Annotated in this window: 56 protein-coding genes and 2 pseudogenes (1 of these 58 cut by a window edge); 15 read left to right on the forward strand and 43 right to left on the reverse strand. The window is 64.4% G+C overall.

Going from position 1 to position 55,351, the window contains the following annotated elements; translation table 11 throughout:
- The 10 genes and pseudogenes from GJ698_RS20520 to GJ698_RS20565 form a co-directional block, all read right to left on the reverse strand.
- Positions 1–441 (reverse strand): annotated as a pseudogene (locus GJ698_RS20520) (flagellar hook-length control protein FliK); the annotation flags it as partial.
- Positions 442–455: 14 nt separating this feature from the next.
- The gene (locus GJ698_RS20525) at positions 456–785 is read right to left on the reverse strand and encodes a flagellar protein FliT (protein ID WP_154359726.1); all 330 of its coding nucleotides are present in this window, start codon (positions 783–785) and stop codon (positions 456–458) included.
- Between the two features lie 3 nt (positions 786–788).
- Positions 789–1,223, reverse strand: a complete 435-nt coding sequence (gene fliS / locus GJ698_RS20530; RefSeq protein WP_154359727.1) for a flagellar export chaperone FliS — start codon at positions 1,221–1,223, stop codon at positions 789–791.
- A 30-nt stretch (positions 1,224–1,253) separates the two neighbouring features.
- Positions 1,254–3,944 (reverse strand): flagellar filament capping protein FliD, encoded by a 2,691-nt coding sequence (gene fliD, locus GJ698_RS20535; RefSeq protein ID WP_166455104.1) that lies wholly within the window; start codon positions 3,942–3,944, stop codon positions 1,254–1,256.
- 212 nt (positions 3,945–4,156) lie between these two features.
- Positions 4,157–4,552, reverse strand: coding sequence for a flagellar protein FlaG (locus GJ698_RS20540; protein WP_154359728.1), 396 nt, complete (start codon positions 4,550–4,552; stop codon positions 4,157–4,159).
- A gap of 91 nt (positions 4,553–4,643) precedes the next feature.
- The gene (locus tag GJ698_RS20545) at positions 4,644–6,218 is read right to left on the reverse strand and encodes a flagellin N-terminal helical domain-containing protein (protein WP_154359729.1); all 1,575 of its coding nucleotides are present in this window, start codon (positions 6,216–6,218) and stop codon (positions 4,644–4,646) included.
- Positions 6,219–6,498: 280 nt separating this feature from the next.
- Positions 6,499–8,094 carry a GGDEF domain-containing protein gene (locus GJ698_RS20550; RefSeq protein WP_154359730.1) on the reverse strand — a complete coding sequence of 532 codons (1,596 nt, stop codon included), beginning with the start codon at positions 8,092–8,094 and terminating at the stop codon, positions 6,499–6,501.
- Between the two features lie 166 nt (positions 8,095–8,260).
- Positions 8,261–8,908, reverse strand: coding sequence for a response regulator (locus GJ698_RS20555; protein WP_154359731.1), 648 nt, complete (start codon positions 8,906–8,908; stop codon positions 8,261–8,263).
- Between the two features lie 46 nt (positions 8,909–8,954).
- On the reverse strand, positions 8,955–10,133 hold the full coding sequence (locus GJ698_RS20560; protein WP_154359732.1) for a sensor histidine kinase: 1,179 nt from the start codon (positions 10,131–10,133) through the stop codon (positions 8,955–8,957).
- Positions 10,134–10,145: 12 nt separating this feature from the next.
- The gene (locus GJ698_RS20565; RefSeq protein ID WP_154359733.1) at positions 10,146–10,715 is read right to left on the reverse strand and encodes a hypothetical protein; all 570 of its coding nucleotides are present in this window, start codon (positions 10,713–10,715) and stop codon (positions 10,146–10,148) included.
- 49 nt (positions 10,716–10,764) lie between these two features.
- Between GJ698_RS20565 and greB the strand changes: the two genes are divergently transcribed.
- The 3 genes and pseudogenes from greB to GJ698_RS31195 form a co-directional block, all read left to right on the forward strand.
- Positions 10,765–11,331, forward strand: a complete 567-nt coding sequence (gene greB / locus GJ698_RS20570) for a transcription elongation factor GreB (RefSeq protein WP_154359734.1) — start codon at positions 10,765–10,767, stop codon at positions 11,329–11,331.
- Positions 11,332–11,350: 19 nt separating this feature from the next.
- Positions 11,351–12,205 (forward strand): transporter substrate-binding domain-containing protein, encoded by an 855-nt coding sequence (locus GJ698_RS20575; RefSeq protein WP_154359735.1) that lies wholly within the window; start codon positions 11,351–11,353, stop codon positions 12,203–12,205.
- A gap of 20 nt (positions 12,206–12,225) precedes the next feature.
- Positions 12,226–12,504: pseudogene (locus tag GJ698_RS31195) on the forward strand (transposase); the annotation flags it as partial.
- Positions 12,505–12,864: 360 nt separating this feature from the next.
- Here the strand turns inward: GJ698_RS31195 and GJ698_RS20585 are convergent.
- The 4 genes from GJ698_RS20585 to GJ698_RS20600 form a co-directional block, all read right to left on the reverse strand.
- A complete protein-coding gene (locus GJ698_RS20585; RefSeq protein ID WP_154359736.1) occupies positions 12,865–15,198 on the reverse strand; it encodes a RelA/SpoT family protein in 2,334 nt (777 codons plus the stop codon).
- A gap of 82 nt (positions 15,199–15,280) precedes the next feature.
- Entirely contained in the window at positions 15,281–15,484 is a 204-nt protein-coding gene (gene rpoZ / locus GJ698_RS20590; RefSeq protein WP_154359737.1) for a DNA-directed RNA polymerase subunit omega, read from the reverse strand.
- Between the two features lie 26 nt (positions 15,485–15,510).
- Entirely contained in the window at positions 15,511–16,149 is a 639-nt protein-coding gene (gene gmk, locus GJ698_RS20595) for a guanylate kinase (RefSeq protein ID WP_154359738.1), read from the reverse strand.
- An 83-nt stretch (positions 16,150–16,232) separates the two neighbouring features.
- Positions 16,233–16,976 carry a DUF72 domain-containing protein gene (locus GJ698_RS20600; protein WP_154359739.1) on the reverse strand — a complete coding sequence of 248 codons (744 nt, stop codon included), beginning with the start codon at positions 16,974–16,976 and terminating at the stop codon, positions 16,233–16,235.
- A gap of 49 nt (positions 16,977–17,025) precedes the next feature.
- Between GJ698_RS20600 and GJ698_RS20605 the strand changes: the two genes are divergently transcribed.
- Positions 17,026–17,313, forward strand: coding sequence for a putative quinol monooxygenase (locus GJ698_RS20605; protein ID WP_154359740.1), 288 nt, complete (start codon positions 17,026–17,028; stop codon positions 17,311–17,313).
- On the opposite strand, the gene GJ698_RS20610 is transcribed toward GJ698_RS20605, so the two are convergent.
- The 4 genes from GJ698_RS20610 to GJ698_RS20625 all read right to left on the reverse strand — a co-directional run bounded on the left by GJ698_RS20610 (position 17,308) and on the right by GJ698_RS20625 (position 19,469).
- Complete coding sequence (locus GJ698_RS20610) at positions 17,308–17,724, reverse strand: type II toxin-antitoxin system VapC family toxin (RefSeq protein WP_154359741.1); 417 nt, start codon at positions 17,722–17,724, stop codon at positions 17,308–17,310. The genes GJ698_RS20605 and GJ698_RS20610 overlap by 6 nt on opposite strands.
- Positions 17,721–17,978 (reverse strand): type II toxin-antitoxin system Phd/YefM family antitoxin, encoded by a 258-nt coding sequence (locus GJ698_RS20615; RefSeq protein WP_154359742.1) that lies wholly within the window; start codon positions 17,976–17,978, stop codon positions 17,721–17,723. The genes GJ698_RS20610 and GJ698_RS20615 overlap by 4 nt, the downstream gene beginning before the upstream one ends.
- A 64-nt stretch (positions 17,979–18,042) precedes the next feature.
- Positions 18,043–18,438, reverse strand: coding sequence for a nuclear transport factor 2 family protein (locus GJ698_RS20620; protein ID WP_154359743.1), 396 nt, complete (start codon positions 18,436–18,438; stop codon positions 18,043–18,045).
- A gap of 140 nt (positions 18,439–18,578) precedes the next feature.
- A complete protein-coding gene (locus GJ698_RS20625) occupies positions 18,579–19,469 on the reverse strand; it encodes a YicC/YloC family endoribonuclease (protein WP_154359842.1) in 891 nt (296 codons plus the stop codon).
- Between the two features lie 88 nt (positions 19,470–19,557).
- Here GJ698_RS20625 and GJ698_RS20630 point away from each other — a divergent pair, with 88 nt between their 5' ends.
- From GJ698_RS20630 to hemW, 5 genes are read left to right on the forward strand one after another with little or no spacing between them, the layout of a single operon-like run.
- On the forward strand, positions 19,558–20,553 hold the full coding sequence (locus GJ698_RS20630) for a serine/threonine protein kinase (RefSeq protein ID WP_154359744.1): 996 nt from the start codon (positions 19,558–19,560) through the stop codon (positions 20,551–20,553).
- 17 nt (positions 20,554–20,570) lie between these two features.
- The gene (locus GJ698_RS20635) at positions 20,571–21,515 is read left to right on the forward strand and encodes a PP2C family protein-serine/threonine phosphatase (RefSeq protein WP_154359745.1); all 945 of its coding nucleotides are present in this window, start codon (positions 20,571–20,573) and stop codon (positions 21,513–21,515) included.
- Between the two features lie 8 nt (positions 21,516–21,523).
- The gene (rph, locus tag GJ698_RS20640) at positions 21,524–22,258 is read left to right on the forward strand and encodes a ribonuclease PH (RefSeq protein WP_154359746.1); all 735 of its coding nucleotides are present in this window, start codon (positions 21,524–21,526) and stop codon (positions 22,256–22,258) included.
- 8 nt (positions 22,259–22,266) lie between these two features.
- Positions 22,267–22,851 carry an RdgB/HAM1 family non-canonical purine NTP pyrophosphatase gene (gene rdgB / locus GJ698_RS20645; protein WP_154359747.1) on the forward strand — a complete coding sequence of 195 codons (585 nt, stop codon included), beginning with the start codon at positions 22,267–22,269 and terminating at the stop codon, positions 22,849–22,851.
- Positions 22,848–24,113 carry a radical SAM family heme chaperone HemW gene (gene hemW, locus GJ698_RS20650; protein WP_154359748.1) on the forward strand — a complete coding sequence of 422 codons (1,266 nt, stop codon included), beginning with the start codon at positions 22,848–22,850 and terminating at the stop codon, positions 24,111–24,113. Before rdgB ends, hemW begins: the two co-directional genes overlap by 4 nt.
- On the opposite strand, the gene GJ698_RS20655 is transcribed toward hemW, so the two are convergent.
- From GJ698_RS20655 to pgi, 14 genes are all read right to left on the reverse strand, one after another.
- Positions 24,110–25,783, reverse strand: a complete 1,674-nt coding sequence (locus GJ698_RS20655) for a methyl-accepting chemotaxis protein (protein WP_154359749.1) — start codon at positions 25,781–25,783, stop codon at positions 24,110–24,112. The two genes, hemW and GJ698_RS20655, sit on opposite strands and share 4 nt — an antisense overlap.
- A gap of 102 nt (positions 25,784–25,885) precedes the next feature.
- Complete coding sequence (locus GJ698_RS20660) at positions 25,886–27,574, reverse strand: methyl-accepting chemotaxis protein (protein ID WP_154359750.1); 1,689 nt, start codon at positions 27,572–27,574, stop codon at positions 25,886–25,888.
- Positions 27,575–27,659: 85 nt separating this feature from the next.
- The gene (locus GJ698_RS20665) at positions 27,660–28,733 is read right to left on the reverse strand and encodes a patatin-like phospholipase family protein (RefSeq protein WP_154359751.1); all 1,074 of its coding nucleotides are present in this window, start codon (positions 28,731–28,733) and stop codon (positions 27,660–27,662) included.
- Between the two features lie 99 nt (positions 28,734–28,832).
- The gene (locus GJ698_RS20670) at positions 28,833–30,281 is read right to left on the reverse strand and encodes an efflux transporter outer membrane subunit (protein WP_371865397.1); all 1,449 of its coding nucleotides are present in this window, start codon (positions 30,279–30,281) and stop codon (positions 28,833–28,835) included.
- A complete protein-coding gene (locus GJ698_RS20675; protein WP_154359753.1) occupies positions 30,253–33,405 on the reverse strand; it encodes an efflux RND transporter permease subunit in 3,153 nt (1,050 codons plus the stop codon). The genes GJ698_RS20670 and GJ698_RS20675 overlap by 29 nt, the downstream gene beginning before the upstream one ends.
- Positions 33,406–33,417: 12 nt before the next feature.
- Entirely contained in the window at positions 33,418–34,599 is a 1,182-nt protein-coding gene (locus GJ698_RS20680) for an efflux RND transporter periplasmic adaptor subunit (RefSeq protein WP_154359754.1), read from the reverse strand.
- 107 nt (positions 34,600–34,706) lie between these two features.
- Positions 34,707–35,642, reverse strand: coding sequence for a transaldolase (tal, locus tag GJ698_RS20685; RefSeq protein WP_154359755.1), 936 nt, complete (start codon positions 35,640–35,642; stop codon positions 34,707–34,709).
- A 62-nt stretch (positions 35,643–35,704) separates the two neighbouring features.
- Positions 35,705–36,568, reverse strand: a complete 864-nt coding sequence (locus GJ698_RS20690) for an EamA family transporter (protein ID WP_371865398.1) — start codon at positions 36,566–36,568, stop codon at positions 35,705–35,707.
- Between the two features lie 3 nt (positions 36,569–36,571).
- Complete coding sequence (locus tag GJ698_RS20695) at positions 36,572–36,970, reverse strand: response regulator (protein ID WP_229260095.1); 399 nt, start codon at positions 36,968–36,970, stop codon at positions 36,572–36,574.
- Between the two features lie 9 nt (positions 36,971–36,979).
- Positions 36,980–38,416, reverse strand: coding sequence for an ATPase domain-containing protein (locus tag GJ698_RS20700; protein ID WP_154359756.1), 1,437 nt, complete (start codon positions 38,414–38,416; stop codon positions 36,980–36,982).
- 36 nt (positions 38,417–38,452) lie between these two features.
- Positions 38,453–39,307 carry an SIS domain-containing protein gene (locus GJ698_RS20705; protein ID WP_154359757.1) on the reverse strand — a complete coding sequence of 285 codons (855 nt, stop codon included), beginning with the start codon at positions 39,305–39,307 and terminating at the stop codon, positions 38,453–38,455.
- A gap of 5 nt (positions 39,308–39,312) precedes the next feature.
- Entirely contained in the window at positions 39,313–40,785 is a 1,473-nt protein-coding gene (gene zwf, locus GJ698_RS20710) for a glucose-6-phosphate dehydrogenase (protein ID WP_154359758.1), read from the reverse strand.
- Positions 40,786–41,041: 256 nt separating this feature from the next.
- On the reverse strand, positions 41,042–41,929 hold the full coding sequence (locus GJ698_RS20715; protein ID WP_229260096.1) for an SMP-30/gluconolactonase/LRE family protein: 888 nt from the start codon (positions 41,927–41,929) through the stop codon (positions 41,042–41,044).
- The gene (gene pgi / locus GJ698_RS20720; protein WP_154359759.1) at positions 41,926–43,578 is read right to left on the reverse strand and encodes a glucose-6-phosphate isomerase; all 1,653 of its coding nucleotides are present in this window, start codon (positions 43,576–43,578) and stop codon (positions 41,926–41,928) included. Before pgi ends, GJ698_RS20715 begins: the two co-directional genes overlap by 4 nt.
- A 212-nt stretch (positions 43,579–43,790) precedes the next feature.
- Here pgi and edd point away from each other — a divergent pair, with 212 nt between their 5' ends.
- The gene (edd, locus tag GJ698_RS20725; protein WP_154359760.1) at positions 43,791–45,716 is read left to right on the forward strand and encodes a phosphogluconate dehydratase; all 1,926 of its coding nucleotides are present in this window, start codon (positions 43,791–43,793) and stop codon (positions 45,714–45,716) included.
- 3 nt (positions 45,717–45,719) lie between these two features.
- Positions 45,720–46,343, forward strand: coding sequence for a bifunctional 4-hydroxy-2-oxoglutarate aldolase/2-dehydro-3-deoxy-phosphogluconate aldolase (eda, locus tag GJ698_RS20730; RefSeq protein ID WP_154359761.1), 624 nt, complete (start codon positions 45,720–45,722; stop codon positions 46,341–46,343).
- Positions 46,344–46,350: 7 nt separating this feature from the next.
- Here eda and GJ698_RS31440 read toward each other — a convergent pair whose 3' ends face one another.
- The 3 genes from GJ698_RS31440 to GJ698_RS20740 are packed head-to-tail and all read right to left on the reverse strand — an operon-like array spanning position 46,351 to position 47,898.
- On the reverse strand, positions 46,351–46,581 hold the full coding sequence (locus GJ698_RS31440) for a phytanoyl-CoA dioxygenase family protein (RefSeq protein ID WP_371865399.1): 231 nt from the start codon (positions 46,579–46,581) through the stop codon (positions 46,351–46,353).
- Entirely contained in the window at positions 46,578–46,994 is a 417-nt protein-coding gene (locus tag GJ698_RS30685; RefSeq protein ID WP_208023856.1) for a hypothetical protein, read from the reverse strand. The genes GJ698_RS31440 and GJ698_RS30685 overlap by 4 nt, the downstream gene beginning before the upstream one ends.
- Before the next feature lie 10 nt (positions 46,995–47,004).
- Positions 47,005–47,898, reverse strand: coding sequence for a LysR family transcriptional regulator (locus GJ698_RS20740; protein WP_154359762.1), 894 nt, complete (start codon positions 47,896–47,898; stop codon positions 47,005–47,007).
- An 80-nt stretch (positions 47,899–47,978) separates the two neighbouring features.
- Between GJ698_RS20740 and GJ698_RS20745 the strand changes: the two genes are divergently transcribed.
- Positions 47,979–48,686 (forward strand): NAD(P)H-dependent oxidoreductase, encoded by a 708-nt coding sequence (locus tag GJ698_RS20745; protein ID WP_154359763.1) that lies wholly within the window; start codon positions 47,979–47,981, stop codon positions 48,684–48,686.
- On the opposite strand, the gene GJ698_RS20750 is transcribed toward GJ698_RS20745, so the two are convergent.
- Positions 48,683–48,994: a hypothetical protein gene (locus tag GJ698_RS20750; protein WP_154359764.1), complete on the reverse strand. Its 312-nt coding sequence runs from the start codon at positions 48,992–48,994 to the stop codon at positions 48,683–48,685. The genes GJ698_RS20745 and GJ698_RS20750 overlap by 4 nt on opposite strands.
- Positions 48,995–49,062: 68 nt before the next feature.
- The gene (locus GJ698_RS20755) at positions 49,063–50,466 is read right to left on the reverse strand and encodes a cytochrome P450 (protein WP_154359765.1); all 1,404 of its coding nucleotides are present in this window, start codon (positions 50,464–50,466) and stop codon (positions 49,063–49,065) included.
- Between the two features lie 53 nt (positions 50,467–50,519).
- Between GJ698_RS20755 and GJ698_RS20760 the strand changes: the two genes are divergently transcribed.
- A complete protein-coding gene (locus tag GJ698_RS20760) occupies positions 50,520–51,407 on the forward strand; it encodes a helix-turn-helix domain-containing protein (protein ID WP_229260097.1) in 888 nt (295 codons plus the stop codon).
- On the opposite strand, the gene GJ698_RS20765 is transcribed toward GJ698_RS20760, so the two are convergent.
- Genes GJ698_RS20765 through GJ698_RS20780 form a run of 4 tightly spaced genes read right to left on the reverse strand, consistent with a single transcriptional unit; the run spans position 51,389 to position 53,815 of the window.
- Positions 51,389–51,862, reverse strand: a complete 474-nt coding sequence (locus tag GJ698_RS20765) for a DUF6265 family protein (RefSeq protein ID WP_154359766.1) — start codon at positions 51,860–51,862, stop codon at positions 51,389–51,391. The two genes, GJ698_RS20760 and GJ698_RS20765, sit on opposite strands and share 19 nt — an antisense overlap.
- A gap of 8 nt (positions 51,863–51,870) precedes the next feature.
- Positions 51,871–52,812 (reverse strand): sensor domain-containing diguanylate cyclase, encoded by a 942-nt coding sequence (locus GJ698_RS20770; protein ID WP_154359767.1) that lies wholly within the window; start codon positions 52,810–52,812, stop codon positions 51,871–51,873.
- Positions 52,809–53,441 (reverse strand): chemotaxis protein CheC, encoded by a 633-nt coding sequence (locus tag GJ698_RS20775; protein ID WP_154359768.1) that lies wholly within the window; start codon positions 53,439–53,441, stop codon positions 52,809–52,811. Before GJ698_RS20775 ends, GJ698_RS20770 begins: the two co-directional genes overlap by 4 nt.
- Before the next feature lie 2 nt (positions 53,442–53,443).
- Positions 53,444–53,815 carry a response regulator gene (locus GJ698_RS20780; protein ID WP_154359769.1) on the reverse strand — a complete coding sequence of 124 codons (372 nt, stop codon included), beginning with the start codon at positions 53,813–53,815 and terminating at the stop codon, positions 53,444–53,446.
- Between the two features lie 60 nt (positions 53,816–53,875).
- On the opposite strand from GJ698_RS20780, the gene GJ698_RS31200 reads away from it, so the two are divergent.
- Both GJ698_RS31200 and rpiA read left to right on the forward strand, forming a co-directional pair.
- Positions 53,876–53,998 carry a hypothetical protein gene (locus GJ698_RS31200; protein WP_267874833.1) on the forward strand — a complete coding sequence of 41 codons (123 nt, stop codon included), beginning with the start codon at positions 53,876–53,878 and terminating at the stop codon, positions 53,996–53,998.
- A gap of 9 nt (positions 53,999–54,007) precedes the next feature.
- Complete coding sequence (rpiA, locus tag GJ698_RS20785) at positions 54,008–54,685, forward strand: ribose-5-phosphate isomerase RpiA (protein ID WP_154359770.1); 678 nt, start codon at positions 54,008–54,010, stop codon at positions 54,683–54,685.
- 91 nt (positions 54,686–54,776) lie between these two features.
- Here rpiA and GJ698_RS20790 read toward each other — a convergent pair whose 3' ends face one another.
- The gene (locus GJ698_RS20790) at positions 54,777–55,049 is read right to left on the reverse strand and encodes an oxidative damage protection protein (protein ID WP_154359771.1); all 273 of its coding nucleotides are present in this window, start codon (positions 55,047–55,049) and stop codon (positions 54,777–54,779) included.
- A 36-nt stretch (positions 55,050–55,085) separates the two neighbouring features.
- Positions 55,086–55,351, reverse strand: the 3' portion of a protein-coding gene (gene argA / locus GJ698_RS20795; protein WP_154359772.1) for an amino-acid N-acetyltransferase. Its footprint extends 1,045 nt past the window's final position; the window shows 266 of its 1,311 coding nt (coding positions 1,046–1,311); the start codon falls outside the window, past its right edge; its stop codon occupies positions 55,086–55,088.

A 55,351-nucleotide genomic window follows, 5' to 3' on the forward strand; every position in this document is an offset into this window, starting at 1 on the left:
CGGCAGCGCCGGGTTGCCCGGTGTGGCGCCGCTGGCCGGCTTGCCCGGCACATAGACGGCGGCGCCTTGCGACGGCAGACTGGCGGCCGGCTCGCCGCCGTCGGCGCCGCCTTCGCTGTAGAGCACGGTGGCGGCGCTGCCCGGCGGGCTGTTGCCGAGCTGGAAAGTGGGACGCGGTTGCGCGCTGAGCACGGTCAGCGGCACGTCGCTGCCGACCTGGGTGTCGCCCGGCAGCATCATGCGCACGGTATTGTCGGCCACCTTGACCAGGTAGCTGCCGTCCTTCATTTTGGAGATGACCTCGGCGCTGACGGTCTGGCCGACGAGGTTCTGGAGCGCGCGCTGGAAGGCGGCCTGGCGGCCGTCGGCGACGGCGGCGCCGCCGCCAGCGCCATCAGCCGGCGTGACCGGCGGCAGGGCGGCGTCCAGGCGCGGCATCATGGCGCGCGCCTGTTTTAGACGCTACCGTAGGCGTTGACGACGCGCCGTTCCGTGCCGGTGACGTTGATCAGCTTGGACAGCTGGGCCATCCACGGCATGGTCAGGTCGCGGATCTGGCGGTCGGCGTTGAGCATCTGGCGTATCAGTTCGATTTTCCGTTCGCGGTCGGCGCCGCGCATCGGCTGCTGCGATTCCTGTTCGCGCAAGGCCTGCGCATGGGCGGCGCAGCGCTGCTCCAGCAGCACCAGGGTGTCCCAGTCGCTGCGCGTGGCGGCCTGCACCATCTGTTCGGTCAGGTCGGCCATGGCAGCGTACACGGATAACACGTCTTGAATCGTCATCATAAATCAGGCGCTCGCGAGATTGGGTTGGGGGATGCCGCTGGCGGCAGGGGTGTCGGCGATCGCGTTCCAGGCGTCGCGCAACTCGGTCAGCAGGCGCTGCACTTCTTCGACAATGCCGGGGTCGCTGTTGACGTTGGCCAGCAGCAGCCGGTTGCTCATGTATTCGTACAGCGCGTCCAGGCTTTCGGCGATTTCGCCGCCGGCCTTCTTGTCGAGCGCGGCGCGCAGGCCGCTGTCGATGATCATGATGGCGCGCGACAGCGACTTGCCCTTGAAGGCGATGTCGCCGTTCTTGATCCCGGTCAGCGCGTCATTCAGCGCCACCCGCGCGCCGTCGAACAGCATGACGATCAGCTTGTGGGGACTGGCCGCCAGCACACCGGTTTCAATGCCAACCTTGGCATAGGCGTTGACGCCAGTTTGTCGAGATCCGAACATACATTAACTCCTTATCAGTGCCGTGCGTGCTTAGCTGTTGGCGGAAATGGCGGCCAATTGCTGGGTCAGGAACGACTGCGTTGCATTCATGCTGGCGATCGAGGTGTCGAGCGCCGTGTATTGGGCGCGGTAGCGCGCCTCGATATCGGTCAGGCGGCTGGCGAAGCTGGCGCGCTGGTTGGCGACGTCGGTCACCGAGGCGCTTAGGCCCTTGGTGCGGCCGGCAATCGTGCCGCTGCTGCCGAGGTAGCCGGCCGACAGCGTGTTGAGCATGTAGGCGTAGCCCTGCGAGAAACCGAAGGTGCCGCGCGGGCCGGTGGTGTCGCCCTTGACGTTGAGCTTCAGGCCTTCGACCGGGGCGCCGGGCGCGCCGGTCAGCACCTGGCCCTTGCCGGTGGCGGTGTAGCCGCCGATGGTGCCGGCCACGTCGACGCCGTCGACCGAGGCGCCGGTGCCGAACACGGCCGAGACGTCGGTGCCGGTGGCGCTGCTGATCTTCAGGTTCGAGGTCGAGCCGTAGCTGGCCGATTGCAGCTTCAGCGAGCCGTCGTCGCCAAGCGTGGCGGTGACCGAGGCGCCGGCGTTGGAAAACGCGCTGACGCCGTTGATGGTCGACTGCAACAGCGTGGCCAGCTGGCTCGGGTTGTAGGTGCCGGCCGGCAGCGTGATGGTGGCGGTGTTGGCCAGCGTCGGCGGCGTGGTGTCGTTCAGCGTCACGGTCCAGGTGGTGTCCTGGGCGATGGTGGTCTCGGCCGGCAGCGTGGCATTGCCCTGCAGCGTGCCCTGGGTGGCCAGCTGGGTGATGTTGATGGCGTAGTTGCCGGCCTGGGTCTTGGCCGACGAGCTGCTGAAGGTGATGTCCGGATCGGTGCCGCGGCCGACCGCCGCGAACAGGCCGGCGATGTCGTTGAAGTTGCTGGTGATGGCTTTTTGCAGCTTGGCGTTGTCGACCGCCAGCGAGCCGTCCTTCTGGAACGAGACGCCGATCTGCGACAGATTGGTCAGGCTGGTGCTTTGCAGGCCGGAAATCGCGCTGCTGAGGGTGGCGCGCACCGACGATTGCAGGTTGCGCAGCGTGCTGTCGCCCAGCAGCGGGCCGGCGGTCTTGGTGTCGGCGTCGTAGGCGCCCAGCGCCGCCAGCTGGCTGTTGAGGTCGTTATACGCCTTGACGAAGGCGTTGACCGAGCTGGTCAGCGAGGAAGTGTCCTTGGCCACCGCCACCGTGGTGCTGCCGACCTTGAGCGCATTGAAGGTGACGCCGGCCACGGCGCCGCTGATGCTGGTGCTGCCGCTGGTGACGGCGATGCCGTTGACGGTGGCTTGCGTATCGGCCGCGGCGGCCTTCTGGCTGAGGTTCTGGACGCCGCCGGGATCGTAGCCCAGCAGGCTGACCAGGGCCGGATCGGCCGGGTCGCCGCCGGAGCCGGCCAGCGTGATTTTCATGGTCGAGCTGGCGCCGGTGGCGCTGGAAGTCAGCACCAGGTGGTTCGGCGTGGCGCCGGTGCCGGTGCTGCCGTCCGAGACGATCGAGGCGGTGACGCCGAAATTGCCCTTGTTGATGGCATCCATGATGCCCTGCAGGGAATTGTTGGTGCTGTCGATCACGATGTTGCCGGCGGTGCGGGTCGAGTCGGCGGTGAAGTCGGCGTTCAGGTAGGCGCCGCCGACGCCGGCGGTCAGGCCGGCCGCGGCCGGGTTGCTGCCGCCCACGGTGATCGGGCTGCCGTCGGCCGACACCAGCGTGATGGTGCCCACCGCGGTGACGCTGGAACCGATGTTGGCGCTGCTGCCGTCGTTGCCGATGCCGCCGGCCACCGTGCCGGTGACGGTTTCCGCCACCACCACGTTGCTGCCGTCGGCGTTGGAGAACTGCAGGTCGCCGTTGGCGGCGCTGCCGGTGAAGGTGATGTTGGCGTCCTTCAGCGCGCGCGAGACGGCGGTGTCGCCGCTCAGCGCGGCGTCCAGCGAGGCGGCGGTGACGCCGTCGCCGCCGGCCACGTTGGCGGCCTGGACCGCGATCTCGACCCCGCCCACCGACAGCGAATAGGTGCCGCCGCCGCTGGTGTCGACATTGCCGAAGCTGGCCGCGCCGGCGCCGCCGAACAGCGCGGCGTCGGTGGTGGCCGCGGTCGGCTTGGCCGAGACGCCGGTGGTGGTGGTCTTGTCGTTGATGGCGTCGGCCAGCGCGCGCGCGCTGCGGGTGGTGTTGTTGGTGGTGATGGTGGTGCCGTTGATGGTCACCGAGCCGGCCGTCAGGCCGCTGGTGCGCATGCTGTTGGCCAGCGCCGTGCCGTTGATGCCGAATTCGCTATTGCTGATGCTGCCCAGCGAGAAGCTGATGGTGGTCTTGGCGCCGGTGCCGATGGTGGCGGTGCTGCTCTTGTAGCCGCCCGAGGCCAGCGACTGCGCCTGCGCCAGCTGGCTGATATTGATCCGGTAGTTGCCGGCCAGGGCGTCGCTGGTGGTGCTGGCGGTGACCACGGTGGGGTCGGCCGGCGTGTTGGTCAGCGACTGGAAGCTGGCGATCGAGGTCAGGCTGCTCAGGGAGCTCTGGAAATTGCCGAGCGCGCTGGACATCGTGCCAAAGGCGGAAATCTGCGATTGGTAACTGGCCGTCTTTTTGTCGAAGTCCGTCAGTGGCGCGGACTCCACGGACATCAGCTTGCTGACGATGTCGTTGACGTTGAGGCCGGAACCGATGCCGGGAGTTGAGATGCCCACGTTGCGCTCCTAAGTAAAGCAATAATATAAGCTGATATCGGCAAAATCAAACCGGACTTGAGAGGGGGAAATACCGGCTTGTTTCAGAATAGCTGTCAAAGCGGGTAAAACCAGCGGTCGGCAAGGCCGGCGCCGGGCGCGGAACAGGCTGGCGCTCCAGAACAGGATGCCACAGATGAGAAAAAAGCGGCGCGCGCCGGGCGCGCACCGCTTCAGGCGGTCTGATCGATCAACAGACCGGTGGTGGTGCCCTTGCTTTCCTGCTGGTCCAGGGCCTTGGCGATGGCCAGCGCTTCCTTGGTCGGGAACTGGCGCACGACTTCCTTGGTGTTCTGGTCGATCACCTTGACCACCGTGCGCTTGGTGTCCTGGTCCACCGAAAACTCCAGGTTGTTGGCTTGCGCCTGCGGCGTTTTGTTCAGCTTGGAAAGCGCATCGTTGACTTGCTCCTCGCTGGGCAGGGCCTCGGGCGCTTTGACCGCTTTGGCGGTCTCGACGGGTGCGGCCGGTGCGCGGGCGGCAGCTTGCGTGGTGACGCCTTCGCCGCTGGCCGCGCTGCGGTCCACCGGACGGGCCGAACCGGCGCTGCCTATAGTGTCGATAGTCATGATTGTTCCTTTGTGAAAAATCCCCGGCTGCATAAATCAGCCGGGGATCCAGGTCAGAGCGACCTTTTGCGGGTCAGCTCTGCGCCGGATTTTAACGCAGCAGGGACAGCACGCCGTTCGGCAGCGAGTTGGCTTGCGCCAGCATCGCCGTACCAGCTTGTTGCAGGATCTGGCCGCGGGTCATGTTGGCCGTTTCCGCCGCGAAGTCGGTATCCTGGATACGGCTACGGGAAGCAGACAAGTTTTCCGTGGTCGTGTTCAGGTTCGAGATGGTCGAGGTGAAGCGGTTCTGGATCGCACCCAGCGATGCACGGTTGGCGTCGATCTGGCTCAGCGCCGCGTCGATGGTTTTCAGAGCCGCGTTCGAGCCGTCCACGGTGCTGACGTCGATCTTGGCCACCGATTGCAGCTGCGAACCGGCTGCGCTGTTGGCCACGATGCCGGTGCCGGCGCCCGAGTTGATCGAGAAGCCGCTGGCCGACGAGAAGTCCAGGTGGCCGCCGACGGTGACGACGTTGACGCCGGCGGTGGTCGGCGCCTGGCCGGCGCCGATCGAGATGCTGCTGTCGCCTGGCACGGCGGCAGTGGTGCCGGCGGCTGGCTTGTCGGCGCCGGCCATGGTCACCAGGGCCATCATGTCGTCGCTGGCGGTGTTGGTGTTGGCGATCTGGATGTCCGAACCCGAGCTGTTGCTCAGCTTGATCGTCTTATTGCCCGACTGGTCCAGCTGGATCGAGGCGCTGACGCCGGTGGTGCCGACCTGGGCGTTGATCGCCTGGGCCAGACCCGACAGGTCGCCGTTTTTCACTTGCGCCGAAATCGTCACCGGGTTGGTGTCGGTGGTGTTGGAGTTGTCGCCGCGCAGCTGGAACTGTACCGAACCGTCTTTGCTGGCGGCAAAGGCGGCGGTGAAGCCCAGGGTGGCGCTGGTGGTGGCGGTGGCGGTGACGCCGCTCTGGCCGCTCAGGGCGTTGACGCTGGCAGCGATGTCCTTGGCGCTGGCGTGGTCGGCCACGCTGACATTGGTGGTGGTGCCGTTGCCCGAGGTGATGGCCAGGGTTTGCGCGGCAGCGCTGTTGTTGTTCCAGGTGGCGGCGGCCACCGTCGAGGACAGCTGGCCGGTCTGGTCGCCATACACGGCCGACAGGGTGTTGTTGCCGATGTCGGTGGCTTTGGCGGACTGGATGCCGATGTTGATGGTCTGGCCCGAGTTGGCGCCGACCTGGAACTGGGCCGAGGTCAGCGAACCGTCCAGCACGTTCTGGCCGTTGAACTGGGTGGTGTTGGCGACGCGGTCCAGCTCTTGCGACAGCGAGGCGACCTCGCCCTGGATCGACTGGCGGTCCGATGCCGAGTTGGTGCCGTTGGCGGACTGGACGGCCAGTTCGCGGATACGTTGCAGCAGGTCGCCGGCGGTGCTCAAGCCACCCTCGGCCGTTTGCGCCAGCGAGATGCCGTCGTTGGCGTTACGCGCTGCCGTGGTATTGCCGCGAATCTGCGCGCTGAAACGGTCGGAAATGGCCAGACCGGCAGCGTCGTCCTTGGCGCTGTTGATACGCAGACCCGACGACAGACGTTGCAGCGAGGTCTGCAGGCTGGCTTGCGACGACGACAGGTTGCGTTGCGAGTTCAGCGATGCAATATTGGTGTTGATGACTTGTGCCATGGTAATTCTCCAAACTGGTGCTTCATTGTGGGCTGAGTGCCTCGTGTCCCTTTGGTGTGTCTCCGTGTTCCGAGACAATCACACCGCAGTTATTGCTGGTAACGGGTTCCCGTGTGGAAAGTTTAGGGAGAAAATTTTCACCAGGCAGGCTAAAGTTCGTCCCGCATGAGCGTCTAAACGACGCTGGCGATCGAAACTTTAGGGCAAAAAATAATTTATTTCGGCCAAAAAAAATGCCCGGCGCAGGGGCCGGGCAGGGGAGGGCGGGGTAAAAGCTTTCTTAATCGGCAACCACGACGCGGTTTTTGCCGGTTTGCTTGGCGGTGTACATGGCCTTGTCGGCCCGTTTGACCAGCTCGGTCTGCTCCTCGTTCGGGCGGCGCAGGGCGACGCCGGCCGAGAAGGTGATCAAGACCTTCTCGTTATCGTGCAGGAAGAAGTGCTTGGTCAGCTCGCGCTGCAGCCGGGTCATCGTGCTGGCGGCCGCCTCGACCGTGGTTTCCGGCATCAGGATCAGGAATTCCTCGCCGCCGAAGCGGGCGATCACGTCCATCGAGCGCAGCGTGTCCTTGACGATTTTCACCAGGTGCTTGAGCGCGGCGTCGCCGGCGATGTGGCCGTAGGTGTCGTTGAGCTTCTTGAAATCGTCCAGGTCCAGCACGGCGATGCACAGCGGCGTGCCGCGGCGGTCGGAGCGCGCGGTTTCGCGCTCGAACACGTCGTCCAGGCCGCGGCGGTTGAGACTGCCGGTCAGCTGGTCTTCGCGCACCAGTTCGCTCAAGTGCTGCAGCTTGGCTTCCAGCGTGTGGATGCGCGCCTCGGCGTCCTGCACTTCCTGCTTGGCCAGCATCATCTTGTCGCGCGCCTTGAGCGCCTCGGTCTGGACGATGCGGGTTTCCTTCAGCACCTCGTCGAGGATGCTGTTGAGTTCGGCGATATTGTCGGCCTTGCTGATCTTGTCGGAATAGCCGCCGATCTTCTCGTGGAAGTCGCCGGTCGAGGCCGCAACCTGGCTGAGGCGGTCGATAAAGGTCATCATCATGTTCTTGACGGTGAGCTTGACGTCCGACAGGCTGTGCTTGAGCTGGCCCTGCTTGTAAATGACTTCCTTCAGGCTGCGGGTGGCTTCCTCCAGCGCGCGCACGTCGAGCGGGCCGGCGATCAGGTTCTGCACCGCCTCGATCTGGCCGCGCAGCCAGCTGTCGTCGTCGAGCAGCTCGCTGACGTTTTCCAGCAGCAGGCGGAACAGGCGCAGCAGCAGTTCCTGCTGTTCGCCGCTGTCGCCGCCGCGCACCTCGATCTGGTAGCACAGCTGTTTCAGGCGCACGGCGATTTCCGCCAGCGCCTCTTCGCTGTGCGCCACCTTGGTGGCCGCGCCCAGCGATTCGGCCTCGGCCGCCAGCACCGGCGCGCCGGCCAGCAGCGAGGCCACGGCGAAGGTCAGGGTGCGCGCCAGCAGGTCGCGCAGGCTGCGCGACTGTTCGCTTTCCTCGCCCGGCACGCCGGCCACTTCGATGCCTTTTTTGGCGGCCACAAAGTGCTTGTCGACCAGCTGCGACAGCGCGCGCGCATAGCCTTCCCAGTCGCGGCTCTTGACGGCGCGGTTGAAGCGGCGGCCAAAGTCGCCGAGGTCGCCGCTGGCGTCGGTCAGCCGGGTGGCGAACTGGCTCAGCACCGATTCCGGTCCGGGATCGGCGCTGCCCAGCGGCGCCGCCGGCGCGGCGGGCGCCGGCTCGGGCGCGATGCCGGCAATTTCGTTGTAAATCTCGCGATAGGCTTCCGGTGTCGGCGCGATGCGGCGCACCGCCAGGCGGCGGAAGGCCTCGCGGGCGATGTCGGCCGGATTCTGCTCGGGCGTGGTGGGTTTGCTGGACATGATGACGCGCTTACCTCTGTAGGGAGTACCAATTACCGCCATGATAAGCGCGCCGACCGGCCGGCATTGCCCCGATAAGGGGCGGGAAGGTGGCTTTCATCAAAGCATTAACCATTTTGCTTTCAGCAATAACAGATTCGCTGACGTATTGCTATCTTACCCGCGCTTACTCAATCAGTTGGTTTTTAATGGCGTAATGCGTCAATTCCGCGCTGTTTTTCAGTTTCATCTTGACCAGCAGGCGGGCGCGGTACTCGCTGACGGTCTTGACCGACAGCGACAGCTCCTTGGCGATGGTGCCCACCGTCTTGCCGGAGGCGATCATGGTCAGGGTCTGGTATTCGCGGTCGGACAGGGTGTCGTGCAGCGGCGCCTCGTGGTCCTCGCCGACGTGGTTGGCCAGTTCCTGCGCCAGCGCCGGGCTGATGTACTTGAGGCCGTTGCTGACCTGGCGGATCGCCGTCACCAGCTCCTTCGGCGCGCTCTGCTTGGTCAAATAGCCGGCGGCGCCGGCCTTCAGCGAGCGGATCGCGTACTGGTCCTCGCGGTGCATCGACAGCATCAGCACCGCCAGCTCGGGCTTTTCCTTCTTGAGCTGCTTGAGCACCTCGATGCCGTTGCGATCTGGCAACGAGATATCCAGCAACATCACCTGGCAGTCGGATTTGCGGAACAGCTTGATGGCGTCGAGGGCGTTCTCGGCCTCGCCGGCCACCACGATGTCGCGCGTCTCGGCCAGGATCTGTTTCAAGCCTTCGCGCACAATCGCGTGGTCGTCGGCGATGAACACCTTGATGATGGCTTTTTCTGTCATGAATCCCTATACCCTGTTGTGCCTCCGCCATGTGCGCTAAGACACATTATTTCGTGGCAGAAATGTTTTCTTCCGCTATTGTAGCCGCAGCGGGCGGCGGCATGAGGCCGTCCTGTACAGTATCTTGCTTAATTTTGATGGCGACCACGGTGCCGCCGCCGCTGGCGTGGCTCAGCGTCAACGTGCCGCCCAGCGCGCGCGCCCGTTCGGCCATGCCGCGCAGGCCGAACGAGGCCGGCTTGCCGCGGTCGGCCGGGGCGATGCCGGTGCCGTTGTCGCTGATTTTCAGGCTGATGTGGTGCCGCAGCCGCGCCAGCCTGACCGTTACCTTGCTGGCGTGGGCGTGCTTGGCGATATTGGTCAGCGCTTCCTGGGCGATGCGGAACAGGGCGGTGGCCTGGTCGGTGTTGAGGCCGATGTCGCGCTGGTTGGCGCTGAAGCTGGTGGCGATGCCGGTCTGCTTGTCGAATTCCCTGGCCTGCCATTCCAGCGCCGCCACCAGGCCCAGGTCCAGCAGCGGCGGGCGCAGGTCGAGCGAGATGCGGTGGATGGCGTCGATGGTGCGGTCGACCAGCGCATCGACGTAATCGGTTTTTTCGCGCAGCGCCGGCTCGCTGCCCTCCAGGCGCGCGGCCAGCATCGCCACCGCCATCTTGATCGCGGTCAGGTTGCCGCCCAGCTCGTCGTGGATTTCGCGCGCGATGCGGGTGCGCTCCTGTTCCTTGACGCGGTCGGTGTGGGCGCTCAGTTCGGCCAGCCGGGCGCGCGAGTGGCGCACTTCCAGCTGTTCCAGCTTGCTGTCGGTGATGTTGGTCATGATGCCGTCCCAGCGCACGGCGCCGTCGGGCAGCTGGTGCGGCGTGCTGCGCAGGTTGATCCACTTGACGTCCTTCCAGGCGTCGACCCAGATTCGGCCTTCCCAGTTCCAGCTCCACAGCGCGGTGGCCGAGGCCTGCATGGCGTCCAGGTAGGACTGGCGGTCTTCCGGCAGTATCAGTTCCAGGAAACGCTGCGGCTGCGCGTGCAGCTCGGCGGCGGGCAGGCCCAGCAGCGCCTGGCAGCCGTCGCTGAGGTAGGGAAAGCTGACCTGGCCGCCGCCGTGCAGCACGAACTGGTACACCAGGCCGGGCGTGTTGGAGACGATGGCGGCAAAGCGCGCGCGGACTTGTTCCAGTTCGGCCAGCAGGGCCTGGCTAGTGGAATGGGAGGGAGATGGGGCGCTCATGTGGCTGCCATTTTAGCGTGTGTCCCAGCGGCGGCGGAAGCGTTTCAGCAAACGGCGGAAGCGCGCCAGCCAGCTGCCGGGCTTGGGCGCGGCGTGCTGGCGCCAGTGGTGGAAGGCTTTCTTCAGCGCCGCCGCCTGGCGCCAGGCGCGGGTGGCGCGCAGCCGTTCAATCCAGCGTTCCTTGAGCGCCAGGAACCAGCCCAGCAGCGCGGCAAACCAGACGATGGTCAGCAGCACCGGCCGCGTCAGCAGATACAGCCGCGCCACCGCCGCCGCGCCGCCCAGCTTGGCCAGCACGATGACGGCCAGGCCCAGCATCGGGTGGCCGTGGGCCATGGCCCACAGCGCCAGCAGCTTGACCGGGAACAGCAGCGTGGCCGGCAGCACGAACAGCACCAGCGCCGCCTTCGGGCCGAGGCGGCAGATCCACGCTTCCAGCCGCTGCAGCGGCGGCCACTGCGCCAGCCGGTTCGTCAGGCGCGCGCCGATGTTCCACAGCCAGTCTTCCAGCAATAGCAGCAGCGCCGCCAGATAAACCAGCGGCGCCAACAGCCAGCGACGGAAGCGGTGCAGTGTTCTCATGGTTGTTCCTTCGACAGCATGATACGTGAAAGCCGTTACAATAGTCCGTATGAATAAAGCCTTTGTCAAAGAAAGCGACCAGGACGATGACGACGAAGCCGCAGCGCTGGCGTTGGCGATCCCGGCTGGTTCCAAGAATTACATCCGGCCGGAAGGCTACCAGCGCATCAAGGAAGAATTGCTGCAGCTGATCGACGTCGACCGGCCGGAAGTGGTGCGCATCGTGCACTGGGCCGCCTCCAACGGCGACCGCTCGGAAAACGGCGACTACATCTACGGCAAGCGGCGGCTGCGCGAAATCGACCGCCGCATCCGTTTCCTGACCAAGCGCATGGATTCGGCCTTCATCGTCGATCCGAGCGCGCACTATGGCAGCGACCAGGTGTTCTTCGGCGCCACGGTGACGTACAGCAACCAGGACGGCGAGGAGCGCACCATCACCATCGTCGGCATCGACGAGCTCGATCCATTGAACGGCAAGATCAGCTGGGTGGCCCCGGTGGCGCGCGCCCTGACCAAGGCGCGCGAAGGCGACACCATCACCTTCCAGGCGCCGCACGGTGTGGAAGAACTGGACATTCTGGAGGTGCGCTATCCTGCACCGGTGGCCGAATAAATTGCGGTGGCGGCTGTGCTTGCTGGCGCTGGTAGCCTGGCAGGGGACGGCCTGGGCGGTCGATGTGTACACGATCGATATGAATTCGAGCAAATCCAGCTACAACGACAGCCACATCCTGCGCCTGCTGGCGGCGGCGCTGGACGCCTCGCGGCCCAAATATGGCGCGTATGAACTGAAGGTGGCGCCGCTGCGCATGGAGCGCGATCGGCTGCTGCAGGAAATGCTCAAGGGCGAGCTGGTCAACCTGAGCGGGCAGGTGACCTCGACGGAATGGGAACAGAAGCTGATCCCGATCCGCATCCCGGTCGACAAGGGCATTTCGAGCTACCGCATCTCGCTGATCGACAGCCGCCACCAGGAGCTGTTCAGCGCGGTGCGCACGCTGGAGCAGTTGCGCGGATTCACGCTGGGCGCCGGGCGACAGTGGAGTCTGACGTCGACCTACAAGCAGGCCGGCTTTCATGTGGTGGAAGGCAGCACCTCGGCCGGCCTGCACAGCATGCTGGCGGCCGGGCGGTTCCAGCACTTTCCGCGCGCGATAGACGAGGCGGTGTATGAGCAGGCCGCCTACGTGCCCTTGTTTCCGACCTTGAGCGTGGAGCGCAGCTTTGCGCTGTACATTCCGTCGCCGCGCTATTTCTTTGTCGGCGGCGGACAGCAGCAGCGCCTGGCGCAGCGGCTGGAATACGGCCTGCAACTGCTGATTGCCGATGGCCGCTACGACCAGATTTTCCATGAGTTTTATGATGGGCTGATCGAGCAGGTCGGCCTGCGCAAGCGGCGCATTTTCAAGCTGAACAATTCGCAGCTTTCGTCGCAAACCCCGCTCTCCAACAAGGCTTATTGGTACGACCCGCTGGATCATCGCTAGTTGCGGTGTATCAGAGTCAGGTGTCCGGATGCTTGCTAGTTTGGCGGAATATCCGGGAGAGATGCCATGAGGAGGCGGTGATGGCGCGGTGTGCGGTGCATGCGTATGTGCTGATGAGTAATCACGTGCACTTGCTGGTGAGCGTGGACGACGCGGAGCGCTTGGCGGAGATGATGAAGGGTGTGGCGCAGCGGTATGCGCAGTATTTCAATCGTCGGCAGCAGACCAGCGGCTCGCCCTGGGATGGGCGGTACAAAAGCTGTGTGGTGCAGACGGAGGGATATTTGCTGACCTGTCAGCGGTATATCGAGCTGAACCCGGTCAGGGCGGGGATGGTGCGGTTTCCGGGGAATTACAAGTGGTCGAGTTATCGGTCCAATGCGGAAGGGCGGCGTGACGAGTTGCTGACGCCGCATTCCGTCTACGAAAGATTGGGCTTGAACCCGTCTGACCGCAGGCAGGCGTATATGCGGCTGTTCCAGCAACCCCTAACCCCCATGCAGATCGCCGAGATTCGCGCGGCGGCGAATGGGAATGGGTTTTGGGGGGGACAAGGGTTTCGGGGCATCCACCCCGCAACCTTAAGCGATACACATGCGGCACCACTTAGGGGGCTGACCCCGTACGGGGTCAGACCACACCTGGCAGTGCGGGTCCAGCTAGCTGCGCTCGCGCAGGATGCGATTCACCCCAGCCACCCGCCGCACATTCCGCAGCAAGCCCGCCAGATGCACCCGGTCCTTCACCTGCACCGTAAAGCGCAGCTGGTGCAGCACATTATCCTTGTCCTCATCCATGCCGACGTAGGTGATATTGGCATCTGACTCGCCAATCTCCGCCGCCACGCGCGCCAGGATACCCTTCTCATTATTGATCAGCAGCTTGATGCGGCTGTCAAAGCGACGGTTCAACTCCGTGCCCCACTTCACCGCAATCCAGCGATCCGGCTCCTTGGCCTTCTGCCGCTTGGCCAGCGTGCAGTCCGAGGTATGCACCAGCAAGCCCTGGTCGCGCCGCAGCTGCCCGATAATCGCATCGCCCGGAATCGGCAGGCAGCACGGCGCCAGCTGCACCGACACGCCCTCGCTGCCGCAAATGGTCACCGGGTCCAGCTCCGCCGCGCTGTTGTGATCGACCGGCGCGCTGGCCGACTCGCCGCCGCGCAAGCCGAAGATATGCCGCGCCACCAGCGCCGCCATGCGCTTGCCGACGCCGATGTCGGCATACAGCTCGTCCAGCGACTTGGCGCTCGATTCCTTCAGCAGGCTGGCGACCAGCGCATCCTCCAGCTCCGGACTCACGCCCAGCGAGGTCAGCGCATGCGACAGCAGCTGCTCGCCCAGCGCAATCGATTCCGGCAGATTGATGGTGCGCAGATGATGGCGGATCGCCGAACGCGCCTTGCCGGTCCGTACGAACGACAGCCAGCTCGGACTCGGCCGCGAGGCCGAATCCGTCACGATCTCGACGATGTCGCCATTGCGCAGCTCGGTACGCAGCGACGCCGGCTCGTTGTTGATCGTGACCGACACCGTGTGGTCGCCAATCCCGGTGTGAATCGCATACGCGAAGTCGACCGGCGTGGCGCCGCGCGGCAGCGCGATGATTTTCGATTTCGGCGTGAACACGTACACCGAATCCGGGAACAGGTCGACCTTGACGTGTTCCAGGAACTCGGCCGAGTCGCCGGTCTGCTGCTGGATGTCGAGCAGCGATTGCAGCCAGGCGTGGGTACGCTGCTGCAGGTCCGACATATTCGCTTCGCCGTTCTTGTACAGCCAGTGCGCCGCCACGCCGGACTCGGCGGTGCGATGCATTTCCTGGGTGCGGATCTGGAATTCCACCGGCGTGCCGTACGGGCCGATCAGCGTGGTGTGCAGCGACTGGTAGCCGTTCAGCTTGCGGATCGCGATGTAGTCCTTGAACTTGCCCGGCATCGGCTTGTACAGCTGGTGCAAGGTGCCCAGCGCAACATAGCAGTTCGGGAAGCTGTCGACCACCACGCGGAAGCCGTACACGTCCAGCACCTGCGAGAACGACAGGTGCTTGCTGCGCATTTTCTTGTAGATGCCGTACAGGGTTTTTTCGCGGCCGTAGACTTCGGCCTCGATGTCCGCCATCGCCAGCGTGGTCTTCACCGATTCGAGGATCTTGGTGACCACCTCGCGGCGGTTGCCGCGCGCCGCCTTGACGGCCTTGGCCAGCGTGCGGTAGCGCAGCGGGTACAGGTGCGCGAACGACAGGTCCTGCAGTTCGCGATAAATGTTGTTCAGGCCGAGACGGTGCGCGATCGGCACATACACTTCCATGGTCTCTTTGGAGATGCGGGCCTTGGCGGCCGGCTTCATCACGTCCATGGTACGCATATTGTGCAGGCGGTCGGCCAGCTTGATCAGGATCACGCGCACGTCCGAGGCCATCGCCAGTAGCATCTTGCGGAAGTTTTCCGCCTGCGCTTCGATCTGGCTCTGGAATTCGATTTTCTCCAGCTTCGACAAGCCGTCCACCAGGTTGGCCACCGGCGCGCCGAAGCGCTCGATCAGCTCGTCCTTCTTGACGTCCTGGTCCTCCATCACGTCATGCAGCAGCGCGGCCATGATGGCTTGCGCGTCGAGCTTCCAGTCGGCGCAGATTTCAGCCACGGCGATCGGGTGCGAGATGTAGGGCTCGCCCGACTTGCGCAATTGACCAAGGTGCATTTCATCCGAAAAGCGATACGCTTCCTTGACCTTTTTCAGGTCGGCGGCGTTCATGTATTCGGCCAGCTTTTCGGTCAGATGGGTAACGGATGCAACGCCGGCGGTCAAAGCGAGCGGCGTGGCCAGGGGCGACGAGGAAATCACGGGAGATACTGGGGGTGTGGCGGGTGGAGCGGAGGAGGTGCTATCCCCTGCGTTGGTCTCGGACATGACTGCAGCCGGCGCTTTGGCCGGCCGTTTCGCCTTGGTAGGCTGGGTGTCACTCAGTGTCGGATCGGCAGGGATCAGATTCATACGTATGCGTTCCGTCTCAATGAGAATGTCTAGCTGCTACAAAACATACCACATTCACATTGTTCGGGAACGCGGTCCCAACTTACATTGGGACCTTTTTCAACATTTCCAGACCGACTTTGCCGGCGGCGATTTCACGCAGGGCAACCACGGTCGGTTTGTCCTTGGCTTCCACCTTCGGGGTGTGGCCTTGCAGCAGTTGGCGCGCGCGGTAGGTGGCGGCCAGGGTCAGCTGGAAACGGTTAGGTATGCTTTTCAGACAATCTTCAATCGTAATGCGGGCCATCTTAACTCCTAAAATCTTGTGTTTATTTATTCAGCGTGGATGCCCAACTGGGCAAAGAGCGAGGTATTGCGTGCCGCTTGTTGCGCAAACCGGCAACGGGCCGCTCGGACTATCGCCGTCAGTTCCGACAGCGCGACGTCGAATTCTTCGTTGATAATAGCATACTCGAACTCGGGAGCGTGGGCGATTTCGCCGCCCGCCGCCAGCAGCCGTTTGGTGATCACGTGCGGCTCGTCGGTGGCGCGTTTTTTCAGGCGTTCCTCCAGCGCGTCGATCGATGGCGGCAGGATGAAAATGCCGGCCGCCTGCGGGAACAGCTTCTTGACCTGGCGCGCGCCTTGCCAGTCGATTTCCAGCAGCACGTCGGTGCCGGTTTTCATCTGTTCTTCCACCATCAGGCGCGAGGTGCCGTAGTAGTTGCCGTGCACTTCGGCCCACTCCAGGAACTCGCCTGCCTTGGCGCGCGCGACGAAGTCTTCGGCGCTGGTGAAGTAGTACTGCTGGCCGTGGGTTTCGCCCGGACGCGGCGCGCGGGTGGTGGTCGAAATCGACAGCTTGATGGTCGGTTCCTTGGCCAGCAGCGCGTTGACCAGCGTGGACTTGCCGGCGCCGGACGGCGCGGCGACGACAAACAAGCTGCCCGAAAATCCGTTGGATGAGCTCATGGGTGATCTTTCAAAAACGTCAGCGGGCGACTTGTGCGTCGCCCAAAGATGTATTTTACCAAGAGCAACGAGATGCGTTCAATTTACAGCAGCGCCAGCAGGTGCTGGGCGGCGGCCGGCGCGCGCTCCTTGGCGCCGTTGATGAAGTAGACGTAGACGTTGCCGGACTTGGCCTGCTGCTGCCAGTCCCTGGCCTGTGTCGCCCATTTCTTCAATGCTGGCCTGGTGTAGCCGGTGGCGACGTCGCTGCGCGCATCCATCAGGCGCGCGTAGACGAACTCGCCGGTGATGGTGTCGACATGGGGAAACTTGGGCGAGTCGGTGATGACGGTGGCGATCTTGTGCTTGCGCGCCAGCTTGAAGTAATCGTCGCTGAGAAAACTGTCGTGGCGCGCGTCGAGGACATGCTGCAGCTTGCGCTTGCCGAGCCTGGCCGGCAGCAGCTTGAAGAAGGCTTCGATGTCGTCCGGATCGAACTGCTTGGTGGCGGCCAGCTGCCACAGGATGGGGCCGAGCTTGTCGCCGAGTTCGGACAGGCCGCTGTCGATGAAACGCTCGATCGATTCGCCGGCTTCGGCCAGCACCTTGCGGTGGGTGGCGTAGCGCGAGGCCTTGACGGCGAAGACGAAATCGTCTGGCGTCCTGGCGGCCCAGCCGGCGAAGTGTTCGGGCTTGGCGGTGCGGTAGAAGGTGCCGTTGATCTCGATACTGGTGACCTGGGTGCTGGCGTATTCCAGCTGCTTCTTGACCGGCACGTCCTTGGGATAAAAGGTTTCGCGCCATGGGGCGAAGTCCCAGCCGCCGATTCCTGCCCGTATCTGCGCCATCGTGCGTCTCCTGCTAGTATCGAGGTTTGATTTGATACAGGGATATACCATGAAAGAACTGATCGTCGTCGCCACCATCACCGCCAAGGAAGGCAACGAAGTGCTGGTGCGCGAGGCGCTGGAGCAGGTGGTGCCGGCCAGCCGCGCCGAAGCCGGCTGCATCCGCTACGACCTGCACGTCGACCTCGGCAACCACGCCAGCTTCGTCATGCTCGAAGCCTGGCGCGACGATGCCGCGCTGGCCGAACACGAAGCCACGCCGCACTTCCAGGCCCTGGTCCAGGCCATCGGCGGCAAGGCCGACATCCAGATCCTGAAGTTGAACCAGGTTTTATAACCAAGGATTCAGCATCTTCACTCCGGTAGCGTGGAAATCACCAACATTCCGGGTGACGACTGTCAGGCCGTGAACCAGAGCAGTCGCGGCAATCAACGCGTCTGCCCACGGCCGGCTACGAGGAACATTCAAGGCCGCACTTTGTTGGGCAATGGCCGAGTCGACCGGAATAATGCGCCCAGCGCACGAGATGAGTATCTGGTTTTGCAACCATGCACGCAAGGAGTTGCTGCCTATCGGGTCGCGAGGCATCAGAAGCAGTATGCCGAGTTCTAACTCATGAATAGTAATCGCTGACAAATATAGCGCGCTGGCGTCAACGCTCAGTTTCCAGCGTACGACATTCGGATGTGCCTTGGCCGACGCTTTTCTTAACTCAGATACGACATTGGTATCGAGTAGAAAATTCATGTGAATTCTGCGGATCTGGCGGTTTCTTGCGAGCGTGGCGGGTCGAAGTCGATGCTTGCGGCTACATCAGGTACGGATAGTAATTCCGCCATATTCCTGTGCTCACGAACCAGACGCTGATAATCTTTGAAATTGAGCAGGACGAAGGCTGTTTCGTCCTGCTCGATAACAAAAACCGGCCCATCATTAGCAGCCTTGGCGGCTTGGATAAAGTCTGGCCCGAATTCCTTGCTGGATAAGCGCGTGCTGGTCATGGCGGCACCTCGTTGTCGATGGGCTTAAACTACTCCACTCCAAGAAGTGCTGCAAGCAAGCTGTTCAGTCTGGGGCGAAGGCTTTGGCTGCGGCGAGGGTGTCCAGGGCTTCGCGCAGGTGTTTGATCTTGCCGTTTTCCGCCACCAGCATGCCGGCGTAGGTTTGCTTGTAGAGTTTGCCGGTCGACAGGACCTTGGCTTCGACGCTGTATTCGCCGAAGACCTTGTCCTCGGTTTCGATGAACAGCTGTATGTCCTTGAAGCGGAAGTCCGGCACGTTTTTCAGCAGGCCGCTGATGAAGGCGGCGATGGCGGTCGGGCCGACCGCGCGGGCGTTGATGCCCAGCGACGACAGCGTCGGCAATTCCAGCACGCCGTCCTCGGCAAACAAGGCGCCGGCGACGGCAGGGGCCTGGATGTTGGACAGATAGGCATTCAGCAGTTGGCTAGCGTTTTTCATGATGTTCTCTTTCAAGAAGAAGTTGGAGTGACACCACTGTACCGCCATCCGATTATTTAATAATCACCCTAAAGTCGAAATATTTATTCACTGCCGTGGATAATCGGGGCGTAAAAAAAGGAGCCGCAGCTCCTTTTCGATTACTCCAGGTTTTGCACCTGCTCGCGCATCTGTTCGATCAGCAGCTTCAGCTCCATCGAGGCATCGGCCAGTTCCTTGACCGAGGCTTTGGCGCCCAGCGTGTTGGCCTCGCGGTTCAGCTCCTGCATCATGAAGTCCAGGCGCTTGCCGACCTGGCCGCCTTTTTTCAGGATGTGGCGGGTCTCGGTCAGGTGGGCGGACAGGCGGCCCAGCTCCTCGGCGACGTCGATGCGGATGCCGTACAAAATCACTTCCTGGCGTATCCGTTCCAGCGCATCCTGGCGCGACAGCGCCGAATTCGATCCCTGGCAGGCCAGTCCCAGCGCGTCCTGCATGCGCTCGACCGCCTTCTGCTGGAACGCCGCCACCACCTGCGGAATCAGCGGCGTGATGCGCTTGACGATGGCTTCCATCGCCTCGATGCGCGAAATCAGCATCGCCTCCAGCGCCGCGCCTTCGCGCTGCCGGCTGGTGACAAAGGCGGCGATGGTGCGGCCGGCGAGGGCGGCCACGTCGGCCTGCAGCGACTCCTGGCCGATCTGCGCTTCTTCGATGACGCCCGGCCAGCGCAGTAGTTCAGCAACTGACATCGTTTGCACACCCTGGAACAGATTGCCGACTTCGGTCTGCAGTCGTTGCAGTTCCGTCAACAAGGGCAGGTTCAGCGCCTGCGTCCCGGCCGTGGCCGCCTTGCGGCCAAAGCTCAACCGCAATTCGACTTTGCCGCGCGTGATGGCGGCCATGACGGCGGAGCGCAAATCGGGTTCAAGCGCACGCAAATCGTCGTTTATTCGAAACTGTAAGTCTAAAAATCGCGAGTTGACGCTCTTGATTTCGATAGTCAGTGTTCCCGCCGCACTTTCACTGGTGGCGACCGCGTAGCCCGTCATGCTGGAAATGCTCAATGGATATCCCCGATTTAATCTTTACAAAACAGTGATTTATCCACACAATCCGGGTGTTGAGGCGAGGAATCTTATGGCTGCACAAAACAACGCCCCGTTACCAGATGGTCTGGAAATTGCTGGATATCGCATTGTAAAGAAAATTGCGTCCGGTGGGTTCAGTATTGTTTACCTTGCATACGATAGCGAGGGCGTGGCGGTGGCAATCAAGGAGTATTTGCCCAGTTCCCTGGCCCTGCGGCAGGAGGGAGAACTGGTGCCGTCCGTCTCAAAAGCGCATCTTCCCGTGTTCCGCATCGGTCTCAAGTGCTTTTTCGAGGAAGGCCGGGCGCTGGCGCGCATTTCGCACCCGAATGTTGTAAGCGTGCTCAATTTCTTCCGCGCGCACGAAACCGTTTATATGGTTATGGCCTACGAATCGGGCCATTCGCTGCAGGAACACATCCAGCGCCAGCGCGGAAAAGGCAGCAAAGTGGGCGAAGCCTTCATCCGCACCATCTTCACCCAGGTGGTCAAGGGACTACGTGAAGTCCACGCCAACAAGCTGCTGCACCTGGACCTGAAACCGGCCAATATCTACCTGCGCACCGACGGCACGCCGATGCTGCTCGACTTCGGCGCCGCGCGCCAGACCGTCAACACCGACATGCCGACGCTGACGCCGATGTACACTCCCGGCTTCGCGCCGCCCGAACTGTACGCCAAGGCCGGCATGGGCCCATGGACCGATATTTACAGCATCGGCGCGGCGATGTTCGCCTGCATGGTCGGCTCGCCGCCGCAGCCGGCCGACCAGCGCAAGACCGAGGACAAGATGGCCGGCCACTTCCTGAAACTGGAGGGCCAGTATTCGCCGGAACTGGTGCAGCTGGTGCGCTGGTGCCTGGAAGTGGAGCCGCTGGACCGGCCGCAAAGCCTGTTCGCGGTGCAGAAAGGGCTGCAAACCACCGCGCCGGCCGTCGCGCCGGCCGCGCCGCCGCCCACCGTGCTGGACAAACTGCGCGGCCTGGTGGGCCGGCTGGGCGGCAGCGGCGCGCGCGCCAAGGCCGGCCCGGACACGCTGGTCTGAATCGAGAGGACGACACCATGCAATTCTCCGTGTACCAGGAAAGTCACATCGGCGGCCGCAAGGTCAACCAGGACCGCATGGGTTACAGCTTCACCCGCGACGCGCTGCTGCTGGTGCTGGCCGACGGCATGGGCGGCCACCTGCACGGCGAGATCGCCGCCACGGTGGCGCTGCAAACCATCTCCACCATGTTCCAGCAGCAGGCGCAGCCCTATGTGAAGAAGCCGCAGCGCTTCCTGGAGGAAGCCTTCCACGCTGCGCACCGCGACATCCACCAGTACCGCGTCGCACACCAGCTGGCGGAAACGCCGCGCACCACCATCGTCGCCTGCCTGGTCCAGCACAACACCGCCACCTGGGCCCATTGCGGCGACTCGCGCCTGTACTGGATGCGCGACGGCCAGATCCTGGCGCGCACGCGCGACCACTCGCACGTGGAAAGCCTGATCGCCAGGGGACTGGCGCAGCCGTCCGAGCGCGCCACCCACCCGGACCGCAACAAGCTGTTCAACTGCCTCGGCGCCGACTCGCTGCCCAAGGTGGAAGTCTCGGCCGGCGCCGGCGTGCTGCCGGGCGACCTGCTGCTGTTGTGCTCCGACGGTTTGTGGTCTATGCTGCCGGACGATGATCTGGCGCGCCGCATGCAGGCCCAGACCGTGGTGCGCGCGGTGCCGGATATACTGCAGGCCGCGCTGCTGGCGGCGGGCGGCGCCAGCGACAACGTCACGGCGCTGGCCATCATGTGGCAGGGCAGTTCGGTGGTGGACAATATGGGGCCGATCACGGCCACCGTGATTTCCACCGAAGCGCTGCCCCAAGACCTGCACAGCACCACCATTCGCGACACGCCGGCCGCCGGCGCCGCGCCGGCCGACACCGACGCCTTCGATGACGACGCCATCGAAAAAGCCATCGCGGAAATCCGCGGGGCGATAGAAAAGTCCTCCCAAATTCTCAAATAAGGAACTGTATGACCTCTGTAACCCGTCCTAGCGGCCGTCCGGTCGATGCGCTGCGCACCCTGCGCCTGACCCGCGACTACACCAAGCACGCCGAAGGTTCGGTGCTGATCGAGTGCGGCGACACCAAGGTGATCTGCACCGCCAGCATCGAAGAAAAAGTGCCGGGCTTCCTGAAGGGCAAAGGCCAGGGCTGGCTGACCGCCGAATACGGCATGCTGCCGCGCTCCACCCACAGCCGCATGGACCGCGAAGCGGCCAAGGGCAAGCAGTCCGGCCGCACGCAGGAAATCCAGCGCCTGATCGGCCGCTCGCTGCGCGCCGCGTTTGACCTGGAAGCCTTCGGCGAACGCACGCTGCACCTGGACTGCGACGTGATCCAGGCCGACGGCGGCACCCGCACCGCCTCGATCACCGGCGCCATGGTGGCTGCCTACGACGCCTTCTCCAAGCTGAAGGCGCGCGGCCTGATTGCGGAAATCCCGCTGAAGCACTTCGTGGCGGCGATCTCGGTCGGCGTCTACCAGGGCACGCCGGTGCTGGACCTCGATTACGTCGAAGACTCCAACTGCGACACCGACATGAACGTGGTGATGACCGAATCCGGCCACTTCATCGAAGTGCAGGGCACCGCCGAAGGCGCCGCCTTCGACCGCGCCGGCATGAACCGCCTGCTGGACCTGGCGCAGGCCGGCATCACCGACATCGTCAAGATGCAAAAACAGGCATTGGGCATCGCGGAGTAAAATACGTCATGACTCAACGACTTATCCTCGCCTCGAACAACAAGGGCAAACTCAAGGAATTCAACGAACTGCTGTCGACTGTGGGCTTTTCCGTCCACGCGCAGGGCGAGTACGACGTCCCTGAAGCAGATGAACCTTTTCACACCTTTGTCGAAAATGCACTGCAAAAGGCCCGCCACGCCTCGCGCCTGACCGGCCTGCCGGCGCTGGCCGACGATTCCGGCGTGTGCGTCAACGCGCTGGGCGGCGCGCCCGGCGTGCTGTCGGCGCGCTTTGCCGGCGAGCCGAAATCGGACGCCCGCAACAACGAAAAAATGATCGCCGAACTGGCCAAGCATGAAGACAAGTCCGCGTACTACTACTGCGTGCTGGTGTTCGTGCGCCACGCCGACGATCCACAGCCGGTCATCGCCGACGGCCGCTGGAACGGCGTCATGATCGACACCCCCCATGGCGACGGCGGCTTCGGCTACGATCCTTACTTCTTCATTCCAGCGCTGGGCAAGTGCGCCGCCGAACTGGCGCCGGAAGAGAAAAACGCCTTGTCGCACCGCGGCCAGGCACTGCGCGCACTGGTAGAGAAACTGAAATGATCCCGATTAAAGTCGTCGGCGCCAGCGCGCAGCCAGGCAAGAGCAAGCCAGCCACCGACATCAGCGAAGCCGCCGGCGTCGCTGCGAAATACCTGCAAGGCGGCGCGCTGAACCTGACGGCGCTGCCGCCGCTGTCGCTGTACATCCACTTCCCGTGGTGCGTGCGCAAATGCCCGTACTGCGATTTCAATTCGCACGAAGCGAAGGAGGGCGGCGCCTTCCCCGAGCAGGAATATCTCGACGCCGTGCGCGCCGACCTGGAACAGGCCTTGCCGCTGATATGGGGCCGCAAGATCTACACCATCTTCATCGGCGGCGGCACGCCAAGCCTGATGTCGGCCGCCGGGCTCGACCGCCTGCTGTCCGACGTGCGCACCTTGCTGCCGCTGGACAGCGACTGCGAGATCACGATGGAAGCCAACCCCGGCACCTTCGAGGCGGAGAAGTTCAAGTCCTACCGCGCCAGCGGCGTCAATCGCCTGTCGATCGGCATCCAGAGCTTCAACGAGCGCCACCTGAAGGCGCTGGGCCGCATCCACGACGACAACGAAGCCAGGCGCGCCGTCGACATCGCGCTGGCCAACTTCGACAACTTCAATCTGGACCTGATGTACGCGCTGCCGTCGCAGACGCTGGAAGAAGCGCGCCAGGACGTGGAGACGGCGATGGCCTTCAACCCGCCGCACCTGTCGCTGTACCACCTGACGATGGAGCCGAACACGCTGTTCGCCAAGTATCCGCCCACGCTGCCGGACGACGACGCCAGCGCCGACATGCAGGACATGATCGCCGAACTGACCGCCGCCAACGGCTACGGCCAGTACGAGATCTCGGCCTACGCCAAGGCCGGCCATCGGGCGCGGCACAATCTGAATTACTGGGAGTTTGGCGACTATCTCGGCATCGGCGCGGGCGCGCATTCCAAGCTGTCGTTCCCGCACCGCATCCTGCGCCAGGCGCGTTACAAGCAGCCCAAGGCCTACATGGAGCAGGTGAAGCTGGGCGCGCCGGTGCAGGAAGAGTACGAGATCCAGCGCGAGGACATGGGCTTCGAGTTCATGCTCAACACGCTGCGCCTGCACGGCGGTTTCGATCCCAACCTGTTCGCCGAGCGGACCGGCTTGAGCATCAACGCCATCGACAAGCAGCTCAATGCGGCCGAGGCCAAAGGGCTGCTGTATCGCGACTACAAGATCATCAAGCCGACCGAGCTAGGCCAGCGCTTTCTGAATGATCTTCAGGAGATGTTCCTGAAGGGTTAAAACTCTTCCCACTCGCTGTCCGGCGCCTTGGCGCGCGGCGTTGCGGCGGCCGGCGCCGGTGCGATGCGCGCCGCCGGACGTGGCGCCGGCTTGAACGCCGGCGCCGACGCCTGCACCGCCGCCGCGCCCAGCTTGAACTGCGCCGACACGCCGGCCAGCGACGCCGCCTGATCCTGCATGCTGGCCGCCGCTGCCGCCGCCTGTTCCACCAGCGCCGCGTTCTGCTGCGTCATCTCATCCATCTGCGCGATCGCTTCGTTGACCTGATTGATGCCGATGCTCTGTTCCGAACTGGCGGCGGTGATCTCGCTCATGATGTCGGTAACGCGGCGCACGCTGGCCACCACTTCCTCCATCGTGCTGCCGGCCTGCTGCACCAGCTGCGCGCCGGCATCCACCTGCGACACCGAATTGTCGATCAGGGCCTTGATCTCCTTGGCCGCAGCCGCCGAGCGTTGCGCCAGGCCGCGCACTTCCGACGCCACCACCGCGAAGCCGCGTCCCTGCTCGCCGGCGCGCGCCGCTTCCACCGCCGCATTCAGGGCCAGGATATTGGTCTGGAAGGCGATGCCGTCGATCACGCCGATGATGTCGACGATCTTCTTGGCCGAGCTGTCGATGGCGCCCATGGTGTGCACCACCTGGCTGACGATGGCGCCGCCTTTCTCCGCCACTTCCGACGCGGCGTGCGCCAGCTTGTCGGCCTGGCGGGCGTTGTCGGCGTTCTGGCGCACGGTGGTGGTCAGTTCCTCCATCGACGCCGCAGTTTCCTCCAGCGCGCTGGCCTGCTGCTCGGTGCGGGCCGACAGGTCGTGGTTGCCGGCGGCGATTTCGCTCGACGCCAGCGCGATCGATTGCGCGCCGTGCTGCACGTCGCCGACCACTTTCACCAGTTCGTCGTTCATGCCTTTCAGTTCGCGCATCAGGTCACCGATCTGGTCGCGCGAGGCTACACCGAATTCGGTGGTCAGGTCGCCGCTGGCCACCGTGGTGGCGACGCCGATGGCCGATTCCAGCGGGCGGGTGATGCTGCGCGAGATCAGCGTCGCGCACACCGCGCCCAGCGCCACCAGCAGCACGCCGAGCGTGATGGTGAGGTTGATGCTGCGGGTGGTCGCGGCTTCGACGTCCTGCGCCATCTGGTCCAGCACCTTGCGTTCGTACTCCACCAGTTTCAGCATGCCTGCCTGGTAGGCCTCGGCCGACGGCGTGAAGCTGGTGCTGAAGATGCGCGCCGCGCCTTCGGCGTCGCCGGCCTTGTTGGCATCCATCAGCGCCTGCTTGGACTCGACGAACTTGGCGCGCACACCCAGCGTGGCCTGGTAGATGGCCTTCTCGTCGTCGCTGCTGATCAGTTCGCCCATCTTGCGGTTCATGACGTTGCCCTTTTTCGAGCCTTCGGCCATGGTGTCGGCAAAGGTGGTGGCCAGCGAGGTGTCGGTGCTCTTGGCCATCATGATGGTGCGGGCGATGGTGACGGCGGTCTGGGTGTACCAGTCGGCGGCCAGACGCTCGCGCGCCAGCGGCTCGGCCATCATGCGCTTGGTGGCGTCGGCGTTCTGCACCGCGTTGCGCAGTGCAAACGCGGTGGAAATAATGGAAAGGACCAGGACAACGGCAAAGCCCAGCGACAGCCGGGCGCCGATGCGGATATTGGATAAGGAGGACATGACCGGGGGAGGCCGACAACGGCCTGTGATTATTGGTAACGCTCCCAGTATAGCTTTCTTTGTAATGAATTTACATGTAGAAACATTTTGTTACGGAAATAATCAGAACTCTTGCCAATCTTGCTCTGCGCCGACGGCGGCCGGTTTGCGCTCCGTTTTGGGGGCTTGCAGCCGGCCCTTGGCCGGCGCCGGCAGCGCGGCGCGTTGCGGCCGCGGCGCCAGCGCGGCCCGCATGCCGTCGTTACCCAGCTTGAACGATGCCGCCACGTCGGCCAGCCGGGTCGCCTGCTCCTGCATGCTGGCCGCCGCCGCTGCCGCCTGTTCGACCAGCGCGGCGTTCTGCTGCGTCACCTGGTCCATCTGCGTAATCGCCGTGTTGACCTGGTCGATGCCGATGCTTTGCTCGCTGCTGGCCGAGGTGATCTCGCCCATGATGTCGGTAACGCGGCGCACGCTGTTCACCACATCCTCCATGGTGCTGCCGGCCTGCTGCACCAGCTTGGAGCCGATGTCGACCTGCTCGACCGAATTGCCGATCAATTCCTTGATTTCCTTGGCGGCGCCGGCCGAGCGCTGCGCCAGGTTGCGCACCTCGGACGCCACCACGGCAAAGCCGCGTCCCTGTTCGCCGGCGCGCGCCGCTTCCACTGCGGCGTTGAGCGCCAGGATATTGGTCTGGAACGCGATGCCGTCGATGACGCCGATGATGTCGACAATCTTGCGCGACGAATCGTTGATCGAGCCCATGGTGTTGACCACCTGGCCGACGATGGAGCCGCCTTTTTCCGCCACCTCGGACGCGGTGCGCGCCAGCTGGTTGGCCTGCCTGGCGTTCTCCGCATTCTGGCGCACGGTGGAAGTCAGCTCCTCCATCGACGACGCGGTTTCCTCCAGCGAGCTGGCTTGTTCCTCGGTGCGCTGCGACAGGTCCATATTGCCGGCGGCGATTTCGTTGGAGGCGGTGGCGATGGTGTTGGTGCCTTCCTGCACCTGGCTGACGACCGTGCGCAGCGAATCGTTCATGCCGCGCAGCGCCGTCATCAGGTCGCCGATTTCGTCCTTGTTGTGCTGCTGGTCGAACTGCGTGGTCAGGTCGCCGTTGGCCACGGTGGCGGCGATGTCGACGGCGGAGCGCAGCGGCACCGTGATCGAGCGCGAGATGATCCATGCCGCGATCGAGCCGATGCCGACCATCAGCGCGGCCAGCAGCATCAGCAGCGCGTTGCTGCGGCTGTTGGCGGCGTCGATGGCGTGGGCGGTGTCGTCGATCGCCTGGCGCTGCATGGCGAGGAAGCTCTTGATGCGGTTCTGGTAAGCGTCGGCGGCGGGCGTGAAGGCGTCCTTGAACAGCTGTTCGCCCTTGACGCTGTCGCCGGCCTTGCGGGCGTTCATGACGTCGGTCTTGCCCTTCTGGTACTTGGCGCGCAGATCGGTGATCTCTTCGAAAATCTTGCGTTCTTCGTCACTGGTCAGCAGCTCCTTGATCTGGCCGATCAACTCGCCGCCGCGCTTGGTGCTGGCGGCGATGACGTCGGCAAAGGTATCGGAGAGTTTTTCATCGGTGCTGCGGGCGATCAGCGCGGTGCGGGCGATGGCGGAGTAGGTCAGCACATACCAGTCGGCCACCAGGCGCTCCTTGGCGAGCGGCTTTTCCATCATGTCGCGCGTGGCCTGCGCCGTGGCGCGGGCGTTGACCAGGGCGACCGAGGTGGCGAGAATGGCCAGCAGCAAAACCACGGCAAAACCGACAGCGAGACGTGTACCAATACGCAGTTGCGACAGGACATTCATGATCATCACTCCGAACAAGCATGCGGGATACAAGTATGCACCCGTCTTGCCGGCTGTGGATCACTTCGTTGCTTTTTGGGAACAGTCAGAAACTGGCGGCCTGTTTCAGATCGGGTTTTTCGCACCAGCGTGCGAAGGCCTCGGCCAGGCGTTCGCTCTCGCCGATGGCGTGCAGCCAGTCGCGGTTGCGGCGGTCGTGGTCCTGGCCGTAGACGGTGAAGTCCTTGCGGTCCGGCAGCTTGGCGTTCGGCAGCCGGCTGACGAAATCGGCGGAGGGCGAAACCAGGATCATGTTGTCGAGCGCCTCGTCGCGCGCGCGGCGCCAGGGCATGGACTTGTCCAGCCAGCCGGGCACGATGTGATCGCTGAAGTGCGGGTACAGCACCAGGCCGGGATCGCGCTGGTAGGGCAGGTGCAGGTGGTAATCGATCAGGCCGCCGTCCCAGTAGGCGCCGTCGGGCGCGCCGGCGATGCCGGTCACCGCCTGCAGCACCAGCGGGATGGAGCCGGAGGCCAGCAGCGCATCGCGCAGATTGGCTTCGGTGAGGCCGACGAAGTGGCCGGCGAAGGCGTCGAAATCGTCGCGCAGCCAGCGCGCGTCATCGTGCTGGTTGTGGAACACCACGCGCTCCATCGACGCGGCGAGGCGCTTGCGCGACAGCGCGTTGCCGGCGGCGGCCAGCAGGAAGCCGGTCATCTCGCGCCAGCGCGCGCCGTTGGTGTTGCCCAATGCGCCGATGCCGCGCACGGCCAGCACGGAGACGTGGTGATGCGGATGATGGATGGCTTCGGCCGCGCGGCCATCGAGCAATTCATCCAGCAGCGCGCGGCAGGTTTGCGAAACGTAGGCGGGCGTGACCTTGTTTGGATAGCGCTGGTCGGCGTACAGGCGCGCCAGCCGCTTGTGCGCGGCCACCGGATCGTGGAACGCCGACGCCGCCATGCGCCAGGCGCCGATCGACGCGCCGACCAGCCGGCGCTGGCGCGGCGCATCCCTGAAGAAATCGCCGAACATCCAGCAATCGAGGCCGTTGAGGATCAAGCCCTTGGGACCGCCGGCGGCAGCGGGAACGATGGCGATATCGGCCGCCTGCACGCCCTCAGCAGCAATGCGCTGGCGTGCCCGCTGGCCGAGGCGGATAGTAATCGGAGAAGTCATAATCGTGTCCATAAACCGGGGTCAGTTCTGCCAATCGCACACGGACCCAGCCGCTTAACGGCTGAGTCCGTGTGCGATTGGCAGAACTGACCCCGGATTTTACTTCAAGCCGCCGCCGAGGGAGCGGTACAGGTCGATGGCGGTGGTGGTGCGCAGCAGGCGCGCCTGCACCAGCGATTGCTGGGCGCTGAACAGCTCGCGCTGGGCGTCGAGCACGTCCAGCGTGCTGGCGACGCCGTTGTCGAAGCGCAGTTGCAGCAGCTTCAGCCGATCGGCCTGGGCATCCTGCACGGCGCGCTGGGCATTCACCTGTTCGCCCAGGTAGTCGCGCGCGGCCAGCGCGTCGGCTACTTCGCGGAACGCGGTCTGGATGGTTTTTTCGTAGTCGGCCACGGCGATGTTTTTGCGCACGTCGGTCAGCGTCAGGTTGGCGCTGTTGCGGCCGGCGTCGAAGATCGGCAGCGTCAGTTGCGGCGCGAACGACCAGCTGCCGGAGCCGCTGTCGAACAGGCCGCCCAGCGATGGACTGCTGCTGCCGATCGCCGCCGTCAGGCTGATGCGCGGGAAGAAGGCGGCGCGCGCGGCACCGATGTTGGCGTTGGCGGCTTTCAGGCGCTGCTCGGCGGCGCGGATGTCGGGACGGCGCGCCAGCAGGTCGGACGGCAGGCCTTCCGGCACGGCGTTCAATGCGTCGATCTGCTGGTCGCTGGGCATGGCGCCGGATGCGGCGGCGGTGGCCGGCTGGCCGACCAGCAGCGTCAGCGCGTTGTCGGCCTGCGCGCGCTGGCGGGCCAGCGTGAGCGCGGCGGCGCGCGCGGTTTCCATCAGCGTTTCGTTGGAGCGCAGGTCGAGCCGCGATGAGGCGCCCACTTCGGCGCGCTGCTGCGTGAGCTTGTAGGTGCGGGCGCGCGCTTCGTAGGTCTGTTGCGCCAGCGCGTATTGTTCGGCGTAGGCGCGCTCGGTGTAGTAGGCCTGCGCCACTTGCGCCACCAGCGCGATCTGCGCCGCCTGGCGCGCTTCGTCGGTGGCGAGGTAGCTTGCCAGCGTGGCGTCGCTCAGACTTTTCACGCGACCGAAGAAGTCCAGCTCGAACGACGACACCGACACGCCGACGTCGTAACGCTTGCCGATGGTGCTCTGGCCGGTGGTCGACAGGAAGGCCGGCGTCTTGGCGCGCGTGTCGGTGGCGCCGAGGCTCACGTTGGGCAGGCGGTCGGCGGACTGGATGTTGTACAGCGCGCGCGCTTCCTCGATGCGCAGCGCGGCCGTGCGCAGGTCGCGGTTGTTGTCCAGCGCCGCGGCGATCAGCTGCTGCAGGCGCGTGTCGGTGAAGTAGTCGCGCCAGCCGGTATCGACGGCGGCTTTGGCGTCGGCCGGCAGCGGCAGGGGCAAGCTGGTGCGCGATGCGGCGCCGGCGCTGTCGGACGGGAAGGCCGCCGCCACCGGCGCGGCGGGACGCTCGTAGCTCGGCGCCAGCGAGCACGCGGACAGCAGCGCGGCGCAGGCCAGTGCGATGGGCTTAGTCATGGGTGTCATGGTGTTTGTCATTCAGTTCATGTGCGGCCAGTTTGCGCTGGCGTTCGCTGCCCTTGAAGATTTTGCGGATGACGACAAAGAACACCGGCACCAGGAACACCGCCAGCACGGTCGCCGTGATCATCCCGCCCATCACGCCGGTGCCGATGGCGCGCTGGCTGGCCGATCCCGCGCCGGTGGCGATCACCAGCGGCAGCACGCCGAGGATGAAGGCCAGCGAGGTCATGATGATGGGACGGAAGCGCAGGTGCACCGCCTCCAGCGTCGCTTCGATCAGTCCCTTGCCTTGCGCCTGCAGGTCTTTGGCGAACTCGATGATCAGGATCGCGTTCTTCGCCGACAGGCCGATGATGGCGATCAGGCCGACCTTGAAGTAGACGTCGTTCGGCAGGCCGCGCAGATGCGCGCCGAGCAGCGCGCCCAGCACGCCGAGCGGCACCACCAGCAGCACGGCGATCGGAATCGATTCGCTTTCATACAGCGCCGCCAGCACCAGGAAGGCCGCCAGCAGCGACAGCGCAAACAGCATCGGCGCCTGCGAGCCGGAGGTTTTCTCTTCCAGCGACTGGCCGGTCCATTCGATGCCGAAGCCTGGCGGCAGCTGTTCCGCCAGGTGTTCCAGTTCCGCCATCGCCTCGCCGCTGGAACGGCCCGGCGCGGCGTCGCCGGTCAGCTTGATGGCCGGGTAGCCGTTGTAGCGCACCAGTTGCACCGGGCCCTGTATCCAGTGCGAGGTGGCGAACGAGGAGAACGGCACCATGGTGCCGCTGGCACTGCGCGCGTTGAGCTGCATGATGTCCTGCGGCTGCAGCCGGCGCGGCGCGTCGGCCTGCACGATCACGCGCTGCTGCCGCCCGCTGCTGGCAAAGTCGTTGACATAGGAGGAGCCGAGCGCGGTCGACATCATGGCGTTGATGTCGGCGAAGGAGACGCCCAGCGCATTGGCCTTCTCGCGGTCGATGTCGACTTGCAGCTGCGGCGCGTCTTCCAGACCTTCGGGACGCACGCCTTTCAGGATCGGACTCTTGGCGGCAAGGCCCAGCAACTGGTTGCGTGCGGCGATCAGCGCGTCGTGGCCTTGCGCGCTGCGGTCCTGCAGGCGCGCGGTGATGCCGGTGGCGTTGCCCAGCTCGCGGATCGGCGGAGGGCTGAGCGGGAAGATGATCGCATCCGGAATGCCGGACAGCGCCCCCATCGCGCGCTGCGCAATCGCCTGCGCCGAGTCTTCCGCCCCGCGTTCCTTCCAGTCCTTCAGCGGAATGAACACCAGGCCCGCGTTCTGGCCGTTGCCGGAGAACGAGAAGCCCGCCACCGCGATGGTGCGTGCCACGGCGGGCTGCTTGCGGAAGTAGGCGTCGGCCTGCGCCAGCACGGCCTGCGTGCGCGCGGTCGATGCGCCGGCCGGCAGCTGGACGTTGGCGATCAAGTAGCCCTGGTCTTCGTTCGGCAGGAAGGAGGAGGGCAGCTTGACGTACAGCCAGCCCACCACGCCGCACAGCAGCGCGAAGATGATCAGGTAACGGCCGGTGCGCTTGAGGATCCTGGCGATCACGCCCTGGTAGCCGGTCGCCGTCACCGCGAACTTGCGGTTGAACCAGCCGAAGAAGCCTTTCTTCTCGTTGTGATGTCCCGCTTCCACCGGCTTGAGCATGGTGGCGCACAGGGCCGGCGTCAGGGTCAGCGCCATCAGCGCGGAGAACAGCATGGCCGACACCATCGCCAGCGAGAACTGGCGGTAGATCGCACCGACCGCACCGCCAAAGAAAGCCATCGGGATGAACACGGCGATCAGCACCAGCGTGATGCCGATGATGGCGCCGGTGATCTGCTCCATGGCCTTGCGCGTGGCGTCGCGCGGCGACAGGCCTTCCTCGCTCATGATGCGTTCGACGTTTTCCACCACCACGATGGCGTCATCGACCAGGATGCCGATCGCCAGCACCATGCCGAACATGGTCAGCACGTTGATGGAGAAGCCGAACAGCTGCATGGCGGCGAAGGTGCCCATCAGCGCCACCGGCACGACGATGGTCGGGATCAGCGTGTAGCGGATGTTTTGCAGGAACAGGTACATCACCAGGAACACCAGCACCACCGCTTCCAGCAGCGTCTTGACCACTTCCTCGATCGAGATCTTGACGAACAGCGAGGTGTCGTAAGGGATGGTGTACTTCACGCCAGGCGGGAAGTATTTCGCCAGCTGGTCCATCTTCTCCTTGACGGCGGTGGCGGTTTGCAGCGCGTTGCCGGTCAGGGACAGCTGGACCGCAATCGCGGAGAACGGCGCGCCGTTCAGCCGGGCGCTGATGTTGAAGCTGGCGCCACCCATCTCGACGCGCGCCACGTCCTTCAGCCGCACCAGCGAGCCGTTGGGATTGGCGCGCAGGACGATCTGGCCGAATTCGGTGGTGGACGACAGCTGGCCGGTGACCACGATGGGCGCGGAGTAGGTCTGGCTGGCGGGGCTGGGTAAATCGCCCAGCGTGCCGGAGGTGACCTGCGCGTTCTGCGCGCGGATGGCGGCGGTGACGTCGGCCATGGTCATCTTCAGTCCGATCAGCTTGACCGGATCGACCCACACGCGCATGGCGCGCTCGGTGCCGAACAACTGCGCCTGACCAACGCCGGGAATGCGCTTGATTTCGTTGACGACGTTGCGCGCCAGGTAGTCGCCCAGGCCGGTCGGATCGAGGCGGCCGTCGGTCGAGGTCAGGCCGACGAACATCAGGATGTTGGAGCGCGCCTTGTTGACCTGCACGCCCTGTTGCGTGACGGCGGCCGGCAGCCGCGATTCAACGCGCTTGATGCGGTTCTGCACGTCGACCGACGCCAGGTCGGGATTGGTGCCGGGGACGAAGGTGACGGTGATGGTGACCGAACCACTGGCCTCGCTGGACGATTCGACGTATTGCAGGCCGTCGGCGCCATTCATCTCCTGCTCGATGACGCTGGTGACGGCGTCGTCCAGCACCTGCGCGGTGGCGCCGGGATAGGTGGCGGTGATGACGATGGACGGCGGCGCGATGGTCGGATACTGCGCCACCGGCAGCACGGTGATCGCCAGCATGCCGCCCAGCAGGATGAACAGCGCGATCACCCACGCGAATACCGGGCGGTCGATGAAGAACTTGGCCATTGTGGCTCCCGGTTATTTGGTGGCGGCAGGCGCGGAGGCTGGCGCGGCGGCCGCCGGCTGCGCGCCGACCGGGCCTTTCCACGGCTGCGGGTTGACCGTGGCGCCGGGCTTGGCCTTCTGGAAGCCTTCGACCACGATGCGCTCGCCGCCCTTCAGGCCGGAGCTGACCACCCAGTTGCTGCCCTCATTGGCGTTGGCCACCACCGGCTGCGAGACCACCTTGTTGTCGGCGCCGACGACCAGCACCGACGAGCCTTCGTTGGTGCGTACTATCGCCTGCTGCGGCACGGTGATGGCGGCGTCGTTGACGCCTTGCTCCAGCCGCGCTCGCACGTACATGCCCGGCAGCAGGATGCGGTTAGGATTCGGGAACTCGGCGCGCATCGACACCGAGCCGGTGCTTTCGTCCACCGACACGTCGGAGAACAGCAGCTTGCCCGACTGCGGATAAGTCTGGCCGTCCTCGGTCACCAGCGTCACACGCGCCTGGTCTTTGCCGGCGCTTTTGAGCTTGCCATCCGCCAGCGCGCGCTGCAGCTTCAGCACATCGGCCGAGGATTGCGTGATGGTGACGTAGATCGGATCGAGCTGCTGCACGGTCGCCATCGGCGTCGCCTCGCCCTGGCCGACCAGTGCGCCTTCCGTCACCAGTGCGCGGCTGACGCGGCCGGCAATCGGCGAGGTGACGGTGGCGTAGCCCAGCGTCAGGCCGGCGTTGGTGCGGGCCGCCCTGGTGGTCGCCAGATCGGCCGCCGCCTGCTTCTGCGCGGTGACGGCGTCATCGTATTCCTGCTGGCTGACCGCCTGCGCCGCCAGCAGCGGCTTGTAGCGCTTCACCTTCAGATCCGCCTGCGCCAGGTTGGCCTCGGCCTTGGCGACGGCCGCCTGCGCGCTGTCGAACGAGGCCTGGAACTGCGCCGGATCGATGCGGAACAGCACTTCGCCGGCCTTGACGTCGCCGCCTTCCTTGTACAGCCGCTGCAACACGATGCCGGCGGTGCGCGCCCGCACCTCGGCAATGCGCGATGCTTCAGTGCGTCCCGGCAACTCGCTGCTCAAGGTCACCGCTCTCGGCGCGACGGTGACCACCGCGACCGTGGGCGGTGGCGGCGCGTTTTGCTCGGCCGCCTTCTCGCCGCAGGCGCTCAACAGGGTAAGGAGGGCAACAGCGGTGCAACGAGGGACGGATCGCATGGAAGAGTCTCGTAGTGGGTTTTATAGTTGATGTCAGATTGTAATGCAAAAAAGGCAGGAGAGCGGCCCGCGCCGCGCTCCTGCCTTTTCCGGGAAAGCCTGAAAAATCAGCGCATGCCGGAGATGATCTGCTTCAGTTTGCCGGTGTCGGCAACGAAGGCGCGGATGCCTTCGGCGGTCTTCTCGGTGGCCATGGCGTCTTCGTTCAGCATGAAGCGGAAGGTAGGCTCGTCCATGGCGATCTTGCCGATGGAAGCGTTTTTGCCGCTGTCCGAGCTCAGCTTGCGCTCGACCGGGGCGTCGCTGTCGGCCAGCTTTTGCAGCAGGTCCGGGCTGATGGTCAGCAGGTCGCAGCCGGCCAGTTCCAGGATCTGGCCGACGTTGCGGAAGCTGGCGCCCATCACTTCGGTGTTGTAGCCGAACTTGCGGTAGTAGTTGTAGATGCGCTTGACCGACTGCACGCCCGGATCTTCCGCGCCCTGGTAGTCGATGCCGGTGGATTTCTTGTACCAGTCGTAGATGCGGCCGACGAACGGCGAAATCAGCTTGGCGCCCGCTTCGGCGCAGGCGATGGCCTGCGGCAGCGAGAACAGCAGGGTCATGTTGGTGTGGATGCCTTCCTTTTCCAGGATCTCGGAGGCGCGGATGCCTTCCCAGGTCGAGGCCATCTTGATCAGCACGCGCTCGCGCTCGATGCCGTTCTTTTCGTACAGCTTGATCAGCTCGCGGCCCTTGGCCACCGAGGCGGCGGTGTTGAACGACAGGGCGGCGTCGATTTCGGTCGACACGCGGCCGGGAATCACGCGCAGGATCTGCTTGCCGAAGGCGACCAGCAGGTGGTCGATCACTTCGCCGGTGCTGGCGTCCATGTTGTCGCGCACGGCTTTTTCCAGCAGCGGCTTGTACTCGTCCTTTTGCACCGCCTTCAGGATCAGCGATGGATTGGTGGTGGCGTCGCGCGGGGTATAGGCCTGGATGGCCTGGAAATCGCCGGTATCGGCTACCACGGTGGTGTATTGTTTGAGTTGTTCGAGTTGGTTCATGAGCGCTGCCAATTTGATAAGGGAGTTGTTGTCTCGTTTATTTTACTCCGAACGCGGCCGGATTAGCCCAGACGCATGACAATTGCGCCACAGGCGATCAGGCTGACCGCGACAATCCGCCCCGGCGCCAGCCGTTCGCGCAGGAACAGGGCGGCGAGGGCGGCGGCGAACAGGATCGAGGTCTCGCGCAGCGCCGCCACGGCCGCCACCGGCGCCTGCGTCATGGCCCACAGCGCCAGCCCGTAGGAGGCCAGCGTGCCGATCCCGCCCAGCAGCATCACCTGTGCGTGGCTGCGGGCGTAGGCCGGCAGTTCGCGCCAGCGCCTGGTAGAGCACAGCAACAGCAGCACGGCAGTCAGCACGAACAGCCACATGGTGTAGGCGGCCGGCGCGCCGGAGCGGCGCACGCCGACGCCGTCGATCATGGTGTAGGTGGCGATGATCACGGCGTTCAGCAGCGCATAGACGGTGGCGCGGCGGCGGGCGGCGCGGTTGGCGTCGGTGTCGGCGCCGGCGCTGGCGCCGCGCAGGATGGTCAGGGTCAGCACGCCGCCGCAGATCAGCATGACGGCGATGTCTTGGCGCAGGTGCAGCCGTTCGCCCAGCAGCGGCAGGCTGGCCAGCGCCACCAGCAGCGGCGCCGCGCCGCGCATCAGCGGGTAGGCCTGGCTCATGTCGCCATGACGGTAGGCCGCCGCCAGCAGGCGGTAGTAGATGACCTGGCAGCAGGCCGACGCCGCCAGCCAAGGCCAGCTTGCCGGGGCCGGCGCCGTCGCCAACGGCAGCAGCGGCAGCGAGACCAGGCCGGCGCCGCAGGCCACCAGCAGGGTGGTCAGGTATTTATCGGGGCCGGCCTTGACCAGCGCGTTCCAGGTCGCGTGCAGCAGCGCGGCCAGCAGGACGATGGTGACGACCGAGCCATCCACCGGCTAGCCCCGGCGGCCGATCAGCTGCTTGATTTCGGCCAGCAGCGTGTCGAACGGCACCGGCTTGCGGAAGAAGCTGTCGCAGGGCGGCTGCAAGTCCCTGGGCAGGATGCCGGCGCTGCACAGGATGAAGGGGATGTCGCGCAACGCCGCGTCGGCGCGCATGGCGCCGCACAGGGCGGCGCCGTTCATCACCGGCATCATGTAGTCGGACACCACGATGTCCGGGCGCTCGCGGCGCACCGCGGCCAGCGCCTCGGCGCCGTTGGCCGCGGTGCGTACTCGGAAGCCGCGAAATTCGAACAGCATGGTGTAGGCCGACAGCACGTCGAATTCGTCGTCGACCACCAGAATGAGCTTGCCATCCGGGTTGCTGTCCATGAGTGCGGGATGGTCGCTCATGGCCAGCCGTTATCGGTTCAGCACGGGCGGTACGCTAGGTGGTACCGGTCCGTCGATGCTCATGCCGTTGTCGGAAATGAGCAGCACGTGGTTGGCGGCGTCGTAGCTGTTTTCACGCAGCTTGAGCACGCCGATCTGGCGCAGGTTGACGCCGGCCACGTCCACGTAACGCAGCAGGATGATGTTCTCGAACAGCATCGAGGCGGCTTCGTCGCTTTGCACGTGGTCGTGGCTGAAGTAGGGCAGTTCCTGCGTCAGGAAGGTGGTGACGTTGCGCACCCGCAGTTCGTTGACGAAGGCCGCCAGGAAGGAGCGTGAACGGCCCTTGTGCAGCACGATCTCGCGCAGGCCGTCGAGGCCGTCCACCAGCAGGCGCGACACCTGGCGCTGCGCGACATTGGCCAGCACGCCCTGGGCCAGGCTGTCGACCAGCACTTCCAGCGGCGGATGCCAGATGATCTGCAGCGCGCCGTTGTCGAAGTAGGGTTGCAGCTCCAGGCCGATGTTGCGCGCCTTTTCCAGCAGCCGCTGCGGCGATTCGTAGAAGCCGACGATCAGCGCCGGTTCGCCGCGTTGCAGGCCTTCGTGGATGAAGTGCAGGCCCATCAGCGTCTTGCCGACGCCGGGATTGCCCAGCAGCGCGGTGGTCGATCCCTTGGCAACGCCGCCGTTGGTCAGCCGGTCCCAGCCGGTGATGCCGAAGCCCAGCCGTTCGCGCGACACCGACGGCATCGCCACCGACACCGTGCTGACCGCTTCCAGGCGCGGGTAGATGGCGATGCCGTCCTCGCCCACTTCAAACACATGGCGGCCCAGCAGGTGCTTGCTGCCGCGCAGCTTGAACACCTTGATTTCGCGGATCAGCTGCAAGCCGCTCTCGAACTGGCTCAGTTCGATCAGGCCGTCGACCAGCGTGTTTTCCGAGTCGGCCTGGTTGCCCTCGGTGGGCGACAGCAGGAAGGTGGTGCACTCCATGGTCGACACCAGAGAATTCAGCGACAGCATGAACTCGGACAGCGCCACGTCCGACGGCTTGGCCTCGCGCACGGTGCGGAAGCCGTCGATGATCATGATGTCCGGCTTTTGCTCGGCCAGCGTGGCGGCGATGGATTTGAGCAGCGCGCGCAGGCCGCCCTTGAGCAGGTCGCTGTAGGCGCCGATGAAGACGATACGCTCGCCGACCAGTTCTTCGTCGAAGAAAGAGAAATTGCTCAGGTGATTGAGCATCTTGCCGTGGGTTTCGGCGATCAGCGTCAGGATCAGGACCTTCTTGCCCTGGTGCGCGTGCTGGAAGCCGATCTGGCAGGCCAGCGTGGTCTTGCCGCTGCCGGCCAGGCCCTGGATCAGGTACAGACTGTGCGCGGGAAAGCCGCCGCCCAGGATCTCATCAAGGCCGGGAACGTGGGTACTGAGCAGTGGAATGCGCTGGGAGGGGCGGTTGGGCATAATGACCGCACTTTAGCACACCCTCCCGCCAGCAAGCTATCCGATGAACGAATCGAATTGCAGGTCGAATTCCTGCAGCGCCTTCTGGGCGTTCTGCATTTTCTTGCGGAATTCCGGGCCGCGTTGCAGCGCCAGGCCGACCGCCAGCACGTCGATCACCACCAGGTAGGCCAGGCGGGCCGAGATCGGCGTGTACGGGTCGATGTTGAAGATCAGGTCGATCGGGATCAGCACCGTGGCCAGGTCGGCCAGCGGCGTGCCGGACGGCGCCAGCACGATCACCTCGGCGCCGCCGCGGCGCGCCAGCTTGACCGAACGCACCAGCGACGGGCTGTTTCCGCGCTGCGAGATGGCCACCAGCGCGTCGCCGGTGCGCAGCAGGGCCGCCGCGATGCTGTGGATGTGCGGGTCGGCGTACGCCACGGTCGGCACGCCGGAACGGAAGAACTTGTGCTGGGCGTCGGCGGCGACGATGCCGGACGTGCCCTGGCCGTAGAACTCGATCTTGTTGGCTTTCGACAGGATGTCGAGCGCGCGCTGGATCGCTTCCGGGTCGAGGTTGTTGCGCAGGTCGAGCAGGGTGTTGATCGAACGGCTGCAGATCTTGTTGACCAGGTCGGCCGCGAGGTCGTCCTGGGTTGGCTGCTCGTTCAGGCCGGGCAGGGCCAGCGCCAGGCCCTGGGCCAGCTTGAGCTTGAACTCATGCCAGCCGTCGTAACCCAGCGTACGGCAGAAACGCACCACGGTCGGTTCCGACACCTGCGCGCTTTTGGCCAGCGCAGTGATGTTCTGGTTGACCGTCTGCGTCGGATGTTCGAGCACGGCCAGCGCCACCTTGCGCTCCGATTTGGAGAGCGAGTCGAGTTGGGTACGGATGGAATCCAGCAGCATCTACATCAATCCTCAGGCAGCACTTCTTCGCGCCATTGCAGGCCGTCGCGGCCGATCAGCGCCGACGCGGCGGCCGGACCCCAGGTGCCGGAGGAGTAAGGCAGCGGGTAGCTGTCGTCCGATTCCCAGTTGTCCAGAATCGGTTCGACCCATTCCCACGCCGCTTCCAGCTCGTCGCCGCGCATGAACAGCGTCAGCTGGCCGCGCAGCACGTCGAGCAGCAGGCGCTCGTAGGCTTCCATGCGCGGCGATTTGAACTGCTCGCGGAAGTCCAGTTCCAGCTCCGCCTGTTTCAGGCGCATGCCGTCGCCCGGCGTTTTCGCCATCAGGTTCATGCGCAGGCCTTCGTCCGGTTGCAGACGGATCACCAGCGAGTTCGGCTGGAAGCTGTTGGTCGGCTGGTTGAAGATCGAATGCGGGATCTGTTTGAAGCGCACGACGATTTCCGCCAGGCCGTCGGCCATGCGTTTGCCGGTGCGCAGGTAGAACGGCACGCCGGCCCAGCGCCAGGTGTCGATTTCCGCCTTCATGGCGACAAAGGTTTCGGTGCGCGAATGTTCCGGCGCATCCGGCTCGTCGCGGTAGCTTGGCACGGCCTTGCCATCGACGTGGCCGGCGCGGTACTGGCCGCGCACGATGTTCTGCGCCAAGGTGGTCGGCGTGAATTTTTTCAGCGAGCGCAGCACTTGCAGCTTGGCGTCACGCACGGCGTCCGGCGCGATCGAGGTCGGCGGTTCCATGGCGACGATACACAGCAGTTGCAGCAGGTGGTTCTGCAGCATGTCGCGCAGCGCGCCCGAGGTATCGTAGTAGCCCATGCGGTTGCCCACGCCCAGTTTCTCGGCGATGGTGATCTGCACGTCGGAGATCCATTCGCGGCGCCACAGCGGCTCGAACAGGATGTTGCCGAAGCGCAGGGCCAGCAAGTTCTGCACGGTCTCCTTGCCCAGGTAGTGGTCGATCCGGTAGATCTGCGATTCCTCGAAGACCTTGCCGACTTCGGCGTTGATCTGCTTGGCCGAGGCCAGGTCGCGGCCCAGCGGTTTCTCCAGCACCACGCGCGAGTTCGGCGTGACCAGGCCGTTTTCCTTCAGCGCTTCGCAAATCTGCGCGAAGATCGCCGGCGGCGTCGCCAGGTAGTAGACCTTGGTGATGGTGTCTTCCTTGCGCAGCGCCTCGACCAGCGGCTTGTAGCTGCTGGCGTCGGTGGCGTTCAGCGACACGTAGACGATGCGGGCGGTAAAGCGCGCCCACGCGGCCGGCGTCACGGCAGGGGACTTGATCAGCGGCTTGGAGGTGGTCTCGACGGTTTGCAGGAATTCTTCCTGGCTGGCGTCCGCGCGGCCGACGCAGATGATGCGGGCGGTGGCGGGCAAGTCGTTGGCGACATCGCGGGCGTACATCGCGGGCAGCAATTTGCGCATCGCCAGATCGCCGCTGCCGCCAAACAGAACCAGGTCAAAATCGGAAAGAGCCATATATGAAAATCGTCGCAAAAAAAGTGCCGAAGGAATGGCCGCGAGCTAGGGCGGCCGCTTTGTGTAAATTTACTACTTATATTCGTCGTTTGCAAGAAATTTTACTACATTGCCGTAGGGGGATTATACGGGGTATAACCCAAACCCTGCCCGCGCCACCGAGTCCACAACTGACCTCCGCGCTATAACCCGCAAGGCGATCCGTCGCGGGGTCTGACCCCATGCGGGGTCAGACCCCTCTGTCCGTAGTGCGGGTTCAGCGCGAGCGGTACGCCGGCTCTTCCCGGCCCGCCACATCCATCCGAATCGCCAGCAACTTGCCACTCAACGGATACTGCGCCAACTCCGGCGCCGGACGCGCGCCCGCGCTGGTCACGTACAAGGTCCGCAAATCCGCCCCGCCAAACGCCGGCATCGTCGGACAGCGCACCGGCAGCTTGATCTCGCCCAGCACCGCGCCCTCCGGCGACAGCTTCACAATCCGCGCACCCTCGAACATCGCCACCCAGTAGTTGCCCTCGCTGTCCACGGCGGCGCCATCCGGCCGGCCGCCGTAGTTGTTCTCCTTGTCCATCGAGAACTGATGCAGCAGGCGCTGATTCTCCACTGTACCAGTAGCCGCATCAAAGTCCAGCTTTGTCACGCGATGCGCAGCCGTATCGGCGTGATACATGGTCTTCTGATCCGGGCTGAAGCCCGAACCATTCGAATTGGTCATGCCGCCCGACCAGGCCTTGCGCAGCTTGCCCTGTTCCAGCACATACATCTCCGCCGCCGGCTTGTCGCGCGGCTCGTAGATGGTGCCGACCCAGAAACGGCCCGCCGGATCGACATGGCCATCGTTAAAGCGCGTAATCGACTGATCATAGGGCGCCGCCACAATCCCGGTCAGGCGCACTTCGTCGCTGCTGGTATCCAGATGCGCAAAGCCGCTGCGCATGGCGACAATCAGTCCGCCCTGGTCGCTGATCGCCAGCGTGGCCGGCTCGCTCGCCAGCTTCCACGACCGATGCGCGCCGCTGGTCGGATCAAGCCGATGCACGGTAAAGGCGGGAATATCCACCCAGTACAGCGCCTGCTCCTGCGGGTGCCACAGCGGGCATTCCCCGGTCTGCATGACTTCATCGTAGGCGACGGTGATCATATGTGTTGCGCCGCCTTCGCCATGAAGATCAGACCATTGGTCGAACTGTCGTGACGCTCCGGTTTCACTTCACCGGTCAGCTCCGACTGGATATTCTTGGCCAGCACCTTGCCCAGCTCCACGCCCCACTGATCGAAGCTGTTCACGTCCCAGATCACGCCCTGCACAAAGGTCTTGTGCTCATACAGCGCGATCAGCGCACCCAGCGCGCCAGGGGTCAGCTGGTCCATCAGAATCGTGTTCGACGGACGGTTGCCGGGGAAAGTCTTGTGCGGCACCAGCTCTTCGATCTGCTCGGCGCTCAGCTTCTGGCCCGCCAGGTCGGCGCGCACTTCGTCCGCAGTCTTACCGGTCATGAACGCTTCCGACTGCGCGAAGCAGTTGGCCAGCAGCGCATCGTGATGGCCCGGCAGGTCATGCGTGGCGCGCAGCGCGGCGATGAAGTCGATCGGCACGATGTCGGTGCCCTGGTGCAGCAGCTGGAAGTAAGCGTGTTGCGCATTGGTGCCGCATTCGCCCCATACCACCGGGCAGGTCGGCGTGTCCACCGCGGCGCCGTTGCGGGTGACGCGCTTGCCGTTGGATTCCATGTCCAGCTGTTGCAGGTAGGCGGCGAAGCGGTTCAGGTCCTGGTGGTAGGGCGCGATCGACAGCGAGCCGCAGTCGAGGAACTGGCGGTTCCAGAAGCCCACCATGGCCAGCAGCACCGGCATGTTCTGTTCCAGCGGCGCTGCGCGGAAGTGTTCGTCCATCGCATGCGCGCCGGCCAGGAAGTCGCTGAAGTAGCCGAAGCCCACCGCCAGCGCCACCGACAGGCCGATCGCCGACCATACCGAGTAACGTCCGCCGACCCAGTCCCAGAACGGGAACATATTGGCTGGATCGATGCCGAAGGCTTTCACCGCCTCCGTGTTGGTGGAAACGGCGACGAAGTGCTTGGCCAGGTTGTCCGATGCGCCGCCGTTTTCCAGGAACCAGGCGCGCGCGGTGCCCGCGTTCAGCATGGTCTCGGCGGTGGTGAAGGTTTTGGAGGCGATGATGAACAGCGTGGTTTCCGGCTTGACCTGCGCCAGCGCCGCATCCATGTCATGGCCGTCGACGTTGGAGACGAAGTGCATCTTCAGGCGCGGATGCGCGTACGAGCGCAGCGCCAGCACCGCCATCTTCGGGCCCAGGTCCGAGCCGCCGATGCCGATGTTGACGATGTCGGTGATCGGCTTGCCGTTGTAACCGAGCCAGGCGCCATTGCGCACGCGGTCGGTGAAGTCCTTCACCTGGTCGAGCACCGCGTGCACGTCGGCGTTGACGTCCTGGCCGTCCACCACCAAAGCCTTGCCGCGCGGCATGCGCAAAGCGGTGTGCAGTACAGCCCGATGTTCGGTAAGATTGATCTTCTCGCCACTCAGCATGGCGTCGCGCTGGCGTTCGACGCCGCGTTCGCGGGCCAGCTCCAGCAGCAGGCCGATGGTGGTGGCGTCCAGGCGGTTCTTGGAATAGTCCAGAAACAGGCCGGCCGCGTCGACCGTCAGTTTCGGGAAACGCTGGGCGTCGGCCGCAAACAGCTGGCGCAGTTGCCAGGTTTTGGCGTCGACAGCGTGGGATTCAAGTGCTTGGAAGCTGGCAGTGGAAGTGAGTGCAGGCTGGCGCATAATATGATTGGCTGAGAAGGGTAGATAAATGATACATGAAAATCAGGTAAATTCACTACGGTTTCAACGTGGCGGCCCATAAATTCCTCTCGAAACGGATGGTTCAACCGTGTGTTGCTGATCGCCAGCGTAAGCCAGCCCGTCTACGAAAAGCCGGTGGGTTTTTCAATTTTGTAGTAAAATTTCACGGAATCCATTCATAAGGAACGATCATGGCGTTGCACCCAGTCCTAGAAAGCGTCACCGCGCGCATCATCCAGCGTAGCAAACCTTCGCGTGGCGCGTATCTGGCCCACCTCGAAGCGGCCCGCGTCAAGGGCGGCCCGCAGCGCGGCACCCTGGCTTGTACCAATCTTGCGCACGGCTTTGCCGCTTTCCCCGCCAACGACAAGCTGGTGCTGAAAGAGATCAAGAAGCCGTCGGTGGCGATTATCTCGGCGTACAACGACATGCTGTCGGCGCACCAGCCGTTCGAGCGTTTCCCTGAAATTATCAAACAAGCCGTGCGCGAAGTCGGCGCCGTGGCGCAATTCGCCGGCGGCACGCCCGCCATGTGCGACGGCGTGACCCAGGGCCAGCCGGGCATGGAACTGTCGCTGTTCTCGCGCGACGCCATCGCCATGTCGACCGCCGTAGCGCTGTCGCACAATATGTTCGATTCCGCCGTCTACCTGGGGGTGTGCGACAAGATCGTACCGGGCCTGCTGATCGGCGCGCTGCACTTTGGCCACCTGCCGGCGGTGTTCGTGCCGGCCGGCCCGATGACCACCGGCCTGTCGAATTCCGAGAAAGCCAAGATCCGCCAGCTGTACGCGCAAGGCAAGGTTGGCCGCGCCGAGCTGCTGGAAGGCGAGTCGCAGTCGTACCACGGCGCCGGCACCTGTACCTTCTACGGCACCGCCAACAGCAACCAGATGCTGATGGAAGTCATGGGCCTGCACCTGCCGGGCGCCGCCTTCATCACCCCGAACACGCCGCTGCGCGATGAACTGACCAAGGCCGCCGCCCAGCGCGCCGCCGTCATCAGCGACCAGTCGAGCGAATACCTGCCGGTCGGCCATGTGGTCGATGAAAAGGCCATCGTCAACGCCATCGTGGCGCTGCTGACCACCGGCGGTTCGACCAACCACACGCTGCACCTGGTGGCCATCGCCAAGGCGGCCGGCATCGTCATCGACTGGAACGACTTCGACGAGCTGTCGAAAGTGGTGCCGCTGCTGTGCCGCATCTACCCGAACGGCGAAGCGGACGTGAACCACTTCCACGCCGCCGGCGGCACCGGCTTCGTCATCCGCGAACTGCTGGATGCGGGCCTGCTGCACGACGACGTCACCACCATCCTGGGCAAGGGCCTGCGCAAGCACTGCGCCGAGCCGTTCCTGGGCGAAGGCGACAAAGGCGTGGTCTGGAAAGACTCGCCGCTGCAATCGGGCGACGACAAGGTGCTGCGCAAATACGATGCGCCGTTCTCGGCGGACGGCGGCATGGTGCTGGTGCAGGGTAACCTGGGCCGCGCCGTGATGAAGGTGTCGGCCGTGAAGCCGCAGCACCGCACGGTGGAAGCGCCGGCGCTGGTATTCAATTCGCAGGAAGACTTCATGGACGCCTACAAGGCCGGCACGCTGGACCGCGACTTCGTGGCCGTGATCCGCTTCCAGGGCCCGCGCGCCAACGGCATGCCGGAACTGCACGCGCTGACCCCGGCGCTGGCCAACCTGCAGGACGCCGGCCGCAAGGTGGCGCTGGTGACCGACGGCCGCATGTCCGGCGCGTCGGGCAAGGTGCCAGCGGCGATCCACGTATCGCCGGAGATCCTGGCCGGCGGTCCACTGGGCCTGGTGCGCGACGGCGACATCATCAAGGTGTGCGCCGAAACCGGCACGCTGGAAGCGCTGGTGGAATCGAGCGTATGGCACGCGCGTTCGCTGGCCACCGCCGACATGACGCTGAACCAGGTGGGCATGGGCCGCGAGCTGTTCTCGATGTTCCGCAACAGCGTGTGCGAAGCGGAGAAGGGCGCGACCACGTTCCCGCTGCCGTCGCCGATCGCCACCACGGTTGGCCTGCATGACAAAGACCCGGTCGGCAATACCGTGCCGGGTTCCGACGAAGATTTCTCGATGAAGAAAGAAGCCTAAATCATGACCATGACTCTGCTCGACATTATGCGTACTTCGGCCGTGATCCCTGTGATCGCGATTGACGAACCTGAACATGCGGTCCCGCTGGCGAAAGCGCTGGTGGCCGGCGGCATCCGCGTGCTGGAGGTGACCCTGCGCACCAAGCACGGCCTGGGCGCGATCAAGGCCATGAGCGAAGTGGAAGGCGCCATCGTCGGCGTCGGCACGCTGACGCAGCCGGACGAATTTGCCGCCGCGCGCGATGCGGGCGCGGTGTTTGGCGTGTCGCCAGGCCTGACGCCGGCGCTGATCGCCGCCGCCAAGAGCAGCGGCCTGCCGCTGCTGCCAGGCGTGATGACGCCGTCGGAAGTGATGGCGGCGCGCGAGCAGGGCTTCCGTCAGCTGAAACTGTTCCCGGCTGTGCCGGCGGGCGGCGTCGGCATGCTGAGCGCGATCAACGGTCCGCTGCCGGATGTCACTTTCTGCCCGACCGGCGGTATCTCGCAAGAGACGGCGTCGCAGTTCCTGGCGCTGAAGAACGTCGCCTGCGTGGGCGGTTCGTGGCTGACGCCAAAAGACGCCATCGCCGCCGGCGACTGGGGCCGCATCACCGACCTGGCCAAAGCCGCCAGCGGCCTGCGCTAATTTCGCTTCAGGCCCACTCCAGCCCATAGGGCAGAACGGGTGGGCCGAACAGGAAATGCAGCACGCGCCTGCGGCTGCTGCCTGTCGCTTTGGACGATGCGTGCAGCAGCAACGGCCGCATCGCCATCCCGGCGCCCTGGGCGACCGGGCAGGGCACCTCTTTCGTCGCCTCCCGGATGCTGGCCTTGCCGGCTTCATTCAGACGTCCGCCGCGATGTGAGCCTGGTATTACCTTCAACGCACCGTCTTCAGGGCCGCAATCGTCGATGTGCAGGCGCAGCGCGACCAGTTGTTCCAGAGCGCTGGTGGCGGCTGTACGAATAACACGCCATCCTTCTCCGACCAGCCGCTGAGCGCTGCGTGCTCAATCCGGGCTTTCACCGGAATGCTCAAATCCTGATGAAGCGCCACCAGCCAATTGTGTTCCGTCGACTTTTCGAAATATGTGCATTGAATTGCGACATAATCGTTCGCTATCAGGCCTATCGCCACCAGTTTCAGGCGCACTTCATCGGCGAGGCTGGCACACCAGTCCAGCTCCAGCATCTGGCGCGAGTTGGCTTGTGTGGTATCGACGAATTGCAAGCGTTCCGGTGCAACCATGTCGGGCAGGATTGCGTAGCCTGATTGATCGAAGAGATGTGTCGTCATGGCCGAAAGTCTACACACTTGCCGCGATGTGGTCGCGCAGCCATTGGTGGGCTGGATCGCGGTGAGAGCGTTCGTTCCATAGCATGGCCATTTCGTAGCCGGGAATGTCCACCGGCGGTGCGACGATGCGCAGTGCCGCATTGTCGCGTACCAGCCGCTCCGGCAGCATGGCCACCAGGTCGGTGCGCGCCAGCGCTGCGATCACGAACAGAAAATGCGGCACCGACAGCACCACGCGCCGCGTCAGGCCAAGCTGCGCCAGCGTCTTGTCGGTGACGCCGTGGAAGCCGCCGCCGTCCGGCGAAACGATTACCTGTTCCAGTTCGCAGAATTGCCTGAGCGTCGGCCGCCGTTTCAGGCGCGTATGGTCGGCGCGGCCTGCCAGCACATAACGTTCCTTGAATAGCAGCCGGTGGCGCATGCCCGGCGGCGCGTCTTGCGCCGTGTGGAAGGCGAGGTCGATCACGCCTTGCTCCGCCTGCCGCGCGATGAGCGGCGGCGCCAGTTCCAGCACCGCCAGCCGCGTGCCCGGCGCAGCGGCGCGCAGGCCTGCCATCGCGGGCAGCAGGATGGTCGATTCGCCGTAGTCGCTGGCCGCCACGCGCCAGGTGTGATCCGCCTGCGCCGGATCGAAAGGCGCGGCGGGAGAGACAGCCCGTCCCAGCGCTTCCAGCGCCAGCCGCAATGGTTCGCGCAATTCTTCGGCCCGCGCGGTGGGACGCATGCCGCGCGGGCCGGGCAGCAGCAGCGGGTCGCCGAAAATGTCGCGCAGCTTGGCCAGGTGGACGCTGATCGACGGCTGCGAAAAGTTCAGCCGCTCGGCGGCGCGCGTGACGTTATGCTCGGCCAGCAACACGTCCAGCGTCACCAGCAGGTTGAGGTCGAGGCGGCGGAGATTAGTCATGTCTATAGCTGGAATATTGGGAATTCATTTCTACTATACCGGATGCGCTCCTATGCTGAGGTTTTCAAGGAGAGCTTCATATGAATGTGTTTATTGTCTACGCCCATCCAGCCGCCAACTCGCTGAACGGCGCTTTGAAAGACTACGCGGTGCAGCGCTTGCAAGCGGCAGGCCACTCCGTGCAGGTCTCGGATTTATATGCGATGGCGTGGAAGCCGACGCTTGAAGCCGGCGAGGTTGCCGGGCATGCCGTGCTGGCGGAGCAGGAGAAGCTGCTGTGGGCGGACGTGGTGATCTTCCAGTTTCCGTTGTGGTGGTTCTCCATGCCGGCCATCATGAAAGGCTGGGTGGAGCGCGTGTTCACCTATGGCTTTGCCTATGGCGTGGGCGAGCACTCGGAGCTGCGCTGGGGCGATCGTTACGGCGAAGGCACGCTGGCCGGCAAGCGCGCCATGCTGATGGTGACGGCCGGCGGCTGGGAGTCGCACTACAGCCCGCGCGGCATCAATGGCGCCGTGGCGGATCTGCTATTCCCTATCCATCACGGCATTCTCTACTATCCCGGCATGGACGTGCTGCCGCCTTTCCTGCTGTACCGGAGCGACCGTATCGACGATGCGCGCTTTGCTGCGGCATGTACGGCGCTGGGCGAGCGGCTGGATGCGCTGGCAACGACTGCGCCGATTCCCTTCCGTCGCCAGAACTACGGCGACTACGACATCCCGGCCATGACCTTGAAGGCCGATATCGCGCCGGGCGTGGTCGGATTCGGCGCGCACCTCGCCTAGCCGCCCAGTTTGTTATAAAGCGGGCCAGGCCAGCGTGCGGTGACGCGGCTGCAGTGCATCTCGAATTCGTCGCCATCCTTGGTCTTGGTGACGTGGAAGTGATTGATGGCGATACGGGTCGCATCCTGCAAGGCGCCGGCTTCGGTGATCTGCTTGGGCGGCGGCTCGTCCCGGATATGCAGCAGATACTCCACCTTCTTCGGATCGGTATTCTGGTCGTACCAGATCTCGACCCGGATGGCGTCGTCATCATGCTCGGTCTCCGCAAAACATCGCCCTTGCCGCCTGGTCTCAAATTTAAACCGCATCGCGTCCCTCCGTTGACAGACAGGACCAGCGTAGCACGGCTGCCGCGCACGGGAAACACGCTTGCATATCAGGAGTGTTGCAGTCGCATCTGCAAGCCGATGGGGGACATGGTAAAGCCTCCCAGTTCCTGCGGCGCTTCGCCTTTTGCGGTGCCGATGGATCGGATGTCGAAGCTGGACAGCAGCATGGCGCTGGCGAGTTTGATTTCCAGCAGCGCGAGGTAGCGCCCAGGGCAGGTGCGCACGCCGGCGCCGAAGGGCATGGAGACATGTTTGTTCACCGGCTGCTCGCCGCCCGCCAGCCAGCGTTCGGGCTTGAAGTCGGCCGCGTTGGGCACGTGGCTGTCCGAGACGCTGTCGTGGCGCATCACGCACCACAGCAGGCTGCCTTTCGGCACCTGCACATCGCCAACCACGCTGTCGCGCAGGGCTTCCAGCGGGATGAACGGCGCCACCGGCTTGAGTCGCATGGCTTCCTGCGCGCAGGCGTCGAGATAATCCAGGCCGTCCATCTGCTCGATGGTGAATGCGGCCGCATCGGGCGCCACGCGCAGCACTTCTTCACGTGCCTTCTGCATCGCCGATGGGTTTTCGTGCAGCAGATACAGCATCCACGCCAGCGTGTTGCTGGTGGTGTCTTCGCCGGCCAGCAGCATGGTGCTGACGTTGCCGGCCACCGCCGCATCATCGACGCCGCGGTCGCCTTCGTCGGCCGCGCAGATCATCGCTTCCAGCAGGTTGGCGGGATGCGCGCGGCGCTCCGGCTCCGCCGCCAGTCGCGCGCGGGCCGCGCCGACCATGTCGTCGATGGCCTTGGTCATCGCCGCCAGGCTGGCGTCGAGCAGCCGGTCCTGCAGCAGCCTGATGTAGCGCCAGTAAGGGAACAGCGCCAGCGAACGGCGCGCCACGGCGGGCAGCACCACGTCCATGTGGCGCTGGATGACATCCTCGCCACCATCGATAGTATTCACCTCGGTGCCGAACGCCAGCCCGGCGATGACGTCGACGCTGAAGCGCTTCAGATCATCGGCCAGGTCGATCACGCGACCGTCGCGCGCCGCCTGTTGCCAGCGTTTTTGCAGCCGCAGGCCGACCGACACCAGCGATGGAAAATACGCCTTCACCGCATGCGGCGCCAGCGCCGTCATCACCATGCGCCGCTGGTTGCGCCAGGCCGCACCTTCCGAAATAAACACGCCGGGCTGGCCGCCCATTTCCTCGGACACGGCCGCCGTGATGGAGGGGCGGCGGAAGCCATCCGGCCGGTCGCGCAGCACGGCGCTGACCAGTTCATGCCCGGCCACCACCAATATCGGCGTGCGGCCGAAGCGCATCTTGAACAGCGGACCGTATTGCCTGGCCCAGGCCTCCACATCCTGATGCACACGCTGCGGCTGCAACTGCGGCAGGTTGCCTGCCAGCGGCCACGGACGTGGACCGGGCAGGTCGTTGATCTGGCGTGTGGTCTGCATGGCGGCTCCTCTTTGAATTTGACGCAAGTGTGCGCCGGTGCGGCAAACCAGTATTGAACGATTACGACATCCGCCATTGGTATAAACTGTTTGACATGGAGCTTACCGAATCGTCCACACGATTGATTTTTCCACGCAAGGCGCTGGCGTCCTGCGTGCGGGCCTACATCGTTCGCAGCACGATCGAAGCGCCGCTGCTGGAGGCGGCAGACCGCTACAATCATTTCCCCGCAACGCCGCATTGCTCGCTGACGTTTTTCATCGAAGGCGAGGCGGAAGTGGTTGAGCCGGCGGACGTGCCCAGGGAAACGATTCGCGTGGTTTTCGGCGGCCCGCAAACGCGGCCCATGGTTACCTGCAATCCTGGGCCGGTCCGCATTCTGATGGTGATGCTGTATCCGCAGGCGCTGCATGCGCTGAGCGGCGTCGATGTGTCGGCATGGGTGGACCGCTGGGCTTCCATCGATCAGGTACTGGGCCAGGATTGGCCTGCATTGTCGGACGCGGTGCTGTCCGCCGCCAGCGATGCCGAGCGGCTGGAACTGATTGAAAACTTCCTGGAGCCGCGCTGGCAAGCCACGCGTCCGGGCGGTGCCGGCGCCATGGCCGGCGACTGGGTGCGCCATCTGGCCGCGCAAGCCGCCGATACCGCCTTCGGACGCGGTGTGCGCAACATTGAGCGCCGCATCAAGGCCCGCGCCGGACAGCCGATGCGCAAGCTGCTTGGCTTCCAGCGCGCCGAGCAATCCTTCTTTGAAGCGCGCGATGAATTCCTGGCCGGGAAAGCCGTGTGGTCCGACATCGCCGCGCGCGGCGGCTATTCCGACCAGGCCCACTTCTGCCGCGAAGCGCGCAAGATCACCGGCCACACGCCGCTGGAACTGGCGCGCGTGCTGGCCTCCACGGATGAACGCTACTGGATTTACCGCGTCTGGACGTAAGCCGCGCACGTCGCGCGCGTCATCGGAAAGTCGACGCGCTTGTTCGCACCCTTGATCGTGCCTTCGATGCTGGCGCGCAGCTTGGTCGGCGCTTCATAGCGGTAGATCACGCGCTGCGGAAAATCGTGCCCCAGGTTTTCGAACACCACCTCCGTCGCCGTCAGCGTGATGGCGGTGAAGCTGGCGCCATCCTGTCCCGATGGCTGCGCGTGGAAAATCACCGCGCCGTCGTTGGCGGTGGTGATGCGCATGAATTCATAGTTGGCCACCTTGCCGCCTTTGACGGTGCGGCTCAGGCCCATCATCGAATCGCCGACCGGCGCGGTCCATTGTTCGATGGAGCCGGCTTCGCCGCCGTCGGCAGTCCAGCAGCCGGTCAGCCACGCCAGCTGGTCGATCGGTGCGGCGTTGACGCCGGCCGACACCAGCAGCAGGGATAAAAACACATTGCGCATAGCGGTCCTCACGCGGGTAGCATTGAAGCGATCAGGTTGCGGCCATTGCGCTTGGCCTGGTACAGCGCGCGGTCGGCGGCGCCGATCAGCACATCGATCTCCACCGGCGCGTCGCTGCGTTGCGTGGCGATGCCGATGCTGACCGTGACCAGTTGCGACGCATCCGTATTGCGTTCATGTGGAATCGCCAGCTCCTGCGCCCGCGCGCGGATCGTCTCCGCCATCAGCATCGCCTGCTCGGCGTCGGTCTCCGGCAGGATCATGGCGAATTCCTCGCCGCCGTAGCGCGCCATCAGGTCGCAGGGACGCTTCAGCATGTCCGCCAGCGCCGCCGCCACCTGGATCAGGCACTGGTCGCCTTTCTGGTGGCCGTAATGGTCGTTGTAGGCCTTGAAGTGGTCGATGTCGATCATCAGCAGCGACAGCGGCGTGCCGCTGCGCTTGGCGCGCCGGTGTTCCTTCTCCATCGCCACGTCGAAGTGGCGGCGGTTGGCGATGCCGGTCAGGCCGTCGGCAAAGGTCTGCGAGCGCAGCACCATGGCCTGCTCGCGCAGCAGCTTCTCGCGCGTGACGGCGATGCTGACATCGCTGACCTGGATCAGGCAATGGCGCGGCGCGTTGTCCACCGCGATCGGCGTCACCTCCACCGCCTGCTGGATGCGCTCGTCGCGCACAAACAGCGCAAACGGCGCCTTGTTCAAGGTCTGCGACAGCAGCGATGGGAAGTTGTTGTACAGCGCGTGTTGAATGGCCGCGTCCACCCGGCCGCCGCGCAGGTCGGGACACACGTCGAAAAAGTCGCGGCCCAGCACCTGCTCGTGCGACAGGCCGGAATGCTTGACCATCCAGCTGTTCCACAACACGACGCGGCGTTCGCTATCGAGCACGATGGCGCCCAGGCTCACCGCGCAAAACACACTCTCCAACAAGGGCAGACGCAATGAACTCATGATTGGCCTATTGCGCGCGTGATGTAGAGATTGATCTGGTCCTTCAGGTCGTGCAGCGCCGAGATGGCGAGCACGAAGGCGACGTAGCCGTGGATCTGGTGCTTCTCCAGTACGAAGTCGATGTGCAGCATCAGCACCACGGTATCGGCCTGGCTGCTGCCGGCGGTGGCGGTGAGGATTTCGTCGCTGGTGCCCACATGGTACTGCGGCAGCGAGCCATGCAGCTCGCGCTGGAAGATGTTCGCCAGCGTGCCGACGCAAGAGTTGAGCATGATGTTGCCGATCTCGCACATGGCTTCCTGCTCCATCTCGGTCAGTTCCTTCAGCGGCACCGCTTCGCCCACCATCAGGCGCACGATCTCCAGGCTTTTATCTTCGGGGAACATGAGAATGGCTTCTGTCTCGAAGGCGCCGGCATAGTGCTGGCTGACGCCGCAGATGCGCTCCGGCACAGCTTCGCCCGCGCCCAGCAGCCGCGCCGCCTCGGCCCGCGCGATGAAGCTGATCGACGGCACCGACATGCGCACCGCTTCGTTGACGATGGCGCTCATCGAGGCGGCCGCGTGGCCGACGCCGATGTTGAAGATCTCGATCAGCGCATCGTTTTCCAGTTCGGAGAGCTGGAACATGATTACGCCGCTTTCAGCGTGGCCAGCAGCTGGGCGATACGCGCCTCGGTGATCGGCTTTTCCATAAAGCCGATGCCCATCGCGTTCGCGCGTTCGCGCGTGGCCGTTTGCACGTTGGCGGTCAGCAGCGAGATCGGCACGGCGGGGAATTCATGGCGCAGTTGTTCGGCGGCGGCGATGCCGCCCATGCCGGGCATGTTGACGTCCATCAGGATCAGGTCCGGCGTGGCGGTGCGCGCCTTGAGCAGCGATTCCTCCCCGGTGCCGGCTTCCTCGATGATCCAGTCGGCATGCAGGCTGGCGATGTACTGGCGCGCCATCATGCGTGAGACGCGGCTGTCGTCGACAATCAGGACGGTTTTCGTGCTTGTCATGTCTCTTCCCCGGCGGTCTTTTTTTTATACTACTGCGTTGCAACCATTCTCGCATATCCCATGGCCTTCCTGACCACAGGTGTTGCTTTAGTTGTACGCTATTTGAGCGGTATTGTCTGTGCGCAATTTTTAGGCAAAAAGCGCGGTGGTAAAATAGCGGGATTCGATTTCCCCATCTCTTAAGTATTTATCATGACCCAAGACGAACTGAAACAAGCTGTAGCCCGTACCGCCATCGATTACGTGGTGAAAAACCAGATCATCGGCGTCGGCACCGGCTCCACCGCCAACTTCTTCATCGATGAACTGGCCAAGATCAAGGGCGACATCAAGGGTGCCGTGGCGTCGTCGGAAGCCACCGCCGCCCGCCTGCGCGGCCACGGCATCGAGGTGTTCGACCTGAACGATGTGCCGGAAATCGCGGTGTATATCGATGGTGCTGATGAAATTGATAACAGCGGCGCGATGATCAAGGGCGGCGGCGCCGCCTTGACCCGTGAAAAAATCGTGGCCTCGGTGGCCAAGCAGTTCGTTTGTATCGCTGACGGTTCCAAGCTGGTCGAGGTGATGGGCAAGTTCCCGCTGCCGGTGGAAGTGATTCCGATGGCGCGCGCGTCGGTGGCGCGCGAGCTGGCCAAGCTGGGCGGCACGCCCAAGCTGCGCCTGAAGCCGGGTACGGAGGAAGCGTTTGTGACCGATAACGGCGGTTATCTGCTGGATGTGTCGGGCTTGTCGATTACCGAGCCGAAGGCGCTGGAGGCGCAGATCAATCAGATCGTGGGCGTGATTGCGGTGGGCTTGTTTGCTGCGCGGGGGGCGAATGTGTGCCTGTTAGGTACCGCTGAGGGCGTGAAGACGCTGAAGTTTTAACCCGCACTGCCAGGTGGGGTCTGACCCTGCGGGTCAGACCCCTAAGCGACGGAGCTTGCTCTGTCACTAAAGCGTGCGGGGTAGGGCGTGCTTAGGCCGTTGGCGGCACGTAACCCTGCGCGGCATCGGCGCCATCGCCGAAGAAGTGCTTTTCCATCTGCGTCGCCAGGTATTTGCGGGCGCGCTGGTCGGCCAGGTTCAGGCGGTTTTCGTTGACCAGCATGGTCTGGTGCTTGAGCCAGGCGGCCCAGGCTTCTTTCGAAACCGACTCGTAGATCTTCTTACCCAGTTCACCCGGATACGGCGGGAAGTCCAAGCCCTCGGCTTCCTTGTTGAGTTTAATGCATTGAACGGTGCGGGCCATGTGGGTTGCTCCTAAAGCTTGTGTAGAAAAACGAGATTATAAGGTTTTAATCAGAACCTGGGATTTGCGCTGCCAGTTATACATGCGCTGACGGTCCTTCGGCAGCGCATCGACGGTGGCCGGCGCGAAGCCGCGTTTGATGAACCAGTGCGCGGTGCGCGTGGTCAGCACGAACAGTTTGTTCACGCCGAGCGCGCGGGCGCGGTTTTCCATGTGCTTGAGGATGCGGTCGCCGTCGCCCTGGCCCTGGACGTCGGGGTTGACGGTCAGGCATGCCATTTCGGCCATTTTCTGTTCCGGGA

It is taken from the genome of Duganella aquatilis, assembly GCF_009674565.1.
Classification (GTDB): domain Bacteria; phylum Pseudomonadota; class Gammaproteobacteria; order Burkholderiales; family Burkholderiaceae_D; genus Rugamonas; species Rugamonas aquatilis.

Coding starts and splice junctions, on each gene's coding strand:
- GJ698_RS20775 (WP_154359768.1), bottom strand. CDS start 53,441: ATGTTCCAGCTCTCCGAACTGGAAAACGATGCGCTGATCGAGATCTTC.
- GJ698_RS20585 (WP_154359736.1), bottom strand. CDS start 15,198: ATGAATCTGATCCCTGCCGATCCGACACTGAGTGACACCCAGCCTACC.
- GJ698_RS20600 (WP_154359739.1), bottom strand. CDS start 16,976: ATGGCGCAGATACGGGCAGGAATCGGCGGCTGGGACTTCGCCCCATGG.
- GJ698_RS20625 (WP_154359842.1), bottom strand. CDS start 19,469: ATGACGGGCTACGCGGTCGCCACCAGTGAAAGTGCGGCGGGAACACTG.
- hemW (WP_154359748.1), top strand. CDS start 22,848: ATGATCCCGATTAAAGTCGTCGGCGCCAGCGCGCAGCCAGGCAAGAGC.
- GJ698_RS20715 (WP_229260096.1), bottom strand. CDS start 41,929: ATGATCACCGTCGCCTACGATGAAGTCATGCAGACCGGGGAATGCCCG.
- GJ698_RS20665 (WP_154359751.1), bottom strand. CDS start 28,733: ATGACTTCTCCGATTACTATCCGCCTCGGCCAGCGGGCACGCCAGCGC.
- GJ698_RS20660 (WP_154359750.1), bottom strand. CDS start 27,574: ATGAATGTCCTGTCGCAACTGCGTATTGGTACACGTCTCGCTGTCGGT.
- zwf (WP_154359758.1), bottom strand. CDS start 40,785: ATGGCTCTTTCCGATTTTGACCTGGTTCTGTTTGGCGGCAGCGGCGAT.
- GJ698_RS20680 (WP_154359754.1), bottom strand. CDS start 34,599: ATGCGATCCGTCCCTCGTTGCACCGCTGTTGCCCTCCTTACCCTGTTG.
- GJ698_RS20705 (WP_154359757.1), bottom strand. CDS start 39,307: ATGCTGCTGGATTCCATCCGTACCCAACTCGACTCGCTCTCCAAATCG.
- tal (WP_154359755.1), bottom strand. CDS start 35,642: ATGAACCAACTCGAACAACTCAAACAATACACCACCGTGGTAGCCGAT.
- rdgB (WP_154359747.1), top strand. CDS start 22,267: ATGACTCAACGACTTATCCTCGCCTCGAACAACAAGGGCAAACTCAAG.
- GJ698_RS20675 (WP_154359753.1), bottom strand. CDS start 33,405: ATGGCCAAGTTCTTCATCGACCGCCCGGTATTCGCGTGGGTGATCGCG.
- GJ698_RS20750 (WP_154359764.1), bottom strand. CDS start 48,994: ATGCGGTTTAAATTTGAGACCAGGCGGCAAGGGCGATGTTTTGCGGAG.
- GJ698_RS31200 (WP_267874833.1), top strand. CDS start 53,876: ATGGCCTTCCTGACCACAGGTGTTGCTTTAGTTGTACGCTATTTGAGC.
- GJ698_RS20695 (WP_229260095.1), bottom strand. CDS start 36,970: ATGAGCGACCATCCCGCACTCATGGACAGCAACCCGGATGGCAAGCTC.
- GJ698_RS20615 (WP_154359742.1), bottom strand. CDS start 17,978: ATGACCAGCACGCGCTTATCCAGCAAGGAATTCGGGCCAGACTTTATC.
- GJ698_RS20765 (WP_154359766.1), bottom strand. CDS start 51,862: ATGCGCAATGTGTTTTTATCCCTGCTGCTGGTGTCGGCCGGCGTCAAC.
- eda (WP_154359761.1), top strand. CDS start 45,720: ATGACCATGACTCTGCTCGACATTATGCGTACTTCGGCCGTGATCCCT.
- GJ698_RS20540 (WP_154359728.1), bottom strand. CDS start 4,552: ATGACTATCGACACTATAGGCAGCGCCGGTTCGGCCCGTCCGGTGGAC.
- GJ698_RS20635 (WP_154359745.1), top strand. CDS start 20,571: ATGCAATTCTCCGTGTACCAGGAAAGTCACATCGGCGGCCGCAAGGTC.
- gmk (WP_154359738.1), bottom strand. CDS start 16,149: ATGAGCTCATCCAACGGATTTTCGGGCAGCTTGTTTGTCGTCGCCGCG.
- GJ698_RS20745 (WP_154359763.1), top strand. CDS start 47,979: ATGAATGTGTTTATTGTCTACGCCCATCCAGCCGCCAACTCGCTGAAC.
- rph (WP_154359746.1), top strand. CDS start 21,524: ATGACCTCTGTAACCCGTCCTAGCGGCCGTCCGGTCGATGCGCTGCGC.
- GJ698_RS20630 (WP_154359744.1), top strand. CDS start 19,558: ATGGCTGCACAAAACAACGCCCCGTTACCAGATGGTCTGGAAATTGCT.
- GJ698_RS20550 (WP_154359730.1), bottom strand. CDS start 8,094: ATGTCCAGCAAACCCACCACGCCCGAGCAGAATCCGGCCGACATCGCC.
- rpiA (WP_154359770.1), top strand. CDS start 54,008: ATGACCCAAGACGAACTGAAACAAGCTGTAGCCCGTACCGCCATCGAT.
- pgi (WP_154359759.1), bottom strand. CDS start 43,578: ATGCGCCAGCCTGCACTCACTTCCACTGCCAGCTTCCAAGCACTTGAA.
- GJ698_RS20770 (WP_154359767.1), bottom strand. CDS start 52,812: ATGAGTTCATTGCGTCTGCCCTTGTTGGAGAGTGTGTTTTGCGCGGTG.
- GJ698_RS20620 (WP_154359743.1), bottom strand. CDS start 18,438: ATGAAAAACGCTAGCCAACTGCTGAATGCCTATCTGTCCAACATCCAG.
- GJ698_RS20740 (WP_154359762.1), bottom strand. CDS start 47,898: ATGACTAATCTCCGCCGCCTCGACCTCAACCTGCTGGTGACGCTGGAC.
- GJ698_RS20780 (WP_154359769.1), bottom strand. CDS start 53,815: ATGACAAGCACGAAAACCGTCCTGATTGTCGACGACAGCCGCGTCTCA.
- fliS (WP_154359727.1), bottom strand. CDS start 1,223: ATGTTCGGATCTCGACAAACTGGCGTCAACGCCTATGCCAAGGTTGGC.
- GJ698_RS20655 (WP_154359749.1), bottom strand. CDS start 25,783: ATGTCCTCCTTATCCAATATCCGCATCGGCGCCCGGCTGTCGCTGGGC.
- GJ698_RS20525 (WP_154359726.1), bottom strand. CDS start 785: ATGATGACGATTCAAGACGTGTTATCCGTGTACGCTGCCATGGCCGAC.
- GJ698_RS20755 (WP_154359765.1), bottom strand. CDS start 50,466: ATGCAGACCACACGCCAGATCAACGACCTGCCCGGTCCACGTCCGTGG.
- GJ698_RS20700 (WP_154359756.1), bottom strand. CDS start 38,416: ATGCCCAACCGCCCCTCCCAGCGCATTCCACTGCTCAGTACCCACGTT.
- greB (WP_154359734.1), top strand. CDS start 10,765: ATGAATAAAGCCTTTGTCAAAGAAAGCGACCAGGACGATGACGACGAA.
- GJ698_RS20610 (WP_154359741.1), bottom strand. CDS start 17,724: ATGAATTTTCTACTCGATACCAATGTCGTATCTGAGTTAAGAAAAGCG.
- GJ698_RS20555 (WP_154359731.1), bottom strand. CDS start 8,908: ATGACAGAAAAAGCCATCATCAAGGTGTTCATCGCCGACGACCACGCG.
- GJ698_RS20790 (WP_154359771.1), bottom strand. CDS start 55,049: ATGGCCCGCACCGTTCAATGCATTAAACTCAACAAGGAAGCCGAGGGC.
- GJ698_RS30685 (WP_208023856.1), bottom strand. CDS start 46,994: ATGACGACACATCTCTTCGATCAATCAGGCTACGCAATCCTGCCCGAC.
- GJ698_RS20545 (WP_154359729.1), bottom strand. CDS start 6,218: ATGGCACAAGTCATCAACACCAATATTGCATCGCTGAACTCGCAACGC.
- rpoZ (WP_154359737.1), bottom strand. CDS start 15,484: ATGGCCCGCATTACGATTGAAGATTGTCTGAAAAGCATACCTAACCGT.
- GJ698_RS20605 (WP_154359740.1), top strand. CDS start 17,026: ATGAAAGAACTGATCGTCGTCGCCACCATCACCGCCAAGGAAGGCAAC.
- GJ698_RS20670 (WP_371865397.1), bottom strand. CDS start 30,281: ATGACAAACACCATGACACCCATGACTAAGCCCATCGCACTGGCCTGC.
- GJ698_RS20565 (WP_154359733.1), bottom strand. CDS start 10,715: ATGAGAACACTGCACCGCTTCCGTCGCTGGCTGTTGGCGCCGCTGGTT.
- GJ698_RS20560 (WP_154359732.1), bottom strand. CDS start 10,133: ATGAGCGCCCCATCTCCCTCCCATTCCACTAGCCAGGCCCTGCTGGCC.
- edd (WP_154359760.1), top strand. CDS start 43,791: ATGGCGTTGCACCCAGTCCTAGAAAGCGTCACCGCGCGCATCATCCAG.